Origin of the sequence: Pseudomonas sp. AM14(2022) (genome assembly GCF_036346455.1) — a bacterium.
GTDB lineage: Bacteria > Pseudomonadota > Gammaproteobacteria > Pseudomonadales > Pseudomonadaceae > Aquipseudomonas > Aquipseudomonas putida_A.
This window is the reverse complement of record NZ_JAOTNY010000025.1, coordinates 1-42,328: the sequence shown is the minus strand read 5'-3', so window position 1 is coordinate 42,328 and position 42,328 is coordinate 1. Positions and strand designations below refer to the sequence as shown.

The 42,328-nt window shown below is 58.3% G+C and carries 34 protein-coding genes and 1 pseudogene; 27 read left to right on the top strand and 8 right to left on the bottom strand.

Going from position 1 to position 42,328, the window contains the following annotated elements:
• Positions 1-105: 105 nt before the first annotated feature.
• The 6 genes from recC to V3W27_RS27085 all read left to right on the top strand — a co-directional run bounded on the left by recC (position 106) and on the right by V3W27_RS27085 (position 11,800).
• The gene (gene recC / locus V3W27_RS27110) at positions 106-3,558 is read left to right on the top strand and encodes an exodeoxyribonuclease V subunit gamma (RefSeq protein WP_330207992.1); all 3,453 of its coding nucleotides are present in this window, start codon (positions 106-108) and stop codon (positions 3,556-3,558) included.
• The gene (gene recB / locus V3W27_RS27105) at positions 3,555-7,244 is read left to right on the top strand and encodes an exodeoxyribonuclease V subunit beta (protein WP_330207991.1); all 3,690 of its coding nucleotides are present in this window, start codon (positions 3,555-3,557) and stop codon (positions 7,242-7,244) included. The genes recC and recB overlap by 4 nt, the downstream gene beginning before the upstream one ends.
• Positions 7,241-9,340: an exodeoxyribonuclease V subunit alpha gene (gene recD / locus V3W27_RS27100; RefSeq protein WP_330207990.1), complete on the top strand. Its 2,100-nt coding sequence runs from the start codon at positions 7,241-7,243 to the stop codon at positions 9,338-9,340. Before recB ends, recD begins: the two co-directional genes overlap by 4 nt.
• Before the next feature lie 120 nt (positions 9,341-9,460).
• Positions 9,461-10,036: a YfiR family protein gene (locus tag V3W27_RS27095; RefSeq protein WP_330207989.1), complete on the top strand. Its 576-nt coding sequence runs from the start codon at positions 9,461-9,463 to the stop codon at positions 10,034-10,036.
• Positions 10,033-11,301, top strand: a complete 1,269-nt coding sequence (locus V3W27_RS27090) for a diguanylate cyclase domain-containing protein (protein WP_330207988.1) — start codon at positions 10,033-10,035, stop codon at positions 11,299-11,301. The genes V3W27_RS27095 and V3W27_RS27090 overlap by 4 nt, the downstream gene beginning before the upstream one ends.
• Positions 11,302-11,344: 43 nt before the next feature.
• Positions 11,345-11,800 carry an OmpA family protein gene (locus tag V3W27_RS27085; protein WP_171061906.1) on the top strand — a complete coding sequence of 152 codons (456 nt, stop codon included), beginning with the start codon at positions 11,345-11,347 and terminating at the stop codon, positions 11,798-11,800.
• Here the strand turns inward: V3W27_RS27085 and V3W27_RS27080 are convergent.
• A pseudogene (locus tag V3W27_RS27080) lies at positions 11,797-11,931 on the bottom strand (LysR family transcriptional regulator); the annotation flags it as partial. The gene V3W27_RS27085 and the pseudogene V3W27_RS27080 sit on opposite strands and share 4 nt — an antisense overlap.
• Positions 11,932-11,978: 47 nt before the next feature.
• On the opposite strand from V3W27_RS27080, the gene V3W27_RS27075 reads away from it, so the two are divergent.
• From V3W27_RS27075 to V3W27_RS28315, 9 genes are all read left to right on the top strand, one after another.
• A complete protein-coding gene (locus V3W27_RS27075) occupies positions 11,979-13,475 on the top strand; it encodes a tyrosine-type recombinase/integrase (protein ID WP_330207987.1) in 1,497 nt (498 codons plus the stop codon).
• A gap of 110 nt (positions 13,476-13,585) precedes the next feature.
• Positions 13,586-14,119, top strand: coding sequence for a hypothetical protein (locus tag V3W27_RS27070; protein WP_330207986.1), 534 nt, complete (start codon positions 13,586-13,588; stop codon positions 14,117-14,119).
• A gap of 662 nt (positions 14,120-14,781) precedes the next feature.
• Positions 14,782-15,111: a hypothetical protein gene (locus V3W27_RS27065; RefSeq protein WP_330207985.1), complete on the top strand. Its 330-nt coding sequence runs from the start codon at positions 14,782-14,784 to the stop codon at positions 15,109-15,111.
• A 51-nt stretch (positions 15,112-15,162) separates the two neighbouring features.
• Positions 15,163-16,308, top strand: coding sequence for an AlbA family DNA-binding domain-containing protein (locus tag V3W27_RS27060; RefSeq protein WP_330207984.1), 1,146 nt, complete (start codon positions 15,163-15,165; stop codon positions 16,306-16,308).
• Between the two features lie 644 nt (positions 16,309-16,952).
• Positions 16,953-17,618 (top strand): hypothetical protein, encoded by a 666-nt coding sequence (locus V3W27_RS27055; RefSeq protein WP_330207983.1) that lies wholly within the window; start codon positions 16,953-16,955, stop codon positions 17,616-17,618.
• Between the two features lie 205 nt (positions 17,619-17,823).
• Positions 17,824-21,933, top strand: a complete 4,110-nt coding sequence (locus V3W27_RS27050) for a transglycosylase SLT domain-containing protein (protein ID WP_330207982.1) — start codon at positions 17,824-17,826, stop codon at positions 21,931-21,933.
• Positions 21,934-22,011: 78 nt separating this feature from the next.
• Positions 22,012-22,458, top strand: a complete 447-nt coding sequence (locus V3W27_RS27045) for a phage protein Gp13 family protein (RefSeq protein ID WP_330207981.1) — start codon at positions 22,012-22,014, stop codon at positions 22,456-22,458.
• 12 nt (positions 22,459-22,470) lie between these two features.
• On the top strand, positions 22,471-23,049 hold the full coding sequence (locus tag V3W27_RS27040; protein WP_330207980.1) for a virion core protein, T7 gp14 family: 579 nt from the start codon (positions 22,471-22,473) through the stop codon (positions 23,047-23,049).
• Between the two features lie 265 nt (positions 23,050-23,314).
• Complete coding sequence (locus tag V3W27_RS28315; RefSeq protein WP_442962677.1) at positions 23,315-23,488, top strand: gp19.5 family protein; 174 nt, start codon at positions 23,315-23,317, stop codon at positions 23,486-23,488.
• A gap of 28 nt (positions 23,489-23,516) precedes the next feature.
• Here the strand turns inward: V3W27_RS28315 and V3W27_RS27035 are convergent, their stop codons facing one another.
• On the bottom strand, positions 23,517-24,623 hold the full coding sequence (locus tag V3W27_RS27035; RefSeq protein WP_330207979.1) for a hypothetical protein: 1,107 nt from the start codon (positions 24,621-24,623) through the stop codon (positions 23,517-23,519).
• Positions 24,624-24,946: 323 nt separating this feature from the next.
• Complete coding sequence (locus V3W27_RS27030; RefSeq protein WP_330207978.1) at positions 24,947-25,894, bottom strand: LysR family transcriptional regulator; 948 nt, start codon at positions 25,892-25,894, stop codon at positions 24,947-24,949.
• A gap of 150 nt (positions 25,895-26,044) precedes the next feature.
• Here V3W27_RS27030 and V3W27_RS27025 point away from each other — a divergent pair, with 150 nt between their 5' ends.
• Together V3W27_RS27025 and mmsB are read left to right on the top strand one after the other, a co-directional pair.
• Positions 26,045-27,571 carry a CoA-acylating methylmalonate-semialdehyde dehydrogenase gene (locus V3W27_RS27025; RefSeq protein WP_007962100.1) on the top strand — a complete coding sequence of 509 codons (1,527 nt, stop codon included), beginning with the start codon at positions 26,045-26,047 and terminating at the stop codon, positions 27,569-27,571.
• A gap of 9 nt (positions 27,572-27,580) precedes the next feature.
• Positions 27,581-28,468: a 3-hydroxyisobutyrate dehydrogenase gene (mmsB, locus tag V3W27_RS27020; RefSeq protein ID WP_330207977.1), complete on the top strand. Its 888-nt coding sequence runs from the start codon at positions 27,581-27,583 to the stop codon at positions 28,466-28,468.
• Positions 28,469-28,739: 271 nt separating this feature from the next.
• Here mmsB and V3W27_RS27015 read toward each other — a convergent pair whose 3' ends face one another.
• The 4 genes from V3W27_RS27015 to V3W27_RS27000 all read right to left on the bottom strand — a co-directional run bounded on the left by V3W27_RS27015 (position 28,740) and on the right by V3W27_RS27000 (position 31,124).
• Entirely contained in the window at positions 28,740-29,090 is a 351-nt protein-coding gene (locus V3W27_RS27015) for a cupin domain-containing protein (protein ID WP_003221437.1), read from the bottom strand.
• A gap of 113 nt (positions 29,091-29,203) precedes the next feature.
• Positions 29,204-29,575: a MerR family transcriptional regulator gene (locus V3W27_RS27010; protein WP_330207976.1), complete on the bottom strand. Its 372-nt coding sequence runs from the start codon at positions 29,573-29,575 to the stop codon at positions 29,204-29,206.
• A gap of 47 nt (positions 29,576-29,622) precedes the next feature.
• Entirely contained in the window at positions 29,623-30,198 is a 576-nt protein-coding gene (locus tag V3W27_RS27005) for an NAD(P)H-dependent oxidoreductase (RefSeq protein WP_096795292.1), read from the bottom strand.
• Between the two features lie 44 nt (positions 30,199-30,242).
• The gene (locus tag V3W27_RS27000; RefSeq protein WP_247267970.1) at positions 30,243-31,124 is read right to left on the bottom strand and encodes a LysR family transcriptional regulator; all 882 of its coding nucleotides are present in this window, start codon (positions 31,122-31,124) and stop codon (positions 30,243-30,245) included.
• Positions 31,125-31,338: 214 nt separating this feature from the next.
• On the opposite strand from V3W27_RS27000, the gene V3W27_RS26995 reads away from it, so the two are divergent.
• Positions 31,339-32,103: a sulfite exporter TauE/SafE family protein gene (locus tag V3W27_RS26995; protein ID WP_330207975.1), complete on the top strand. Its 765-nt coding sequence runs from the start codon at positions 31,339-31,341 to the stop codon at positions 32,101-32,103.
• Here the strand turns inward: V3W27_RS26995 and V3W27_RS26990 are convergent.
• Positions 32,093-32,407 (bottom strand): putative quinol monooxygenase, encoded by a 315-nt coding sequence (locus V3W27_RS26990; protein ID WP_027614144.1) that lies wholly within the window; start codon positions 32,405-32,407, stop codon positions 32,093-32,095. The genes V3W27_RS26995 and V3W27_RS26990 overlap by 11 nt on opposite strands.
• 182 nt (positions 32,408-32,589) lie before the next feature.
• Here V3W27_RS26990 and V3W27_RS26985 point away from each other — a divergent pair, with 182 nt between their 5' ends.
• The 9 genes from V3W27_RS26985 (at position 32,590) to V3W27_RS26945 (ending at position 42,068) form a co-directional block, all read left to right on the top strand.
• Positions 32,590-33,180: an NAD(P)H-dependent oxidoreductase gene (locus tag V3W27_RS26985; RefSeq protein ID WP_027614143.1), complete on the top strand. Its 591-nt coding sequence runs from the start codon at positions 32,590-32,592 to the stop codon at positions 33,178-33,180.
• A 173-nt stretch (positions 33,181-33,353) separates the two neighbouring features.
• Positions 33,354-34,265 carry a LysR family transcriptional regulator gene (locus V3W27_RS26980; RefSeq protein WP_027614142.1) on the top strand — a complete coding sequence of 304 codons (912 nt, stop codon included), beginning with the start codon at positions 33,354-33,356 and terminating at the stop codon, positions 34,263-34,265.
• Between the two features lie 103 nt (positions 34,266-34,368).
• Positions 34,369-35,262 carry an NAD-dependent epimerase/dehydratase family protein gene (locus V3W27_RS26975; protein WP_330207974.1) on the top strand — a complete coding sequence of 298 codons (894 nt, stop codon included), beginning with the start codon at positions 34,369-34,371 and terminating at the stop codon, positions 35,260-35,262.
• Between the two features lie 564 nt (positions 35,263-35,826).
• Positions 35,827-37,548, top strand: a complete 1,722-nt coding sequence (locus V3W27_RS26970; protein WP_330207973.1) for a carbamoyltransferase family protein — start codon at positions 35,827-35,829, stop codon at positions 37,546-37,548.
• Between the two features lie 62 nt (positions 37,549-37,610).
• Positions 37,611-38,786, top strand: coding sequence for an MFS transporter (locus V3W27_RS26965; RefSeq protein WP_330207972.1), 1,176 nt, complete (start codon positions 37,611-37,613; stop codon positions 38,784-38,786).
• Positions 38,752-39,462 carry an HAD family hydrolase gene (locus tag V3W27_RS26960; RefSeq protein ID WP_330207971.1) on the top strand — a complete coding sequence of 237 codons (711 nt, stop codon included), beginning with the start codon at positions 38,752-38,754 and terminating at the stop codon, positions 39,460-39,462. Before V3W27_RS26965 ends, V3W27_RS26960 begins: the two co-directional genes overlap by 35 nt.
• Positions 39,459-40,097, top strand: coding sequence for a YdcF family protein (locus V3W27_RS26955; protein WP_027614137.1), 639 nt, complete (start codon positions 39,459-39,461; stop codon positions 40,095-40,097). Before V3W27_RS26960 ends, V3W27_RS26955 begins: the two co-directional genes overlap by 4 nt.
• 25 nt (positions 40,098-40,122) lie before the next feature.
• A complete protein-coding gene (locus tag V3W27_RS26950) occupies positions 40,123-41,580 on the top strand; it encodes an N-acyl-D-amino-acid deacylase family protein (RefSeq protein ID WP_330207970.1) in 1,458 nt (485 codons plus the stop codon).
• A 119-nt stretch (positions 41,581-41,699) separates the two neighbouring features.
• Positions 41,700-42,068, top strand: a complete 369-nt coding sequence (locus V3W27_RS26945) for a glyoxalase superfamily protein (RefSeq protein ID WP_007962133.1) — start codon at positions 41,700-41,702, stop codon at positions 42,066-42,068.
• Positions 42,069-42,328 lie beyond the last annotated feature (260 nt).

Here is a 42,328-nt window from a genome sequence, read left to right as displayed (position 1 = left end):
TGCAGGAAAGTTCCTACAGCATGCGGTAGGCCCTTCCGGCTGTCACAGCCTGCCGACAGTGCTAAGGTTCTGCCTTGGCTTTTGTACTTTTCCAAGGAAGCTTTTATGCCGGACGCCTCGTCCCTCAACGCTGCATTCATGGTGGTCCAGAGCAATAGCCTGGACGAGCTGCGCAGCCTGGTGGTCAGCATCATGCGGCGCTACCCATTGGCTCCCTTGGAGAATGAAATCGCTCTGGTCCAAAGCAACGGTATCGCCCAATGGCTCAAGCTGGCATTGGCAGAAGATCCTGAAGAGGACGATCTCGGTGGTTGCGGAATAGCCGCTGCCATCGATGTGCAGCTTCCAGGCAGTTTCATGTGGCAGCTCTACCGTATGGTGTTGGGCCGAGATGAAATCCCCGCAACATCCCTGCTCGACAAAGCTCCCCTGACCTGGCGGCTGATGCGCCTGTTGCCGCAAGTGATTGATCGCCCCCATTTCGAACCGCTACAACGCTTCCTCACCCATGACACCGACTTGCGCAAGCGCTACCAGTTGTCCGAGCGCCTGGCAGACCTGTTTGACCAATATCAGGTGTATCGGGCCGACTGGCTCGAAGATTGGGCCGAGGGCCGGCATCAGTTACGTAATGTTCGAGGCGAGATAAAGCCACTGCCTCCAGTCAGTTGCTGGCAGGCTGAATTGTGGCGTGCTCTTTTGGAAGATGTCGGTGAGCAAGGCATGGCCCAGAGCCGCGCCGGTGTTCATCAACGATTTATCGAGTGCATAAATTCCCTCGAACATGCACCAGCAGGACTACCCTCGCGGGTGATCGTGTTCGGTATATCCTCGTTGCCCGCCCAGGTGCTTGAAGCGTTGGCCGGACTCGCACGTTTCAGTCAGGTGCTGTTGTGTGTACACAACCCTTGCCGACACCACTGGGCCGATATCGTCGCCGACAAGGATCTGCTGCGTCATCAATACAAGCGTCAGAGCCGCAAGAACGGCATGCCGGTCGTACTCGATCCTGAAACGTTGCACCAACATGCTCATCCGCTGCTCGCCGCCTGGGGCAAGCAAGGCCGCGACTATATCAACCTGCTCGACAGTTACGATGACCCCAACAGCTATCGCGCGGCGTTTCGTGATGGGCGCATTGATCTGTTCAGCGAAAATCAGCCACATAACATGCTCAACCAACTTCAGGACGACATCCTCGAGTTGCGGCCACTCAATGAAACGCGTGAGCGCTGGCCTGCCGTTGACTTGACGCAGGATGGGTCGATCCGCTTCCACATAGCCCACAGTGCCCAGCGCGAAGTGGAAATCCTTCACGACCAGTTACTCGCACGCTTCAGCGCCAATCCAGATCTGCGCCCACGAGATGTAATTGTGATGGTGCCGGACATCGACAGCTATGCGCCGCATATCCGGGCGGTGTTCGGACAGCTGAATCGACATGATCCACGCTTCATTCCATTTACCTTGGCCGACCAGGGCCAGCGGGGCCGCGATCCGTTGTTGATTGCTGTCGAGCACCTGCTGAAGCTGCCCGATAGTCGTTTCCCGGTGAGCGAGATCCTCGATCTGCTCGACGTCCCTGCGTTGCGCGCCCGATTTGGCGTACAAGAGCGTGATTTGCCTACTCTGCATCGCTGGATCGAAGGAGCAGGCGTGCGCTGGGGAATGAACGCCGGGCAACGTGCCGGCCTGGGCTTGCCGGATGAGCTTGAACAGAACAGCTGGCATTTCGGTTTGCGGCGGATGTTGTTGGGGTACGCAGTTGGCAGCTCCAGCGCCTGTGCCGGTATCGAACCCTACGATGAAATCGGTGGTCTGGATGCTGCGTTGATCGGTCCGTTGGTTGCCCTGCTCGATGCATTGGAACTGGCCCATCACGAACTCACTCAAGTCGCTCAGCCTAAGGTGTGGGGCCAGCGCCTGCAAATCCTGATGCAGCTGTTTTTCAAGGCCAGTAACGAGCACGACGATTATCTGCTCACGCAACTTGAGGAGTTGCGCGAAACCTGGCTGCAGACCTGTGAATCCGTTGGGTTGGTCGATGAATTGCCGCTGACGGTGGTTCGCGAAGCCTGGCTCGCGGGGCTGGATCAGGGGCGTCTGTCCCAGCGTTTTCTCGCCGGCGCAGTAAACTTTTGCACGCTGATGCCCATGCGGGCGATCCCGTTCAAGCTTGTCTGTTTGCTGGGGATGAACGATGGCGATTATCCCCGGGCGCAACCCCCGCTGGATTTCGACCTCATGGGCAGTGACTACCGGCCAGGGGACCGTTCCCGGCGTGAAGACGATCGCTATCTGTTGCTCGAGGCGCTCCTGTCTGCGCGCGATCAGCTCTACATCAGTTGGGTCGGACGCAGCATTCGCGACAACAGTGAACGGCCTGCTTCAGTTCTGATCGGCCAGTTGCGCGATCACCTCGCCAGTGGCTGGCGGTCGCTCGATGAGCATCAGGATCTGTTGACCTCCATGACTGAGGAGCATCCCCTGCAACCGTTCAGTTCGCGCTATTTCCATGAAGGCGATCAACTATTCAGTTATGCCCGTGAATGGCAGGTCTTGCACCAGGTACATGCGCCACAACATGAGATGGAGCTACTCGCGCCCCATGTTCAGGAGGAGCCGCTGAGTCTGGCTCTTCTGCAGGATTTCTTGCGTAACCCGGTCCGGCACTTTTTCACGCAGCGCCTCAAAGTGTACTTCGAGGCCGCCGAGGCGCCCCTGGCTGACGAAGAACCGTTCGTGCTGGACGCATTGCAACGCTACACATTGAGCGACAGCCTGCTCGAAGCCGCACTCCGGCAGCCGGACAATATCAATCGGGCACTCGAAGATCAGGCGCGGCGTTTGCAAAACAGCGGATTGCTGCCCATGGCCGGCTTCGGCGAATGCCTGCAACGAGAGTTGATCGAGCCGTTACCTGACTTGCTGCAACGTTACCAACACCTTCTGGCGTTATGGCCGACACCATTGACCAGCGCGCTCCCGGTCAGTCTTGAGTTGCAGGGCGTGCGTGTTGAAGGCTGGCTCGCCGGTTTGCATCAACGCGCTGACGGTGGCGTGTTGTCGGTCACGACCATTCCCAACAGCATCGGCTCGATCAAAAGTCGGAAATGGCATCGGTTGATCAAGCCGTGGGTCAATCACCTGGTGGCCTGCGCCAGCGGACTTATCCTGACCACGGCACTGGTGGCGAGTGACGATACGCTGCTGCTTGAGCCGCTGGAGAAGGATCGAGCGGTTCGTTTTCTGGGTGATCTGCTGCTCGCCTGGCAAGCCGGCATGCGCCAGCCGTTGCCGATCGCGGTCAAGACAGCCTTTGCCTGGCTTGCGCAGACTGATCCGCTCAAGGCTGAGGCGGCTGCCAGAAAAGCCTACGAAGGTGACGGCCAGACCAGTGAAGGTGAGCGCCGTGAAAGCCCTGCGCTGTCACGCCAATTCGCTGACTTTGACGCATTGAGTGCCGACGAAACATTCTCCGGTTGGTGCGACGCGTTGTATCGCCCCCTGTTTGAAGCGCCATGGCGCTCGTTGGCCAGCGAAGGGGCACGCGCATGAGTACCAAAACACCGCTGGCTCTGGCCTTCCCACTGCACGGCAGTCAACTCATCGAAGCCAGTGCGGGCACCGGCAAGACCTTTACCATTTCTGCTCTCTATCTGCGGCTGATCCTTGGCCACGGCGGCGAATCGAGCGGCTTCGGCCGTGAATTGCTGCCCCCGCAGATTCTTGTGGTGACCTTCACCGATGCCGCCACCAAGGAGCTGCGTGAAAGAATCCGTACGCGGCTGGCCGAGGCTGCGCGGTTTTTCCGTGAAGAAACCCCGGCGCCGGATGGCTTGATTGCCGAGCTGCGCGAGCAGTTTGACCCGGCACAATGGCCCGGTTGCGCCAATCGCCTGGACATCGCCGCGCAATGGATGGATGAAGCGGCCGTCTCCACCATCCACAGTTGGTGCCAGCGCATGCTGCGCGAACACGCGTTCGACAGCGGCAGCCTGTTTACCCAGTCCCTGGAAACCGATCACAGCGATCTGCTCGGTGAAGTACTGCGCGATTACTGGCGACTGTTCTGTTACCCGATGCAGGGCGACGCGCTGAACTGGGTTCGCGCTAACTGGGGCGGGCCGGCAGCGTTGTTGCCTCGAGTGCGCGGCCTGTTTGGCAGTGAGCGCGACAGTGATGACGGCAAGGCCCCTGCAGAATTGATCAATGAGTGTCTGCAAGAACGGCGTGCCGCGTTGCTCGAGCTGAAGATGCCGTGGCGTCAGTGGGCCGATGAGCTGCTGGTGATCTGTCACGAAGGCGTTGCGAGCAAAGCCGTCGATGGACGCAAGATGCAGGCGCGCTACTTCGAGCCCTGGTTCGAGAAACTCAAGGCGTGGGCCGAAGACGAGGCCATGGAGCAACTGGACATCGGCACCGGTTTCACCCGATTGACCCCTGACGGAATGGCCGAAGCCTGGAAGGGCCAGGCACCGAGTCATCCGGGTCTCGACGCGATGCCGGGGCTCAAGTCGAGCCTCGACACGCTTCCCACCCCCGATGCCGCCGTACTGCAACATGCGGCGAGATGGGTGGGCGCGCGTTTTGAGGAAGAGAAGCGTCGTCGTGCGGAAATGGGTTTCGACGACATGCTGTTGCGCCTCGATGCGGCGTTGCAATCCGACAGCGGCGAGCGCCTTGCTGCGGTGATCCGCGAGCAGTTTCCGGTTGCTCTGATCGATGAGTTTCAGGACACCGACCCGGTGCAATACCGGATTTTCGAGAGCATCTACCGCATCGAGGACAACAGTCCGGATACCGGCCTGTTCCTGATCGGTGACCCCAAGCAGGCGATCTACGCGTTCCGTGGCGCCGATATCTACACCTACCTGCGTGCGCGTCAGGCTACTGCCGGCCGCCTGCATACGCTGGGCACCAACTTCCGCTCCAGCCATGGCATGGTCGACGCGGTCAATCACGTATTCGAACGCGCCGAGTCCCGCGAGCAGGGACGCGGCGCGTTTTTGTTTCGGGAAAAAACCGGGGAAAACCCGGTGCCGTTCCAGCCTGTTGAGTCTCAGGGGCGTAAAGAGCGGCTGCAGATTGCGGGGCACGATGTCGCGGCACTGAATGTCTGGCACCTGTCGACGGATCAGCCGCTGTCAGGCGCGGTCTATCGCCAGCAATTGGCGGCGGCCTGTGCCAGCGAAATCACCGCGTTGCTCAATGGCGGACAAACCGGTGCGGCGGGATTTGTCCGCGACGGAGAAGACTTCAGAGGCTTGCGACCCTCTGACATTGCGATTCTGGTACGCGACGGCAAAGAGGCCCAAGCCGTACGCGCAGAACTCGCGGCCCGTGGCGTGCGCAGCGTTTACCTGTCGGACAAGGACTCGGTGTTCGCCGCCCAGGAAGCGCATGACCTGCTCTCCTGGCTCAAGGCCTGCGCGGAGCCGGATGTCGAGCGCTCTCTGAAGGCTGCGCTGGCTTGCATCACCCTCAATCTGCCGTTGGCTGAACTGGAACGTTTGAATCAGGACGAGTTGGTCTGGGAAGCCCGGGTCATGCAGTTTCGTGGCTATCGCGAACTGTGGCGCAAACAAGGTGTGTTGCCGATGTTACGGCGCCTGCTGCACGACTTTCACCTGCCGCAAACTCTGATCGCGCGCAGTGATGGCGAGCGGGTACTGACAAACCTTTTGCACTTGTCGGAACTGATGCAGCAGGCTGCCGCTGAGCTTGATGGCGAGCAAGCGCTGATTCGTCATCTGGCCGAGCTTCTGGCGTTGTCCGGTCAGGCCGGCGAAGAGCAGATATTGCGTCTGGAGAGTGACGAGCAACTGGTCAAGGTCGTGACCATTCACAAGTCCAAAGGGCTTGAGTATCCACTGGTGTTCCTGCCGTTCATCTGCTCGGCAAAACCGGTGGATGGCAGTCGCTTGCCGCTGCATTACCACGATGCCTCCGGCAAAGCCCAGGTGACACTGAAGCCGACCGCCGAATTGATCGCCCTGGCGGATGACGAGCGTCTGGCCGAGGACCTGCGTCTGCTCTACGTCGCCCTGACTCGCGCGCAACATGCCTGCTGGCTGGGTGTCACGGACCTCAAACGCGGTAATAACAACGGTTCGGTGCTTCATCTTTCGGCGCTTGGCTATCTCCTGGGTGGCGGCGCAAGGCTGGATGAGTCAACCGGTCTGAGCCGCTGGCTGCAGGATTTGCAACAGAACTGCACGGCCATCAGTTTGGGGGAGTTGCCTCAAGCCACTCAGGAGATCTACCGGCCCGAGCGCAACGAAGCGATCCTCAGCGCTACATTGGTGCCCAAGCGCAAGGCCAGCGAAAACTGGTGGATTGCCTCTTACAGTGCTTTGCGCATCAGTGACGTGTTGAGCGTGGGCAGCGATGAGGCGCCGGACAGTCCACAAGCGCAAAAGCTGTTTGATGATGAGCGTCTCGACCCGGATGCGCCACGCGAGATCGTCGCCGGTGGCGCCGATATTCATCGTTTTCCTCGCGGTCCGAATCCAGGAACCTTTCTTCATGGTCTGCTCGAATGGGCCGGAGACGAAGGTTTTGCCGTTCCTTTTGAAACGCTCAAGGATGCGATTGGTCGGCGCTGCAACCTGCGTGGTTGGGAGGGTTGGATCACCACCCTGAGTGATTGGCTGCAACACTTGCTCAAGTCGTCGCTGCCAACAGGTAGCGGACAGCCTCCGGTGGTTCTCGAGCAACTCAAACAGTACCGCGTCGAGATGGAGTTCTGGTTCGCCAGCCACAAGGTCGATGTTCTCAAACTCGATGAGTGGGTGCGCCAGTACACTCACAACGGTGTGGCACGAGTGGCCGCCGAGCCAGTACAGCTCAACGGCATGTTCAAAGGCTTCATCGACCTGACCTTCGAACATGAAGGGCGCTACTACGTGGCCGACTACAAATCCAACTGGCTGGGTGTCGACGATGCGGCCTATACCGAGCAAGCCATGGAGCGCTCGATTCTCGACAACCGTTATGACCTGCAATACGTGTTGTATCTGCTGGCGTTGCATCGACAACTGAAGGCGCGGTTGCCTGACTACGATTACGATCAGCATGTCGGTGGTGCGTTGTATGTGTTCCTGCGCGGGACCCGGGCAGACAGTCGCGGCGTGTATTTTGCGCGGCCGCCGCGCGAACTGATCGAGCGCCTGGATCGCCTTTTCCAGGGCAAGCCGGAACCCAAGGCCGAACCCGCATGGGAACAGGGAGTCCTGCTATGAGCCGTACCTTCGCCGATCTGTCATCGGCTATCGACAACCCGTCGAGCCTGGCGCCACTGACCAGTGCCTCGGATCTGCTGATCTTGCTTGATCGCTGGGTCGAGCGAGGCTGGCTTCGTTCGCTGGACAAGGCCTTTATCGGTTTTCTGTACGAACTCGCACCCCAGTCCGATCCACTGGTGTTGCTCGCTGCCGCACTGACCAGCCATCAACTGGGTCACGGACATGTCTGCCTCGACCTGTTCGAAACCCTCAAGGCCCCGGATTTCGCCCTGTCTTTACCTCCTGAAGGCGATGAGCAAAGTGATGTCTTGCTCCTGCCGTCGCAGTTGCTTGAAACGCTGGATGGCGCCCATTGGTGCAAGGTGCTGGCGAGCAGCGCTCTGGTTGCACTGGCTGCGGACAATAGCGAAGCGGCGCATCAGCGACCGTTGGTGCTGTCCGGCAAGCGTCTGTACCTGCGGCGCTACTGGGCCTATGAGCGGCGTATCGATGCGGCGTTACGCACACGTCTGGCCCAAGGCGAAACGCCGCCGGATGACTTGCCCCAGCGTCTCGATGAATTGTTCGGCCCCGCCAGGCCCGGAGCAGTGATCGACTGGCAGAAACTCGCCTGCGCGCTTGCCACTCGGGGAGCCTTCAGCATCATCACGGGCGGCCCGGGAACTGGCAAAACCACCACGGTGGTGCGTCTGCTCGCGCTGCTTCAGGCGCCGGCGGTGGAAGCCGGTCAGCCGTTGCGCATTCGTCTGGCGGCGCCCACGGGCAAGGCTGCTGCGCGGTTGACCGAGTCCATCAGCCAGCAAGTGCAGTCGCTGCAAGTCACCGAAGACGTGCGCGAGAAGATCCCCTGCGACGTGACCACTGTCCATCGTTTGTTGGGCAGTCGGCCCGGCACCCGACATTTCCGCCACCATGCCGGCAACCGCTTGCCGCTGGATGTGCTGGTGGTCGATGAAGCTTCCATGATCGACCTGGAAATGATGGCTAACCTGCTCGATGCGTTGCCGGCGCATGCGCGTCTGGTGTTGCTCGGTGACAAGGATCAACTCGCCTCCGTAGAGGCCGGGGCGGTGCTCGGCGATTTGTGCCGCGATGCCGAGGCGGGCTGGTACAACCCGCAGACCCGGCGGTGGCTGGAGTCGGTCAGTGGTGAGTCATTACAGGACAGTGGCCTGCACGAGGACCATGACGGCTCGCATCCTTTGGCTCAGCAACTGGTGATGTTGCGCCATTCCCGACGCTTCGGTGAAGGCAGCGGCATCGGTCAGCTGGCGCGGCGGGTCAATCAGCAGTTGCCGGAGGAGGCGCGCCAGTTGCTGGCGGCCGGTCACTATGATGACGTGTATTCCCTGCCGCTCAAGGGCGAACACGATCACACGTTCGAGCGGCTGCTGCTCGACGGTCATGGGGAAGGTCCAAAGGGTTATCGCCACTATCTGAATATCCTGCGCCAACAACGCCCGCCAGCGGAAAGACCGCTGGAGCATCCGGACTGGATCAACTGGGCGCGGGAGGTGCTGCAGGCGTTCGACACCTTCCAGTTGTTGTGTGCTGTGCGCAAGGGGCCTTGGGGCGTTGAAGGGTTGAATCTGCGGATCACCGAAACGCTGGTCAAGGCCCGCCTGATCGAGCATGACCAGCAATGGTACGAAGGCCGGCCGGTGCTGATGACCCGCAACGATTACGGTCTGGGTCTGATGAACGGCGATATTGGCATTGCCCTCAAGTTGCCCGAGCGCGAAGGCCCGGACGCCGGCAAACCGGTGCTGCGCGTGGCCTTTCCGCGTAACGATGGGCAGGGCGGTGTGCGTTTCGTGCTGCCGAGCCGGCTCAACGATGTGGAAACGGTGTACGCGATGACGGTGCACAAATCCCAGGGCTCCGAGTTCGCCCACACCGCGCTGATCCTGCCGGACGCCTTGAATCCGGTGTTGACCAAGGAATTGATCTATACCGGTATTACCCGGGCCAAACACTGGTTCACTTTGATCGAGCCCCGGGCCGGCGTGTTTGAAGAGGCGGTGCAGCGCAAGGTCAAGCGCCTGAGCGGATTGATGCTGGAACTGGAAGAAGGTGGCGAGGTTCGGGAATGAAATAACCTGATGTTCGGTGCCGATTATTGACCATCTGGTCAGCAGCTGCTGTCTCGCTGGTGTTACTGCGCTGTGCTATCGTTGCGGCATCATTTCGGTACGATCCAAGAGAATCCCTGCATGAAGGTGGCTGTCTGGGCGACAGAGCGCGTGGTTCGCTGCAAGCACGCATTGCTTGTCGGTCTGCTCTGTTTGCTGACCGGCGCCGCCATGGCGCAGGCACAGACGCCGGTGGGCATGGCCGAGCAGCGCGCCCAGTCGGTGACGCAGGTTGTGCTGGGCATCCTCAGTTACGCGCGCTGGCCGGTGGAACCCGCACAATTGCGCCTGTGCATCGTCGGCCCCACCGAATACACCGATGACCTGGTCAAAGGCACTACGCAAGCCACCGGTCGTCCGGTCGCTGTGCGCCGACTGCTGGCTGACAACCCGGCGATCGTCAGCGAATGCGATGCGGTGTACATCGGCAAACTCACCGCAGTTGAACGCAGTCGGCTGTTCACCTCATTGATCGGCCATCCGGTGCTGAGCATCAGCGAAGGTGGCGATCAGTGCACGGTCGGCAGCCTGTTCTGCCTGCGGGTCGGCGATCAGCAGGTTTCCTTCGAGGTCAATCTCGACTCCGTCGCCCGCAGCGGTGTACGCATCCACCCGAGCGTACTGCAGTTGTCGCGCCGCAAACCGGCGGCACCATGAAGCTGTTTCGTTCCAGGAGCCGCCCGACACTGGGCTCGGTCATCGGCCGCGGCCATTTGATTGTCGCGCTGGTGGCCGTGACGATGGCCAGCGTGTCGCTGACCCTGTTGGGCGTTCTCGCGCTGCGGGTGTACGCCGATCACAACCTGCATCTGATTGCACGTTCGATCAGCTACACCGTGGAAGCGGCGGTGGTGTTCAACGATAAGGACGCCGCCACCGAAGCGCTGGCCTTGATCGCGTCCACCGAAGAGGTGGCGGATGCCCAGGTGTTCGACACACAGGGGCAGTTGCTGGCGCGTTGGCAGCGGCCCGAAAACGGTCTGTTTTCCCAACTGGAAATGCAGGCTGCCCGGACCATTCTGGAAAAGCCGATCAGCCTGCCGATCATGCATCAGGACCGTGAAATCGGACGCATCCTGCTGGTCGGTCACGGCGGTAGCCTGATGCGCTTCTTGCTCAGCGGTCTGGCGGGGATCATTCTTTGCACCGCGATCAGTGCCTGGGTCGCGCTGTATCTGGCGCGCCGACAGCTGCGCAGCATTACCGGCCCGCTTCGCAGCCTCGCGGCGGTGGCCCACGCTGCCCGCAGCGAGCGAGCACTGGATCGCCGGGTACCGCCGGCGCAGATCGCCGAGCTCGACAACCTCGGCAACGACTTCAATGCCCTGCTCGACGAACTCGAATCCTGGCAGACCCATCTGCAAAGCGAGAACGAAACCCTCGCCCATCAGGCCAGCCACGACAGCCTCACCGGTTTGCCCAACCGGGCGTTTTTCGAGGGGCGATTGATTCGCGCCTTGCGCAACGCCGGCAAGCTCAATGAGCGGGTGGCGGTGCTGTTTCTCGACAGCGACCGCTTCAAAGGCATCAATGACAACTTCGGTCACGCCGCTGGCGACGCGGTGCTGGTGGCGGTCGCCAATCGGATCCGCGCGCAACTGCGTGAAGAGGATCTGGTGGCGCGGCTCGGCGGCGACGAGTTCGCCGTACTGCTCGCGCCGCTGCACAAGATCGAGGACGCCGAGCGCATTGCTGACAAGATTCTCGCCAGCATGGACATGCCCATCGCGCTGCCGGGGGATACCAGTGTGGTGACGTCGCTCAGTATCGGCATTGCCGTTTTCCCTGATCATGGTGTCACGCCAGGTGCCTTGCTCAACGCCGCCGACGCCGCGATGTATCAGGCCAAGCGCCTGTCGCGTGGGGCTCAATTCACTGCCGGGTCGGAGAGCCCGGTCGTCAATCTTCAAACCAGGAGCTGATTCCGTGTTCACATTTCCCGCTCGACTGTTTTCCGCCTTGCTGATGATCGCCGTACTGGCGCTGACCGGGTGCCAGACCGCACCGCAGAAAGGCCTGACCCCGGCGCAGATCGCCGTCCTCAAACAACAAGGCTTCGAAGCGACCGACGAGGGCTGGGAGTTTGGCCTGTCCGGCAAAGTGCTGTTTGGCAGCGATATCGAAAGCCTGAACAACCAGAGCACCGAAATCGTCGAACGCATCGGCAAGGCACTGCTCGGCGTCGGTATCGAGCGGGTGCGGGTCGACGGTCATACCGATGCCTCGGGCAAGGAAACCTACAACCAGCAACTGTCGCTGCGTCGGGCCAAAAGCGTGGCCAAAGTGCTGACCACCGTCGGTATGAAGGAAGAGAACATTCAGCTGCGCGGACTGGGCAGCAGCGAGCCGGTGGCGTCCAATGACACTGCCGCCGGACGCACCGAGAATCGCCGGGTGTCGATTGTGGTCAGCGCCGATTAATCGGCAAACCGCATCTCGCGGGTCTGCCCCATCAGCAGACCCTGATTACGCTCGGTCACCTCACGGATGTAATCCCACAATAGGGTGATCCGCTTCAATTTCCTGAGATCCTCCCGGCAGTACATCCAGAACTACAAGGCGTAAGGGTTCCAACCAATGGTTACGGGACCCTTTTGTCATGCCTACCGATGAACGCACTATCCCTGTCACAAGTGCTGTAACAAGTATTGCTATACCGCAGAGGCCGAAAACCCGCCTCGCTAAGCCCTACCACTACAGACGTAACGGCATTTACTATCTCCGCCTTCGAGAAACAGGCAGCCTCACCCGCACCGTCTCCGTTTCCCTCAAGACAACCGATAGAAAGGCCGCTATGGACGCTTCACGACACCTATCAGAAACCATCAGAGCGTTTCATCTGGATAATCCTGATGCTACTTGGCATCAACTGAGGGAACACCTCATCTGGATCGCTGAGGGATTACTGTCGTCGGCCCATGGCGTGCATTCACTGAGGATGTGGGGAGACCTGTACGAAGACGTAGCAATGAACCTCACCGAGATCGCCGCCACGATGCCGCTGAGTGTCGATCAACACGAACACGTAACCAACGCAAAGCGAGTGATGGTCGCTGCTCAAGATCGCTTGCGGGGCGACTCCGTTCCTTTGGTGACGATCATCAAGGACCTTGAGGGCGAGAAGAATCAGCAAGCAAAAGCTCAAGCATTGGACGACTCATCGGAGCCTCAATCTGTAAGGGGACCAGCCCTTACCTTTGAGGACCTCTCAAGGCTCTACTTGGCCGACCGAGCCGGTGAGCAGAAGGCAACGACCCTTAGCTCTACGAAGTTTATTCACGGTGTACTGAGTGAAATGCTGGGGGCTCTGGACTTGAGAGTTCACACCCGTGGAGACCTCGTGGCTTTGAGGGATCGATTGGCAGCCACTCGTAAGCCATCAACGGTTAACCAGATACTCGCAAAGCTCTCTGCCGTCTTCAGTTGGGGGGAACTCAACGGACATCTTGAAAAGCGCTACGACAAGAAGCTGAAGCTAACGAAGGGTACTGAATCGGATCGAAAGGCCTTCACCCAAGAGCAGGTCTCTCAGCTTATGGCGTATGCCAGCAGTCTTCCTGAAGCATCTTGGAAGCGTTGGTTGTTGAGTCTTGGGGTCATTTCTGGCGGTCGTCTCAACGAAATCTGCCAGTTGACCACGGGTGACATCATTACGTTGAAGTCAGGAGTTACTGCGCTTTCCATCAATGAAAGAGGGGAGGGTAAGTCCGTCAAAACCAAAGGAAGTACCCGGCTGATTCCGTTAACCGATGGTGCCTATGGATTTGATCTTGCTGCTTTCCTCAGATACGTAGATTCCTGCAAGGCAGAGGGCAAGGACAAGCTTGCTCAACTGGGTTATAGGCCTGCCGGGGAATGGGTGAATCAACAGGCAATTCCGATGGCTTTGGAAGGCTCCTACGCTCGTGGTTTGGTCTATCACTCGCTACGCCATTCGTTGAGTTCTCTGATGCAAGCTCATGGCGTTCCCACGACTCATGCTCAGGCTGTCATGGGCCATGTAACTGGCACCATAACCTTCGATACCTATGGCTCAGGCGTACCAGTCGAGGTCCTTGCTGAGATGCTCAAAGGGGTCTTTAGTAAGACTCTCTAAATCCATGCATGAGGTACAGGTAGTCCTCCGCGATTTTCTACACGCCGCTACCTGTAGCTCTTTCACTGGCCAAATCCTTACGAATGGCGAAGCCAGAACGGGTTCAAAATATGGAAAACGAAAAGCCGCCGCGAGGGCAACGCATCACGCGAGTCAGATTCTCGTTATTAACTCAGAGTGCGACGGGTAGTGCGCATGGAGAGCAACCGAAGGTCTGCGAGACCACGGTAGGTCGCATGGAGTCTGGCGAGTTTATTGAAAGTCTGTGGTGTGATATTGCTGCCGACTTCGTGACCATTACGATGATGGTGAGTCCGGAGGGCTTCGGGGCTGATATGAAAAAATCGGTCGCAGACATTATCTCTTTCGCAACACCCCGCCCAAATGAGCTTACTGCGAGGCTCAAAGAGAAACTGAAAAAAGAAGGGCACAGCAAGCCAACACCTGAGGCAGTCGAGGATGCCGAGATAGCGGAAGCTGATGCCATCTTGCTGAACATGATTGCGAATGTTGAGCGCATTGAACGGCGACAAAGAATCTACAAAACCGTGGACATCACCGGGGCTATAGAACTCACCTCCTACACCCCACCGTCCGACACTAAAGGTTTCTCTGTGCGGAATACCTTGCCAAAAAAGAAATAGGTCTCGACGCTACGCCCGGTCCAGCGGTGCGCCGCCAGTGATTACAGCGTGGAGCTTTGTATAACTGACGCGGGCGTTGGTCCTATGCCACTGTGAGTGGGCGTCAAGGTATGTGAGTATTGTTCGTTGACTTGTCCGAGCGGCAGCCGTAAAGTGCGCTCTACCGGTGAGCGAGTACTGCTCACAAATATTAAGTGGGAGTTCGCTTGCATCATGAATACTCAGGATATGCCCAACCAACCAATGCGTCCTGCCATCAAGGCCCTAATAGGTGCCTACTCGGGAACCGCTGAACCCGCTATTCACGTCTCGATTGAATACAGCGACGACTATGATGATTACCACGGCAAAGGTTCATGGAAATGGGTAGCTAAACGTTCCTGGACCCACGGAGGGGCGACCCGCACTGAAATTCTTGAAGTTCCTCAAACTGCTGAGGGAGCAGAGGTCGAGAACGTGCAGAGCATGATTAGGGCTCTCACACGAGAACCTAAAGAGAGCAACGTTAGGTATGCAGTATCTCGAGCTGACGAGGAGCCAAAGTACGTTGCGATTCGGATCGATTAGCACCGGCATCAGCTTGTTCCGATAAAAAACTAATAACGTATGTGAGTATAGATCGTATACCTTGGGCACATTCATGTCTTTCAAGGATCGTTTCTATGCCTGCTACACGTTTTGTAACCGACAGTCTTTCCATTGCCAAAGCTACGCCTAAGCGGCGTCATGTCGACCTTAAGGTGAGCCTGACTGCGGCTCTTAATGAGTTCGTTGAACTGGGGCTGTTCGAGGCGGTGGAGGACTCTGAGGGGTTAACCACTTGGAAGATGGTCGATGGTCCTGTAGTGGCTCAGGAAGCGTTCTATGAGGATACGTTCAAGCGTCAGTTCGTCCTCACTCAGTTGACTCGCGATGCCGCATTGGGCGTGGTTTTGCGAGCGAGACATGCTGGTGACCGAGCGGCACTTATTGAGTCTATACGAAGAGCTTAGCCCTCATAATTTATAGACAACCTACGCAGAACAGCAAAAGCTGGAGTATCCATGGACGATAACGAACTGATTCAAGAATTGTTATATCGAGGGGAAGGAGGAGCTTTGGACTACAAAGTCAAGCAATATCCTTTTTCTGGTGCTGAGGATGCCCAAAAGGCAGAACTATTAAAGGATATTTTGGCTTTTGCTAATGGCTGGCGTACTGAAACAGCCTATATTCTTATTGGGGTAAAGAACGATACCGGAGAGCTTGTCGATCTTGATGTTGATATCGATGACTCCCGTTTGCAAGAGTTTGTTAACTCAAAGACTAATCATCCTGTGAATTTTTCTTACAGGTCATTGGACTATGATGGTACTAAGCTCGGGCTTTATACTATTCCTGTACAAGATCGTCCAGTGTATGTAAGAAAGCAGTTTGGTAGAGTTGCACCAAGTACGGTGTATGTGCGCAGAGGGTCCGCTACAGCTATCGCAGATCCATCTGAAATAGCAAAGATGGGTATTTCCTCTGTTGCTCAAAGCGTCGCCCACTCTCCAAAATTGACTGTTAAAGTAGTCTGCCCCGACTTTTCTGTGTCTGATAGGCTGTTACTTAGTTACGGTCGGTGGGTGCTGGATAAGGGCGCCGAATATGTCGATTATTCTGCGGTCATACATCGAATGGCGTTAGCTTCGCCTAATAAAAATTTTTATAGAGAGCTCGCCGCTTATCTTCAGGAAAGTAGCGGAAAAGTTCCTTTTCTCTTTGAGGTAGGTAACTTTGGTGATAATTTTGCGGATGATGTTAAACTTTTTATTACTGTGCCATCTTCTGCAATGCTTAGTTTTAAAGAACCTTATAGGCTTTTGCCTAAACCTCGAAAAATTCTCACCATGTTTGGTGGAAAGGCAAATCTTGATGCCTTGACTCGAGCGGGTCAGCGTTACTCAATTAATCAGGGCGATAATGAGTGGGTAATAAAGTATGATTTGGGCAAGATTCAGGTGGGGGAGACAGTTCGTACTCCGGAAATATACATGATAAATCCAGCGGCTGAGCTTGAGTCAATTAAAGGTAAGGTTCTATCTGATCAGTTGCGATGCCCTATGGAGTTCACAATTCCTGTTGAGATAAATATGAGTGAGGAAGTATTGACAATGGATAGGCTTGAAGATGTTTCGAAGCTTATCGACAAGGAAGATGTAGGCTGACCACCCGTCACATAACCCGGACACGATCTTTCGTTTACAGCTACTCAGAGCGCCCGTGCGTCTGGCTTGAAGAAGTCGAGTGTGCCGCCGTACTGGGTTCCCATTCCCTGCGTGTGGGCAAGGCTGTGTAGGTCTCGTCCCTGTCGAATCCCCATAGGGCTGAGAATGATTAGGTCGAGCTCGCGACTGATAAATAAGCCCGTGTTTACCAGATGCTCCTTCGCGGCCACGCCTCGGCCTTTGAGCCATCCCGCATGTGGTCACTGAGGGAGATCTGAAAGGGCAGGGACGTGCTGAAATTTAAAACCCCTCACTAAAAAGTGATAGGTACTTTCTTGTGGTTCCTCGACAGAGCTCTACGGAGCTGCCGAACAAAAGTACCCACTATAAACCTCAGCGATCCTTTCCAGAGGTTTCTACCGAATATCTTGCTTAAATCTAAGCGTACCTGGCTGAGTCAACATGCTTGCGGGCAGACTGACGGTCTCAAGCGGCGGCGGTCTCAAACGCCACTTGCGGAAAGATAAGTCTACGTCAACACAAAACAATGAGGGGGTATCAATATGGAGCTACAGAATGTAAGCCCAATATGTCCTATTACTATTGAGGGTCACACTTTTGAACCCAAGGGTTCACTGTGGTCGTTGACCAATATCAACAAGACACTTCCAATTCTTACTAAGCCACCAGCGCAATGGCGTGGACGAGATCGTAAGTATTTCGAGCGATGTGCAGATTTGCATATCGTTCACGGTGATCAGGGCGGTACTTGGGCGACTGAGCGAGCGACGATTGCTTACGCAATGGCATGTTCGTTGGATTTCTATGTAATGGTTGTCGATGCGTTTGTAGCTATGCGGAACGATGCCATTATATCTGCGCGCATGGCGTCATTAGCCCTTGTTGAGAAGGACCAGCTTTTGAGCGCTAATATGCCTAAAGCAGCGACATTAATGCACAAAGCAAACACTATCGGGTTGTCATGGGCTGAGGCTTGCCGCACTGCTGGAATTATCAACACAGGACTTGCCAAGACCTATCTCGTCTATAAGGGGCGCTTCGTATCTAAAGAGCATCCAACTGAGTCCCGTAGAGTCATTGAGCCGAAACCATCAGGTTTTTCTCACGGATTCTTCAAACGCTGTTCCACGAACTATGGGAATTTCGATGGTTTTCGAGTTTCAGCCAAAGGCCTTGTTTGGCTCGAAGAAAGAGCTAAAGAAATCAATGATGCCTGTCGCCGGCACATAGTAGAACAAAGGAAAAGGGCTCGCTTAAAAACAACCAAGGCTAAGAAAGGTACGGTTTAAAAAACAGTTAGAGTCTACCTTTCCTACTATAAATTGCATCACGCCAATTCATAAATACTTCCTGACAGGGCCGACTTCCTGCCACGGGAATTAATTCAAAGCTTCTTTCTGTCTGACTTTCCGAACCAAGCCGGGGCCCTGAGTGTGGGCGCTTTGAACTGGTCTTGGAAGTCGGCGGGAAGTCAGACAAAAAGGAAAACACTCAATGGAAAACTTTCAACACTACGCAGCCGTTAAAGCAGCGGGCACACCCTATGATGCAATGATTCGACAGGAAGCTGACCGCCAAGGCATTCCTTACGACTTCATGCACAAGCTCATTTTCAACGAATCCAGCATCAACCCCACCGCTAAATCCCCAACGGGTCCCTTGGGCCTCGGACAGATGACCGAAATGACCGGCAAAGCCTATGGTCTGATGACCCCAGAAGATCGAACAGACCCAGCAAAGGCCATTCCCGCAATCGCCCGGCACCTAAAAGACCTTAGCGGCACCTATAAGGGTGACTTGCTGAAGACCGCTTTGGCGTACAACCAAGGACAGGGCCGCTTAGGCTCCCCTCAGTTGGCCGCGCTGGACTCCGGTGACTTCAGCAAGATCAGCCCGGAAGGTCAGAACTACATGCGCAAGCTGCTGGATGTCTCCGGTGAGTCTCCTTCGCGCCGATTCTTCGATGCACAGGAGGTGACCAATCCGGGTATTCACCCAAAGGCTGAGGCCGTCCCCTTCGAGGAAGCTATTCAAGGTGTGACGGCCCACAACAAGATCGGCCATGAGCTGCCGGAGCTGGGTCAGTTAGACCTGCCCGGTGGCACCGCCCCGCAAACGCAACAGGACTTTCAGACCCTTTCCAACATCATTGGTCCGAAAGACAAAGGCACCTTTGAGGGCCTCGGAGATTCCGTTACGGCCAACCTTGCGACCTCCCCTGTGGGATCGCTCCTGCGCTACGGCACCATGGAAGACGCTGACCCGCTCGAATGGGTGAAGCCCAACGACACTTCGAATTGGACCGCTGAAGACTACGACATGATCCGCCGTGAAGGCGTGGACCCTCAGTTCTTCTCGTTCGTGCAGGACTTCGCAAAGGGCAACCGGGCGAACCTACCGAACGCCATCGCAATGGCGAAGGAGAACCAAGACTACCAACGTCGCATCAACGGTACGGGCACCGGGTCTCAGATTGTCGGTGGATTCGCGGGTGCGGGCTTGGACCCACTCACCTATACCCCCATTCCGGGTGCTACCGGCCTTCGCTTGGTTTCCCGTGTAGCTCAGGGCGCGCTCTACTCTGGTGCTGCTGCCGTCGCATCTGAAGGGCTTCGTGAAAACATCACGGGCATCGAAGGGCACTACGGCACAGCGCTGGTAGGTGGTGCTTTGTTCGGCGCAGGTGCAACAGCTCTCTTCGATAAGGCTCTGCGAGCGGCTCCGAAGGTTGAGCGTGTGGACCTACCAGACGATCAGCTTGAAGCGATCCTTGCTCGACACGGTGAGGCTTCCGAAAAGAACCTTTATGACCTGCACTGGGAGGACGACGCAGCCAATGAGTTCGCCGCTCCGAGCATCCGCTTGGAAGCCCGTGAGACCGCCCGTCAGCTTGGCGAGGAAGACCCGACACGCTACCCATGGCGTGAAGGTGAGGAGCCTAAAAACGCTGCCGGTGTGGACTATGTGGACCACCCAAGCGAACCCGGCGCGGTGCGTCTGCGTGACGGTTCGATCCTGTCGGCAACCAACCCGCTGAACCCGAAGCTTCTCAGTGAGGCCGCTGAGGTTGTCCCTGACCGAGCAGCGAAAGGGGTCACCATGGGAGGCTTCACCGAAATCGGCTACACGCTGAATCGCTCGGAAAACCCTGAGGTCCTCGCAATCGGGAGTCAGCTATTCCGTTCTCCAACAGGAACCGTCAGCGGCTCCAATGGCAAGTTCGGAGCAACCGCCTCGGACATCATTGAGCGCATTCAAGGTCAGGACCACGTTACCTACAACACCATGTCGGAGCAGGTCCTTGAGGCAATCAAAGATCCGTCCTACGCGCTGACCCCCGGTGGTCGTGAGGTTCACATTGATCGGGCTTACCGCCGTGTTGCTGAGGCCATTGAGGACCAGTCAGGCAACAAGCTGGCTCAACTGACCGATGGCGAAAGGAAGCTGATGGACACAGTGCGCAAGCATTACGACCGCAAGGCTGACTTACTGGCCTCCCCGGCTCAGTTCGGCAATCGCAACGCCCGCCCTATCCTTCCCGAGACCCGCCACGCTGGCTCCTACATTCCAAACGTCTACAGCTCTGCCGCGAAGCTTCTTCAGGTACAGCGGTTAGGCGGTGAGGAAGGTTTGCAGCACGCAATCATGGAGTCGTGGCTTGCCAGTTATGCGGCACGTCCAGCGGTTAGAACCCGAGTGGACAACCTGCTGAAGGATAAGGTGGACGAACTCCTGGGCGAACGTGTGACAGCCCATTCAAAACCTAAAGGGAAACAGCCAGCGCCCGCCGTGGACACAAAGGCAATGCGGGAGGAAATCCTGAAGGAACAGGTCGAAGACTATGCACGACGCAAGGCCTACGGTATCGCCAAGACTGACGACCACAACGGGTCCAATCTCCTGAACCTCGACGCTCAGGGAAGCGTTCCTGATAGCGCTGGACTTGGCGTGAACAACTTCCTTGAAGGCCGTCATCTATTCGACTCCGACATGGCTGTGCCTCTTTCTGATGGCAGCACCTTCGCGGTGAATGACCTGCGAGAGTTCAACCTGTCTCGAATCACACCAAGCTACGACCGGCGTGTTAACGGTGACATTGGGATCATGGGGGCCACTGGGCGAAGCACAGCGGAACTCGTGAACGACATCGGGCGAGTCAAGGCAAACAGCAAGGCTGAGCGTGCTGCCCTTGAAGATGCTGTAAAGATCCTGACAGGCCGTGCGCGGCGTGACGTTGAGGGGACCCTTGCGACTGCCGCACGGGCCCTCGCGGACATGAGTTTCTTCGCAAAGAACGCCTACATGGGCGTGCAGTCCATCACTGAGGTCGCCGGGATGGTGACCAAAGGACATACCCACATGCTCCTCAAAGGCATTCCGCTACTGAGAGACATGAGCCAGTGGGGCTCCAAGATCAGCGCCAAGGACCTGTCGGACATGCACTCAATGGTCTTCGGTCGCGAACTGGACAACCACATTCGCCCGACTCGTTCGGACATCGTGGAGCGTCTCAGGGATGAAGCCGGTGCAAGTCCTTTGGCGGCAAACGTCATGGGGTCCATCAAGTTCGCCACTCAAGAACTGTCTACACGATGGAATCCATTCACTTGGCTGCTCACCGAATCATCCAACTACATCGCAGACGCTGGCCGTCAAGGAGTCCTGTCTGACTTTGTTGACCACGCCATAGCTGGCCGTGAGTCGGGCCTGTTCTCTCCGCAACGCCTCAAGTCGATGTCCATCACCCCGGAGCAGTTCGAGGGAATGAAGGACCTCATCAAGACTTACGTGAAGCGACAGAAGGACGGTTCCTACAAGCTCACTGACCGGGCGGCATTTCAGCGTGACCCTCGGACGATGGACCTATGGCGCATGGGCGACAAGATCGCTGATGAGACTATCTTGCGTCCTCACAAGCTCTCTTCGGCTGACACCGTGGCTTACGGCGCGGGAATCAAGACCGCTATGCAGTTCAAGAACTTCACCATGCGTTCGGTTAACTCTCGGCTCATCCGTGGTTTCCATGATTCCACGAAGAACGGCAGAGCTATCGACCAGACCATGCAGGCGGTCCTTTCGACAGGGTTGGCCCTCAGTGCCTACATGGCGATGAAGTACAGCCAAGCCTCCGGGATGCCTAAAGATCAGCGTGAACCGTTCCTTCAGCAAGCGCTTGATCCGAAGATGTTGGCTTATGCCGCGCTGTCCCGAAGCTCCCATATAGGGGCACCTCTGGGTCTGGCGAACATCGTCGCGGCACCTCTGGGGTTCGATCAGGCCGCAATGGTCCGTTCCTCGATTCTCCCTCGGGGCCCTAAGGAACAGCGTGACCCCGGCGCGATGAAGTACAGCGCCACAAAGGACGACCGAATCACTGGGGTCCTCGGAAAGGTTGCCGAGCAGGTTCCTGCCTATGGCGTTCTCGCAAGTGTTGGTCAGGTTGGCTACAACGCCTTCGGCGCCTCGTTAACTGACTCCCGTAGAGCCGATCAGGAATACATGACTGGCGTTTTCAATGGTCTTCGAGGTCTCGTTCCGAACGACCCTGTTAGCCAGAAGCTCCTGCTGATGATTATGGAATCGCAAGGCGTCGAGATTCGCTGATCCCTACCAAAACCACCCACTAAAGCAGGATGCCATCAAGGGTCCTGCCTTCACTCATCTGAAAGGAGGTAAATCAATATGCAAAAAACCAAAGCAACTCTTGTTGATCTTTTAGAGGCTTCGGAAAACCTTTCCCCGAGCGACCTCGCGGACTTTAACGGTATGCAGGCAGGCCGAAACCCTGCTGAAGTCTTCACGAAGGCCCTCGACGAAACCACTCATGTCATTAAGTCCGGAGGAGGGCAGGTCTTGGCCGCTGGAGGGCATTCTGAAGGAGGAGTCTGGCTAATTACCACAGCGCATGTCGCTGAGTTATCCACAGCAGAACGGTTCAAGTTCTATCGGATTCTCAAAGCCCACTTAGCCCAGATCAAAAGCCAGACGCCCGGTGACGTTGCTCTGACGAATTACGTGGCGGTGCAAAACCATGCACACCTTCGCTTGCTGACAAAGCTCGGAGCCGTTCTGAGTGACGGACTCTTCAAGTCGCCCTCGGGCTTGCTGCTCAAGCAATTTTCATTTTAAGGAGGACTCAGCATGTGTGAACCAGTATCCATATCCATCGCAATGGCGGGTCTCGCTGCCTCTTCAGCTGCTATGAGCGCGTCGGAGGGCGCCAAGGCCAAAGGCCAAATGACCGACAACGAGCGCAAGCAACAGAACGAAGTGGTCAAGCAAGCCAACTTCGCGGAGAACGACCAGAAGCTTGCCACCGTGGACAAACAGGATGAGGCCCGTAGGCAGCTCACTGAGGTGAACCTTCAGGCGATCCGCAACGAAGGCACCATCAATGCGGCCATCGGGGAGTCCGGCCTTTCAGGCAACTCCATGGATCGCTTGAAGAACTCCGTCGCCAATGACGCGAGCGCCCAACGAATGAACATCACAGACAACTACACCCGTGATTATCAAGCGATCTTCGCGAATCGTGTGGGCAGCTCTGAGAACGCTAAGTCCGCTGTCCGTGGTCTGGGCGGCAACAAGTACAAGGTCAACAACATCGCCAATGCCCTGAACATCGTTTCGGCAGGGATCGGTGGGTATTCGCAAGGAGAAAGTCTTGCTGCATCTCGTACAGCCAAGAAGACCGCGTCAAGCGGGAGTGCTACCGGATGAAGAGATTGGTGTGACTGTGAGGGTGTGCGTGGTCACATTCTGGGCTCGGTTAAAAACACCCACTATAAGCAGAGGGGGCCTTAAGGTATCTCTCTGAATGCCTCTCTGAAGCAATCATCGGTGAAGCCAAAACCCCTCACTATAAGCAAAGGGGGACTTAAGGTTACTCAAAGAGCCTCCCTCTTTAAGGCCTTTGACTGGCGTCCTCTGTGGTGATGAATATCAATGACCAATACCCCCGCCTCACCTAAAGGAGGGCTAAGCGATGACTACTCGGTGGAAGACCTGTGTAGCTGTAATCCGCACTCTGGCTACCCACCGTGTCACCTACCGATTTCTTGGTTTACTCCTTGTCGCTTTTGGAGTTAGCCAAGGTGGTCCTCTGGGCGAAGCCTTTGGGAATGTCGTCTGTGTTCTACTCGGTGGCTGTGCTGAGTGATGAGGGTCTCTGGGTAGCCAATCTCTTGTTAGCGATCCATGGGGATACCGTTGTAAGCGAGCGCAATGTGAAGTGCGTCTAACTCGAAGAGGCAGGACGTAAGCTTGTCGCGATTTTCCTCGTCTAATTGAGCATGCTCAAGAGCTGTCGAAGCCTCAATGGAGCTTTCGTCACAAATGGTAGATACGACTTCCGCATCTGAAAGCAGCTTCACAGCCTCCCGACTCCTAATGGCGATAAGGAGTCGGTTATATGTGCGGGGAAGGACTTGGCGACCATTGATATCCTTAATGCCTCTTACTGCCATCAATAGATTTTCCAATGACGACAAGAACGGAGAGTTTTTGACAACGCTGATTAACTCTCCTGTTTCTCGGTTGAATGCGTCGACAAGAGCCTCTCTTAAGAAACGAAGCGGACTTTGCTTGAATCCCTCGTACTCAGGGCGCCCGCCGAACCTCAACATAGAGTCGTAAATCAGATGCAGGCGCGCTGTGGTTTCATCAATGGAGTAAATATTGACACCCGAGTTGCGCCCGTTCCATATGATATCCCCATCTGATTCGCCACCCACCCACTCAGCCTGTAAATCCCAACTGACGTCTATGAGGTCGACAGCGAACCTAACCGCATCTTTGCGGTTCCATTCGGTTTTCTGAGTCGCTACGTCGAGCGCGTTGAGTTTCTCATCAACACGGTCCAGTAACCTTCCCGCTTGCTCATACCGCCGAGGCCTATGCGCAAAACCTGCCATTTCCAAGTAGTGGTCAGGAAAAATGCCTTCATACAGTTTTTCCGGGTTACGAAAGCGGACCTGCTCACCAAGGGTTGCTTGCAGTTCCTTCAAGCGCTCCATGAACAGTTGACGATGCTTGATATACCAATCGAAACCTTGGGTCTTCTTTTGCCAGTCATTCTGGCTGTTTAGGAAAACCAGCGTGGCAATCGTGATGATGAAACCGGCTAAGGTAATGAAGGCGCTAAGCAACGAACCGAAGCTCCCCCAGGCTGCGTGGTCATGGGAGATATAGGGGAGATATTCGTTGTACTTGCTGAAAATAACCCAGCCGAAAGCGCTGACGATTAAGAAGCCTGCGACAAGAACAATCCACCAGCCTTTCCCTTTCGTACTCACAGATTCCCCACTCGCTTGGTTAGTGATGTCACTCTACTATCATGATTCAACGGAACTGTCCTTGAGAATCTGGCAGAAAAATCTGAATGACCACCTCACTACGGGTACGTGCGCGCATCCCCCCATGGGTGCCCTCGCGTGGTCCTTATCGCGCCTGCGTGGGTCCTTATCGCGTGCCCATGCGCGCCTCTGGATGAGGGCTTTCAGCCAACCGTCCGGGTCGCTGCGCATTGTCACAAGTCCTGTCATAACCCCTGTCACAAGTCGTTGCAGTGGCATGCCTGACCTCGCTACGATAGGTCTCCCTTACACCTTGTAGACGCTCAGTCTGTAAACCGAAGGTCTCGCGTTTCGCCCAGTAATAACGGGCGGTTAAGTTCGGTCACCTCACGGATGTAATCCCACAGCAGGGTGATCCGCTTGAGCTTGCGCAAGTCCTCCCGGCAGTACATCCAGAACTGCCGGGTGATGTCGATTTCTTCGGGCAGCACCGGCAGCAGGCGCGGATCCTGCGCCGCGAGGAAGCACGGCAGAATCGCCAGTGAACGCCCTTGCTGCGCCGCGACGAACTGCGCGATCACGCTGGTGCTGCGCAGGTTTGCGCTGGCGCCGGGCAGCACGTTCGCCAGGTACAGCAGCTCCGAGCTGAACGCCAGGTCATCCACATAACTGATGAATTGATGCTTGCCCAAATCGGCCGGGCGGCGGATCGGTGGGTGTTGATCGAGGTAGTCCTGGGTCGCGTACAGCTGCAAGCGGTAGTCGCAGAGTTTGCAGCACACGTACGGGCCGTGCTCCGGGCGTTCCAAAGCGATGACGATATCGGCCTCGCGCTTGGACAGGCTGATGAAGTGCGGCAGCGGCAGGATGTCCACCGAGATCGCTGGGTAGGCGTCGACGAAGTGGCTCAGCTGCGGGGTGATGAAAAAACTGCCGAAACCTTCGGTGCAGCCCATGCGTACATGCCCGGAAAGTGCCACACCAGAGCCCGAGACCTGCTCGCAAGCCATGTGCAACGTGCTTTCAATCGACTCGGCATAGCCCAGCAAACGCTGGCCTTCAGTGGTCAGGACAAAACCGCTGGTGCGCGATTTTTCGAACAGCAATGTACCCAGCGCCGCTTCCAGTGAACTGATGCGCCGCGACACGGTGGTGTAGTCCACCGCCAGACGTTTGGCCGCGGTGCTGGCCTTGCGGGTACGGGCGACTTCGAGGAAAAACTTCAGGTCGTCCCAGTTCAGCGACCCCAGGGAGGTGATGTTTTTTTGCATGATGGACGGGCTTATATGTGCGTTCTTATTAGAAGTTTGCACATCTATACTCCAAAAACAGTCCGACAACCAATTCGTGACACACGCCTCATCTCAAGGCGAACCCTTTCGCCTTGGCTCCTACGATAAAAACAAGTTTCGGAGACCAGCATGAACGCATCGCTTACGCCCAACGAAACCACGGTCCAGAAGGTCAAGTTGCTGATCGACGGCGAGTGGGTCGAATCGCAGACCACCGAGTGGCACGACATCGTCAACCCGGCGACCCAGCAAGTGCTGGCCAAGGTTCCGTTCGCCACTGCCGCTGAAGTCGACGCCGCCATCAGTGCCGCGCACCGCGCGTTCCAGACCTGGAAACTGACCCCGATCGGCGCGCGGATGCGCATCATGCTCAAGCTGCAGGCACTGATCCGCGAGCACTCCAAGCGCATCGCCGTAGTGCTGAGCGCCGAGCAGGGCAAGACTATTGCCGACGCCGAGGGCGATATTTTCCGTGGCCTGGAAGTGGTCGAACACGCCTGTTCCATCGGCACCCTGCAAATGGGCGAGTTCGCCGAAAACGTGGCCGGCGGCGTCGATACCTACACCCTGCGCCAGCCAATCGGCGTGTGCGCCGGCATCACCCCGTTCAACTTCCCGGCGATGATTCCGCTGTGGATGTTCCCGATGGCGATCGCCTGCGGCAACACTTTCGTCCTGAAGCCTTCGGAACAGGATCCGCTGTCGACCATGCTGCTGGTGGAGCTGGCGATCGAGGCGGGCGTTCCGGCGGGCGTGCTCAACGTCGTGCACGGTGGCAAGGACGTCGTCGATGGTCTGTGCACCCACAAGGACATCAAAGCGGTGTCGTTCGTCGGTTCGACCGCCGTCGGTACGCACGTTTACGACCTGGCCGGCAAACACGGCAAACGCGTGCAATCGATGATGGGTGCGAAGAACCATGCCGTGGTGCTGCCGGACGCCAATCGCGAGCAAGCGCTGAATGCCTTGGTCGGCGCCGGTTTCGGTGCGGCAGGGCAACGCTGCATGGCCACCTCCGTGGTGGTGCTGGTCGGTGCGGCGAAACAGTGGCTGCCAGATCTGAAAGCGCTGGCGCAGAAACTCAAGGTCAACGCCGGCAGCGAGGCGGGCACCGATGTCGGCCCGGTGATCTCGAAGAAAGCCAAGGCGCGGATTCTCGATCTGATCGAAAGCGGCATCAAGGAAGGCGCCAAGCTTGAACTCGATGGTCGCGACATCAAGGTGCCGGGCTACGAGCAAGGCAACTTCGTCGGCCCGACCCTGTTCTCGGGCGTGACCACTGACATGCAGATCTATACCCAGGAAATCTTCGGCCCGGTGCTGGTGGTGCTGGAAGTCGACACCCTCGACCAGGCCATCGCACTGGTCAACGCCAACCCGTTCGGCAACGGCACGGGCCTGTTCACCCAGAGCGGTGCAGCGGCGCGCAAATTCCAGACGGAAATCGACGTCGGCCAAGTCGGCATCAACATCCCGATTCCGGTGCCGGTGCCGTTCTTCAGCTTCACCGGTTCGCGCGGTTCGAAACTCGGCGACCTCGGCCCGTACGGCAAGCAAGTGGTGCAGTTCTACACCCAGACCAAAACGGTCACGGCGCGCTGGTTCGATGACGACAGCGTCAACGACGGCGTGAACACCACCATCAACCTGCGCTGAGGAATCGCCATGAAAATCGCATTTATCGGTCTGGGCAACATGGGCGCGCCGATGGCGCGCAACCTGATCAAGGCCGGCCACTCGCTGAACCTGGTGGACCTGAACAAGACTGTGCTGGCGGAACTGGAGCAACTGGGCGGCACTATCCGCGCCTCGGCCCGCGAAGCAGCTGAAGACGCTGAACTGGTGATCACCATGCTCCCGGCGGCGGTGCATGTGCGCAGCGTCTGGCTCGGTGAGGACGGTGTGCTGGCCGGTATCGGCAAAGGCGTGCCGGCGGTGGATTGCAGCACCATCGATCCGCAAACTGCCCGCGATGTGGCCGCCGCTGCCGCCATACAAGGCGTGGCGATGGCCGATGCACCGGTCTCCGGCGGCACCGGTGGCGCGACCGCTGGCACGCTGACCTTCATGGTCGGCGCCACCCCGGAACTGTTCGCCACCCTGCAACCGGTGCTGGCGCAGATGGGCCGCAACATCGTGCATTGCGGTGAAGTCGGCACCGGGCAAATCGCCAAGATCTGCAACAACCTGCTGCTGGCGATCTCGATGGTCGGCGTCAGCGAAGCCATGGCGCTGGGCGATGCACTGGGGATCGACACCTCGGTGCTGGCCGGGATCATCAACAGCTCGACCGGGCGTTGCTGGAGTTCGGAAATGTACAACCCGTGGCCGGGCATCGTCGAAACGGCGCCGGCCTCGCGCGGTTATACCGGTGGGTTTGGTGCCGAACTGATGCTCAAGGATCTGGGGCTGGCCACCGAAGCGGCGCGTCAGGCGCATCAACCGGTGGTGCTCGGCGCGGTGGCGCAGCAGTTGTATCAGGCGATGAGCCAGCGCGGGGAGGGCGGCAAGGACTTCTCGGCGATTATCAACAGCTATCGCAAGCCGCAGTAAATTCGGATCGCCGATGCTCTGGTGGCAAGAGTGCTTCTGTGGCGAGGGAGCTTGCTCCCGCTGGTCTGCGCAGCAGACCCAAACCCGGTTAATGCGGTTCTTCAGAAAAACCGCATTAACCGAAGTTACGACTGCTGCGCAGCCGAGCGGGAGCAAGCTCCCTCGCCACAGGTTTTTATAGAAGGCAAAAAAGATCGCAGCCTTCGGCAGCTCCTACATGGGGGAAATGTACACCCTGTAGGAGCTGCCGAAGGCTGCGATCTTTTGCTTGTCAGGCGAAGACGAAATATTTGCGTACGGTCTCGACCACTTCCCAGGTGCCTTTCATCCCCGGTTCAACCACGAAGATGTCGCCGGCTCGCAGGTGGATTGGCGCCATGCCGTCCGGGGTGATGATGCAGTAGCCTTCCTGGAAATGGCAGTACTCCCACTTCACATAATCGACCCGCCACTTGCCCGGGGTGCAGATCCAGGTGCCCATGATCTTGCTGCCGTCTTCGCTGGTGTAAGCGTTGAGGTTGACGGTGTGCGGGTCACCTTCGAGTTTTTCCCATTTGCAGGCATCGAGTACCGGCAGCGGGTGGGTGTCGCGCAGAACGGTGATGGGGGCGGTCGCGGTCATGAGAACTCCGGGCAGTGGGCGGATGGCTAAGAAACCAACTCGCACCCTATAGCGCCCGGTTGCCGCTCAGTTGTCTGTGCTCGACATCGAGCTGCTCAGAAACGCGCAAACCGTCAAAGGTTTTCCAGCGGGCATTCGACCCGCGCCCGTTCAAGGTCGATTTCGAAACCTTCCAGTTGCGCGTATTGCCGCGTCAGCTCAGCGATGCTGCTGTTGATCTCGCGTTTTTTTGCCTCGATAGCCTGTTGGGCCAGATCCCATGGCATGGCCTCGCCATGATGCGCGGCAAAAATCGTCTGCAATTCCCGGAGCCTGAAGCCCATCTCTTTTGCGCATTTGATGAAGATCAGCAGTTCGATGCATTGTTGGTCGTAGAGGCGATATTTACCTTGGCGCCGGGGCGTGGGCAGCAGACCGATCGACTCGTAGTGGCGAATGCTTTTGATGGTGGTGCCGGCACGTTGCGCGGCTTGGCCGATGTACATAAAAGTCCTTTTTCAATGTGAAACCGTGCGGCGCATTATCGGCAGACTTAGCGGCGGGCGATAGCGTGCGCCTGTTGCAGCCAGCGCTGGCGCTGCCGGTCGCTGGACTCAAGCAGCGGGCCGAAGGTCAGCGTGCGCAGGGGGTTGATACCACAGAACTGCAGGGTGGTCTTGCGCACCTGATGCAGTCCCGGCATCCGGTAGATCCAGCGGTAATACCAGAGCGGCGTGTCCATCGTCACCAGCAAATGCGCGGTGCGCCCCTTGAGCAACTGATCGGGAAAGGGTTTGCCTTTTCGGTATTTGAAGGCGAATCCCGGCAGCAATACCCGATCAAAAAAACCTTTGAGCAGCGCTGGAATGCCGCCCCACCAGATCGGGTAGACCAGCGTCAGATGTTCGGCCCAAAGGATGTCGGATTGCGCGCGGCTCAAGTCTTCTTCCAGCGCTTGAACCTGTTGATACCCCTGGCGCAACACCGGGTCAAAAGCCATCTCTCCCAGGCGTAGCTGACGCACCTGGTGTCCGGCATCGAGCGCTGATTGTGCGTAGCGCTCGGCGAGTGCGGCGCAGAAACTCGTCGCGCCGGGATGGCCGAGAATCAGCAGAATGCGTTTGCCCATGGTCATGCTCCTTGCCGTTGAACGCCAAGGATGAAGTCTGCCCCTCAGGGGAGAGTCAAGGCTTGCAGCAAGGCTTTGGCATAACCTGGCAGGGCGCTGAAGTCCCGGGCGCAGAGCATCAGCGTGCGGCGGGCCCATGGCTCATTGAGGGCGATGCTGTTGAATGAGCGCGGCGTCGCGCGTTCAATGGCCGCCAGCGGCACGATGGCGAGGCCGGCGCCTCGGGCGACCATGCGCAGCACCCCTTCGAAACCGTCGGCGCGGATCCGCACCTGCATGCGCGAGCCGCTGTGCAGCGCCTGTTCTTCGAGGTAGATCGCCAGCGCGCTGTCGGTGCTCAGACCGACGAAATCGTAGTGCAAAGCGGCGCTGAAACTGACCTCGGCGGCGTCGGCCAGTGGATGTCCGTGCGGCGCGATCAGTCGCAACGGGTCGTCGCGAAACGGCTGGGTCTGCAGATCGGTGGTGTCCACTGCATCGGAGACGATGCCGATATCGGCTGCGCCCTGGCGCAAGGCGTGGATGATGCGGGCGCTGGGCAGTTCCTGCAGATCGATGTCGAGGTTGGGATGCTCGCGCAAAAAGTCCGCGAGCACTTCCGGCAGGTATTCGGTGATCGCCGTGGTGTTGCACAACAGTCGCACCTGTCCTTTGACGCCCTGCGCGTAGTCGGCCAGATCCTGCTGCATGCGTTCGGCCTGTTGCAGGAGGATGCGCGCGTGGTGGGCCAGTGCCTTGCCAGCGGGCGTCGGGCTCACGCCACGGCGGCCGCGCTGCAGGAACTCGGTGCCCAGCGAGGCTTCCATGGCACGGATGCGCGCGCTGGCGGCGGCGAGCGAAAGATGACTGCGGGCGGCACCGGCGGTGATGTTGCCGGCGTCGAGGATGTGCAGGTAGAGGCGCAGGTCGGTGAGGTCGAAGTGCATGGGGCCGCCTGTGGTTTTTGTGGTGTCTGGGCGGGCCTCTTCGCGAGCAAGCCCGCTCCCACAGTGGATCAGTGGTGAATCCAAAACTGTGGGAGCGGGCTTGCTCGCGAAGGGGCCATCAGCCGCAACGCAATTAACAGCCTCTTGTACCGGCAGAGGCAGCCTCAGTATATGGCAGATTTTCAACGCACCCGCCAAAGCGCACAGTAGCGCCATGAGCGCATTTGCGGACTTCTATCAAAACCTCGGCTTGGCTCTGTCCCTGCTGGTCATCGCCACTTTCATCATGGCCGGGCTGGTCAAAGGCGTAATCGGCCTCGGCCTGCCCACCGTCGCCATGGGCCTGCTTGGTCTGGCTATGGCGCCGTCACAGGCAGCCGCGTTGCTGATCATTCCGGCGACGCTGACCAATGTCTGGCAACTGGCGTTCGGCGGGCATCTGAAAGGGCTGCTCAAACGCCTGTGGCCGCTGTTGTTGATGATCTTCCTCGGCACCGCCGTCGGCACGTTGTCGATCGGCATGGCAGGCGGGCATTGGGTGGTGCGTGGGCTGGGCGCGGCGTTGCTGCTGTATGCGTTGAGCGGGTTGTTGCTGCCAACGCTGCAGGTCAATCCTCGGCATGAACCGTGGCTGGGTCCGCTGTGCGGGTTGATCACCGGGGTTATCACTTCGGCCACCGGTGTGTTCGTGATTCCGGCGGTGCCGTACCTGCAGGCGTTGGGTTTGCAGCGCGATGAACTGGTGCAGGCGCTGGGCCTGTCGTTCACCGTGTCGACTCTGGCGCTGGCCGGCGGCCTGTTCTGGCGCGGCGCACTGGGCAGTGGCGAATTGAGTGCGTCGCTGCTGGTGCTGATCCCGGCGATGCTGGGCATGGGGTTCGGCCAATGGCTGCGTCAGCGCATCAGCGCCGTGCTGTTCAAGCGGGTGTTCTTTATCGGACTGGGCGCACTCGGCGCCCATTTGCTGATCAGCGGCTAGCCGACGAGGCGCTGAGCATGTCGATCCGACGGATATCGAAATCACGCTCCAGATACGTCATGCGGTTGTCGAAAAACTCGCGCATGTGCGGCAGATTCGAATGCACGTCGAGGTGCGCCTGGCTTTCCCAGATCTCGTAAAAGATGAACAGCGTCGGGTCTTCCTTGTCGCGCAGCATGTGGTACTCGATGCAGCCTGGCTCGGCGCGGCTCGGCTCGACATAGGCGCGAAACAGCGCTTCGAAGGCCTCGGCTTTTTCCGGGCGGGTCTTGGCATGCAGGATGAAACCGTGGCGTTCACTCATCAGAACAACTCCTCAAATGCAGATGGCCGGGAATGCTATTGCAACAATCGGCATTCGATTCGTGCTTTTTGATCAAATGTATTTTGCGCCGACGCGGCTTATTCCGCGCGAGATGGATGGTTAACCTGCCGCCATTCGTTTTCCCATCTTTCTCCAGCCCAATGGCTGCGCGAGGCGTTCCGATGAAAAAAGTGTTGTTGCTCAATGGTGGCAAGAAATTCGCCCACTCCGACGGTCGTTACAACGCCACCCTGCACGAAACCGCGCTGAGCGTGTTGGATCGTGGCGGTCTGGATGTCAAAACCACGTTCATCGACGAGGGTTACGACGTCGCCGAAGAAGTGGCCAAATTCCTCTGGGCCGACGTTATCATTTATCAGATGCCGGGCTGGTGGATGGGCGCGCCGTGGACGGTGAAAAAGTACCTCGACGAAGTCTTCACCGAAGGCCACGGCAGCCTCTATGCCAGCGATGGTCGGACCCGTTCCGATGCGTCGCAGAAGTACGGCAGCGGCGGCCTGATTCAGGGCAAGCAATACATGCTGTCGCTGACCTGGAACGCACCGCAGCAGGCGTTCGATGACCCGAGCGATTTCTTTGAAGCCAAGGGTGTGGATGCGGTGTATTTCCCGTTCCACAAGGCCAATGAGTTTTTGGGCATGAGCGGGCTGCCGACATTCCTCTGTGTGGACGTGATGAAGCGCCCGAACATCGAGAATGATGTGGCGCGGTATGAGCAGCATCTGAAACAGGTGTTTGGTCTCAAGGCTTGATGGATTTCAGGCTACTATCGAATGGCTTGGCCTAATCCTGTGGCGAGGGAGCTTGCTCCCGCTGGGCTGCGCAGCGGCCCTCGCTTTTACCTGAACCGCAGGGGAGCGCTTCGCACTCCAGCGGGAGCAAGCTCCCTCGCCACAATGAGTACGCATTCGATTAGAGAGTTTCCGTGAAAGCCAGATCCGATGAGTTGCAGATTTTCGTCTGCGTGATCGAATGCGGTTCGATTTCCGCCGCTGCCGAGCAGGTCGGCCAGACCCCTTCGGCGGTCAGCCGCACACTGTCGCGGCTTGAAGCCAAGCTCGACACCACGCTGATCAACCGCACCACGCGGCGCATGGACCTGACCGAGGAGGGCAAATATTTCTTCGAGCAGGCCAAGCTGATTCTCGATCAGATGGACGCCCTCGAAGAGCGACTGTCCTCACGCCAGCAAACCCCGTCCGGACGCCTGCGGATCAACGCCGCGTCGCCCTTCATGCTGCACGCCATCGTGCCGTACATCGACGAATTCCGTGGCCTGTACCCGGACATCCAGCTCGAACTCAACAGCAATGACCTGATCATTGACCTGCTGGAACAAAGCACCGACGTCGCCATCCGCATCGGCACCCTTGCTGACTCGACGTTGCATGCGCGCTCACTGGGTTGCAGCCCGTTGCTGATCGTCGCCAGCCCGGCGTATCTGGAAAAGCACGGCGCGCCGCAGCAGGTCGCCGACTTGAGCGAACACACCCTGCTTGGCTTCACCCACAACGAAGGCCTCAATCAGTGGCCGCTGCGTTACGTGCACGGTGACCGCTGGCCGATCACCCCGGCGATCAGCGCTTCCAGCGGCGAGACCGTGCGCCATCTGGCGCTGGAAGGGCAGGGCATTGCCTGCCTGTCGCACTTCATGACCATCGACGACATTCGCGCCGGGCGCCTCAAGGTGCTGCTGGCGGAATTCAACAGCGGTTATCGCCAGCCGATCAACGCGGTGTACTACCGTAACTCGCAACTGGCGCTGCGCATTCAGTGCTTCCTCGACTTCATCCAGAGCAAACTTGCGGCCTACGCCAGCGCCGATTTCAAGGGTTGATTCGTGATCCCTGCGCAACAGTGATTTGGGCGAGGGCGGGTTTTTCCATCGGGGTGGCCGGTCGATACTCACTGCATCACTTATTCACGCAGGGACTTTCTCCATGACCGTATTCATCACCGGCGCTGCCGGTTTTATCGGCGGCTCGATCGCCACCGGCCTGATCCAGGCCGGGCACTCTGTAACGGGCCTGGTGCGCAGCGCCGAACAGGCTGATGAGCTGAAAGCTTTGGGCATCACCCCGGTGATCGGCACCCTCGAAGACAGCACATTGCTGGCTGAACAGGCCCGCGCCGCCGATGCGGTGATCAACGCCGCCAGCAGCGACCATCGCGGCGCGGTCGAAGCGTTGCTCGGTGCCCTGCGCGGTTCGAACAAAGTGTTCCTGCACACCAGCGGTTCGAGCATTGTCGGCGATGCTTCGGGCGGCAAGTCCAGCGACGTCATCTACTACGAAGACAACCTGCCGGAACCCACCGTTGACAAGGCTGCCCGTGTGGCCATCGACAACCTGATCCTCGCCGCCGCGAAGGGCGGGGTGAACTCGGCGGTGATCTGCAACACCCTGATCTACGGCCACAGCCTGGGCGTCAATCGCGACAGCGTGCAGTTGCCGCGTCTGCTCAAACAAGCGCGCAAAAGCGGCGTAGTGCGCCATGTCGGCACTGGCCAGAACATCTGGTCCAACGTGCACATCGAAGACGTCGTCGCCCTGTATCTGCTGGCGCTGACCAAAAACGTACCGGGCACTTTCTACTTCGTCGAAAGCGGCGAAGCGTCGTTCATTGACATGACCACTGCCATGGCCGAAGCGCTGAATCTCGGCGAGCCACAAGACTGGCCGCTGCAAGACGCCGAAGCCGAGTGGGGTTACGAAATGGCCAACTACGGCCTTGGCTCGAACAGCCGCGTACGCGGCAAACACGCTCGTGAACTGCTGGGCTGGGCGCCAAAGCGTACGTCGGTGGTGGAGTGGATTCGTAACGAGATGGTGTGAGTTCACGTTGCGCCGCATCAAGCCCTTCGCGAGCAGGCTCACTCCCACAAATAGAACGCATTCTGACTGAAGCAATGCAATCAACCTGTGGGAGCGAGCCTGCTCGCGAAAGCGCTGGATCAAACAACACAAAAGTTGAATGGCACGCCGTCATCGTCCGTTTTCTTGTCCCGGTAAACCCCCGCAAATACGCCGCATGCCAGTGGAATTTAATTTTTAGCGGGGGCTTCGCCGGGTGCTCGGGAAATTACCGGCTAGGCTGCTACCGCGATGAAACGAGGACGGCTGCGATTGATGTCGCCCTCCACGTGTTGCAGGCATGAGGCCCGTGCAGCACGGCACCGCCCATGGAGTTTTCTGGCAAAAGGAATTTGCGATGGCGAGACACATTGATGCCTTCTCGTAAAGGCGTATTCCCCCGGCGGACCTACATGAATCCGCGATCTCTCGATGAGTAATGGTCGGCCATGACGGCCGGCATCTGTCATTGACTCTGGTTATTGCATTGCACGCTACGCGCGTGGGCGAAGCCGTCACCTCAATTGGCGAAAACAAGGAATAGTTATGATCATTTTGGGTATTACAAACAATGATTTGGCGGGTGCTTGCCTGGTACGTGATGGTCAGATTCTTTCAGCGGTCAGTGAAGAGCGCTTCACCCGCATCAAGGACCATAAAATCTGGCCGGCCAAGTCCATCGAGTTTGTGTTGAGCCAGGCCGGCGTGTCGCTGGAAGACGTCGATCATGTCGCCTATGGATGGAATGCCGGTTTCAGTGCCGACAAACATCTGGCGTTGTACTTCGATCGCATCGTCGAGGAAGTCAGGAGCAACCCCCAGGGCCTTGCGCAGTTCCGTCAGCGTGTGACCGATGAAATCAACAACGACAAGGCAAAGCGCGGCAAATTCGACCAGTTCATCGTCGACAACGGTCTGCAAGGCAAGGCGTACTACATTGATCACCACGAGTGCCATGCGCTCGGTGCCTATGTCTGCTCGCCATTCGAGGACGCGTTGACCCTGACCTGCGACGGACGCGGCGACTTTCAGTCGCTGACCGTCACCTGGTACAGCCCGTCAGAAACCACGGTGCTGCAACGCGAAACCAGTGTCGACAGCCTCGGTTATTTCTACGGCCGGATCACCCACCTGCTCGGTTACAAACCCAACCGCCACGAAGGCAAGGTCACCGGTCTGGCCGCATTCGGCGATCCGCAGAAACTGCTGGGCGTGATGCAGCAGATGATCCGTTTCGAAGACGGCCGCATCAAGGCGCGCTGCGGCGATATGTTCCTGCCGTCCTACAACACCTACAGCGAGCCGCTGGAAACCCTGTTTGCCCGGGAAACCCCCGAGGACATCGCCGCCGCTGTACAGCGTCACAGCGAAGACCTGCTGGTGGCCACCGTCAGCCATCATCTGGCCCAGCGCGGCAGTGCCAACCTGTGCCTGGCCGGCGGCGTGTTTGGCAACGTCAAACTCAACCAGCGTCTGCGTGAGATCCCGGGCGTCAAAGACGTCTACGTGCTGCCGTGCATGGGCGATGGCGGCCTGGCACTGGCTGCTGCGGTCGGTACCGCGTACCTGGAAAACGGCACCCGCTTCAAGAATCCGTCAATGATGCTTGGCCCGGAATCGCGCAGCGTTTCGCAGAACATCAACCTGATCAATCGCGACTACCCTGAACTCGGTTATCACACGCCGTCGAACATCATCGAGGTGTTGACCGAGGCCCTGACGGAAAATCAGGTGCTGGGCATGTTCAAGGGCAAGATGGAGTTCGGCCCGCGTTCGCTGTGCAACCGCAGCATCGTCTATCACGCGCAGGATGCCGAGGTGAACGACTGGCTCAACAAGCGCATGCACCGCACCGAGTTCATGCCGTTCGGCCCGGTCACCGCCATTGAGCAAGCACCGGCCTGCTACGTCGGTTGGGACGAGGAGCAAGTGGCCGCCGATACCATGACCATGACCTACGACTGCCATCCGCAATTTCGCGAGGCAAGTCCGGCCGTGGTGCACATCGACGGCACCGCGCGCCCGCAGATCATTCGCCCGCAGAGCGACCCGTTCATGCATCGCCTGCTGACGGCCTGGCACCAGAAAACCGGTCAGGCAGCCTTGATCAACACCTCGTTCAATCGACACGAAGAACCGATCGTGTGCTCTTCCCAGGACGCACTGGATGCGTTGAAAGAAGGCATGGTCGATCTGGTGGTCATGAGTGAATCGCTGATCGTCTGGCGCAAGGGCAAAAACAGCTTCACCCAGCAACGCTTCGAATAATGGATGGTATTCAGGGCTCCCCGGGGAGCCCTGCTTCAGGAGTACCGGGCTATGGTTGACGAATGTATTTAATCTTCTTCGGTTTTTTTGCGGCGGAAGGGATCATCTATCCGTTCTGGCCGACCTGGCTGGATTCCCTGGGCTTCAGTGCCAGTGAAATCGGCTTGCTGATCGCCGCGGCGTATTGGCCGCAGGTGGTGACCGGGGTGCTGATCACCTATGTGGCCGACTGGCGCGTGGATCAGTTGCGGCTCGCCGCTGTTCTGAGCGTTACCGCCGCGTTATGTACGTTGCTGTTCTACTTCATCCCGGCGCACTTATGGATGTTCGTGTGCCTGAGTGTGCTGTTTGGCGGGCTGTGGATGGTGGTACTGCCGCTGTCCGAGTCTTACCTGCTCAAGCGCGACAAACTGGCCCTGCAGAATTACGGCTGGGTGCGGGCGGTAGGCTCTTCGGCGTTTATCCTGACCTCGACCCTCGGTGGTTTTCTGTTTGCGCAGTACAGCCAGTCGTGGGTGCCGCTGGTGATCGCAGCGAGCATGTTGATCACCGCTGTGGCGTGTCTGCGCCTGAAGCGCCAGGTGGCGCGGGCGCATCTGGCGCCGCCCGGCCCGGCGCGCAAACGGCCGGACTGGAAAGCGCTGTTGGCACACAAAAGCCTGCTGATCGCGATTGCCGCCGCCAGCTTCATTCAGTTGAGCCACACCCTGTACTTTTCCACGGCTTCGATCGGTTGGGGAGTGAAGGGCTTCTCTTCCTCAGCGATTGGCATGTTCTGGGCGGTGGCGGTGATTGCGGAAATCACCTGGTTCGCGCTCTCCAACAAGGTCCTGGCGTTTTGCGCGCCGTTGTCCCTGGTGATGTTTTCCAGCGTGTGTGCGGCGCTGCGCTGGGCGCTGTTTGCCAACAGCGATGCGGTGTCGATGATCATTCTGGGCCAGTGCCTGCACGCGCTGAGTTTTGCCGCCTACCACGCGGCGATCATGCGCTTTATCCGCGACCAGGCACCGCCGGATATTCAGGTCTTTACTCAAGGGGTCTATTACTCCCTGGCGGTGGCCTTGCCCATGGGCCTGGCCACACCTTTCGCCGGCTACCTGTACCAGACCCGGCCGCAGTGGTCGTACTACGTGATGGCGCTGTTCGCGTTGGTCGCAACGGTGCTGGCGTTCATTGCTCATCAGAAAATGCGAAGTTCAACTCATGGCTCAACAAACGTTTACAGCCGTCTGCTTTGATATGGACGGTGTGCTCATTCAGTCGCGCGAGGTGATTGAACACGCTTGGACCACCGTGGCGTGCCAGTACGGGGTCAGCGTCGATCAGGATTTCATCGACGAGCACATCCACGGCCGTCCCGGCGGTTATACCCTCAAGACCTTGTTCGCAGAGTTTGGCGAAGCGCAGCAGGTGGCGATCAAGCGTGAAGTCGACGCCATCGAGCAGGTGACGAACTGTGCGCTGGTGCCGGGCGTCGCGACGTTGATCGCCCGACTCCGCGAGCACGCCGTGCCCTTGGCGCTGGTCACCAGCAGTTGGCGGGCGCGGGTCGGGCACGTTCTGCAGCAACACGACCTGACGTCGGCGTTCGACAGCATCATCTGCCGCGACGACGTACGCAGCGGCAAACCGGCCCCCGATCCCTATCGCCTGGCGGCGGCACAACTGGGTCGGCAAAGTGATGAATGCCTGGTGTTCGAAGACTCTGTCAGCGGCGTGCAGTCGGCGGTCAGCAGCGGTGCGCTGTGTATCGGCATTGGCGACGACCCGACGCTGACCGCGCATGGCGCCGCAGGTGTGTATGCCGATTTCACTCGGCTTGCGCTTAGGCTCGACGGCAGGGGCGCGCACGGTTATGCCGATGGAGCGCTGTTCATCAACGCGCACCCGACCCAGAGGTTTGCCCGGTCATGACATTGACGTTGCAGCACGCCAGCGTGCTCTGGAAATTCCTCGGTGCGGGGCGCCAACACAGCGCTTGTGAATTGATTGTGGTCTGCGGCTCCTACGACCTGCGGGTCTGCGATTACGCTTGCCAACTGTTGAAAGACGGCGTGGCACCCCACCTGTTGTTCACCGGCAATACCGGCAACTGGACCAGGCATTTGTGGGAACGCTCCGAAGCCGATATTTTTGCCCAACGCGCCTTGGCGCAAGGGGTGACGGCGCAGCAGTTCACCCTGGAAACCCGCGCGACCAACTTCGCCGAAAACATCGCGTTTGCCCGAGCGATGTTTCCCGACGTGCGTCGTGCGACGTTTCTAACCAAACCCAATTCGATCCGGCGCGTGGCGTTGACCCTGCCCGTGCAGTGGCCCGGACTGGAAGCCTTTGTGGATGCGCCGTCGTTCGATTTTCCTGATGACGTCAGCAACCTGATCGGGGTGCTGGGCCTGATCGACGAAATGGTCGGCGATGTGCACCGCATCATGGTTTACCCTGCGTTGGGTTTTCAGGTCGAACAGGCGATCCCCGAAGAGGTTCAGGTAGCCTGGCGGTATCTGGTGGAGCAAGGCTTCGATCACCATTTGATCAAGGGCAGGAGTTGACGCTGACTCCCGCCGGGAGACAGACATGCAGTACGACACGCTGATCCGCAACGCCACCGTCATCGATGGCAGCAACACGCCCGGCTACCGCGCCGATGTGGCGATTCTCAACGGGCGCATCGAACGCATCGGTGACTTGCACGACGCCAGTGCGACCGAAGAAATCGACGCCGCCGGCCGCGTGCTCGCCCCGGGGTTCATCGACGTGCACACCCACGACGACACCGTGGTCATCCGCCAGCCGCAGATGCTGCCCAAGCTCAGCCAGGGCGTGACCACGGTGATCGTCGGCAACTGTGGGATCAGCGCCTCGCCGGTGAGTTTGAAAGGCAATCCGCCGGACCCGATGAACCTGCTCGGTACCGCAGCGGCGTTCGTCTATCCGCGCTTCAGCGATTACCGTGCCGCCGTCGAAGCGGCGAACACCACGCTGAACGTCGCCGCACTCGTCGGTCACACCGCGCTGCGCAGCAATCACCTCGACGACCTGTTTCGCACTGCCACGCCAGACGAAATCGCCGCGATGCGCGAGCAACTGCGTGAAAGCCTTGAAGCCGGCGCGCTCGGTTTATCCACAGGCCTGGCCTACGCCAGCGCCTTTAACGCCTCCACCGACGAAGTGAAGCAACTGACCGAAGAACTGACCGCATTCGGCGCGGTGTACACCACCCACTTGCGCAGTGAATTCGAACCGGTGCTGGAGGCGATGGACGAAGCGTTCAGCATTGGCCGTCACTCGCAATCGCCGGTGATCATTTCCCACCTCAAATGCGCCGGTGTCGGTAACTGGGGGCGCAGTCCGCAGCTGCTCGCGGCGTTGGAGGAAGCAGCGAAAACCCAGCACGTGGGCTGCGATTGCTATCCCTACGCGGCGAGTTCTTCGACGCTGGATCTGAAGCAGGTCACCGACGCCCACCGCATCACCATCACCTGGTCGACGCCGCACCCCGAGGTCAGCGGTCGCGACCTGATCGACATCGCCGCCGAATGGAACGTGCCACTGCTCGAAGCCGCCAAGTGCCTGCAACCGGCGGGCGCGGTGTACTACGGCATGGACGAGGCGGATGTACGAAAAATCCTCGCGCATCCGCTGTCGATGGTCGGCTCTGACGGACTGCCGGAAGACCCATTCCCGCATCCACGCCTGTGGGGCGCTTTCCCACGAGTGCTCGGCCATTTCAGTCGCGATCTCGGGTTGTTTCCGCTGCACACGGCGGTACACAAGATGACCGGCCTGTCGGCGGTGCGGTTTGGCTTGAAAGAGCGCGGCGAGATTCGCGAGGGGCACTGGGCGGATCTGGTGCTGTTCGATCCGGCGACGGTGCGCGATGTGGCAGATTTCGCTGATCCGCAGCGGGCGGCGCAGGGGATTGATGGGGTGTGGGTCAATGGTGTGTTGAGTTATCGCGATGGGCAGGCGAATGGTCGCCGGGAAGGGCGGTTTCTGGCGCGGGACGGGGATTTGCGCAACAACTTTCGCTGACGTTTCGCGGAGTGCGTCACAGTGGTGGCACATTGCAATTAAAGAAAGCCACCGCCAAGCCGAATTGCTGACATCCAGCCCGTCTACACTTTTGGGCCAAACAAGTCAGGGAGCACCCCATGAGCTTCGGCAAAACCACCCCGATCCTGCGGATCTTCGATGAAGCCAAGGCGTTGGAGTTTTACGTCGACTTCCTCGGTTTCAAGATCGACTGGCAGCATCGTTTCGAAGCGAACTTCCCGCTGTATCTGCAGGTGTCCCGTGGCGAGTGCGTGCTGCACCTGTCCGAGCATCATGGCGATGCGACCCCGGGTTCGGCGTTGCGCATCGAGACCGATGAGCTGGAGGCGTTCCAGCAGCAACTGGTGGCCAAGGACTACAAGTTCTCGCACCCACAGATTCAGGCGATGCCGTGGGGCAGTCAGGACATGACGATTGCTGATCCGTTTGGTAATCGGTTGGTGTTTACCAACGCGATCAGTGTTTGAGCTGAGAAGAGCCCCTCACCCTAACCCTCTCCCAGAGGGAGAGGGGACTGACCGAGGTGTCTTGCGCTGTACATCGACCTGAATGATCCGCTGCGATTGTGCATTCACAGCAGCATTTTCAGGTCGGTGTGTCTCGCGAGCATCCCTCGATCGGCCCCCTCTCCCTCCGGGAGTGTATGTACCGGAGACATGGTGGACACATGTTCGGAGACATGGTGGACGGTTTTAGATCTTCTTACCTGCTGTGACAATCTGCAAGA

Excerpts from the sequence above, each read along its gene's own strand:
- recC (WP_330207992.1), top strand. The coding sequence starts at position 106 with ATGCCGGACGCCTCGTCCCTCAACGCTGCATTCATGGTGGTCCAGAGC.
- recB (WP_330207991.1), top strand. The coding sequence starts at position 3,555 with ATGAGTACCAAAACACCGCTGGCTCTGGCCTTCCCACTGCACGGCAGT.
- recD (WP_330207990.1), top strand. The coding sequence starts at position 7,241 with ATGAGCCGTACCTTCGCCGATCTGTCATCGGCTATCGACAACCCGTCG.
- V3W27_RS27095 (WP_330207989.1), top strand. The coding sequence starts at position 9,461 with ATGAAGGTGGCTGTCTGGGCGACAGAGCGCGTGGTTCGCTGCAAGCAC.
- V3W27_RS27090 (WP_330207988.1), top strand. The coding sequence starts at position 10,033 with ATGAAGCTGTTTCGTTCCAGGAGCCGCCCGACACTGGGCTCGGTCATC.
- V3W27_RS27085 (WP_171061906.1), top strand. The coding sequence starts at position 11,345 with ATGATCGCCGTACTGGCGCTGACCGGGTGCCAGACCGCACCGCAGAAA.
- V3W27_RS27075 (WP_330207987.1), top strand. The coding sequence starts at position 11,979 with ATGCCTACCGATGAACGCACTATCCCTGTCACAAGTGCTGTAACAAGT.
- V3W27_RS27070 (WP_330207986.1), top strand. The coding sequence starts at position 13,586 with ATGGAAAACGAAAAGCCGCCGCGAGGGCAACGCATCACGCGAGTCAGA.
- V3W27_RS27065 (WP_330207985.1), top strand. The coding sequence starts at position 14,782 with ATGCCTGCTACACGTTTTGTAACCGACAGTCTTTCCATTGCCAAAGCT.
- V3W27_RS27060 (WP_330207984.1), top strand. The coding sequence starts at position 15,163 with ATGGACGATAACGAACTGATTCAAGAATTGTTATATCGAGGGGAAGGA.
- V3W27_RS27050 (WP_330207982.1), top strand. The coding sequence starts at position 17,824 with ATGGAAAACTTTCAACACTACGCAGCCGTTAAAGCAGCGGGCACACCC.
- V3W27_RS27045 (WP_330207981.1), top strand. The coding sequence starts at position 22,012 with ATGCAAAAAACCAAAGCAACTCTTGTTGATCTTTTAGAGGCTTCGGAA.
- V3W27_RS27040 (WP_330207980.1), top strand. The coding sequence starts at position 22,471 with ATGTGTGAACCAGTATCCATATCCATCGCAATGGCGGGTCTCGCTGCC.
- V3W27_RS28315 (WP_442962677.1), top strand. The coding sequence starts at position 23,315 with ATGACTACTCGGTGGAAGACCTGTGTAGCTGTAATCCGCACTCTGGCT.
- V3W27_RS27030 (WP_330207978.1), bottom strand. The coding sequence starts at position 25,894 with ATGCAAAAAAACATCACCTCCCTGGGGTCGCTGAACTGGGACGACCTG.
- V3W27_RS27025 (WP_007962100.1), top strand. The coding sequence starts at position 26,045 with ATGAACGCATCGCTTACGCCCAACGAAACCACGGTCCAGAAGGTCAAG.
- mmsB (WP_330207977.1), top strand. The coding sequence starts at position 27,581 with ATGAAAATCGCATTTATCGGTCTGGGCAACATGGGCGCGCCGATGGCG.
- V3W27_RS27015 (WP_003221437.1), bottom strand. The coding sequence starts at position 29,090 with ATGACCGCGACCGCCCCCATCACCGTTCTGCGCGACACCCACCCGCTG.
- V3W27_RS27010 (WP_330207976.1), bottom strand. The coding sequence starts at position 29,575 with ATGTACATCGGCCAAGCCGCGCAACGTGCCGGCACCACCATCAAAAGC.
- V3W27_RS27005 (WP_096795292.1), bottom strand. The coding sequence starts at position 30,198 with ATGGGCAAACGCATTCTGCTGATTCTCGGCCATCCCGGCGCGACGAGT.
- V3W27_RS27000 (WP_247267970.1), bottom strand. The coding sequence starts at position 31,124 with ATGCACTTCGACCTCACCGACCTGCGCCTCTACCTGCACATCCTCGAC.
- V3W27_RS26995 (WP_330207975.1), top strand. The coding sequence starts at position 31,339 with ATGAGCGCATTTGCGGACTTCTATCAAAACCTCGGCTTGGCTCTGTCC.
- V3W27_RS26990 (WP_027614144.1), bottom strand. The coding sequence starts at position 32,407 with ATGAGTGAACGCCACGGTTTCATCCTGCATGCCAAGACCCGCCCGGAA.
- V3W27_RS26985 (WP_027614143.1), top strand. The coding sequence starts at position 32,590 with ATGAAAAAAGTGTTGTTGCTCAATGGTGGCAAGAAATTCGCCCACTCC.
- V3W27_RS26975 (WP_330207974.1), top strand. The coding sequence starts at position 34,369 with ATGACCGTATTCATCACCGGCGCTGCCGGTTTTATCGGCGGCTCGATC.
- V3W27_RS26970 (WP_330207973.1), top strand. The coding sequence starts at position 35,827 with ATGATCATTTTGGGTATTACAAACAATGATTTGGCGGGTGCTTGCCTG.
- V3W27_RS26965 (WP_330207972.1), top strand. The coding sequence starts at position 37,611 with ATGTATTTAATCTTCTTCGGTTTTTTTGCGGCGGAAGGGATCATCTAT.
- V3W27_RS26960 (WP_330207971.1), top strand. The coding sequence starts at position 38,752 with ATGGCTCAACAAACGTTTACAGCCGTCTGCTTTGATATGGACGGTGTG.
- V3W27_RS26955 (WP_027614137.1), top strand. The coding sequence starts at position 39,459 with ATGACATTGACGTTGCAGCACGCCAGCGTGCTCTGGAAATTCCTCGGT.
- V3W27_RS26950 (WP_330207970.1), top strand. The coding sequence starts at position 40,123 with ATGCAGTACGACACGCTGATCCGCAACGCCACCGTCATCGATGGCAGC.
- V3W27_RS26945 (WP_007962133.1), top strand. The coding sequence starts at position 41,700 with ATGAGCTTCGGCAAAACCACCCCGATCCTGCGGATCTTCGATGAAGCC.